Below are 56691 nucleotides of genomic sequence, written 5' to 3'. Positions count from 1 at the left end.
CGCCTGGGAGGAGGGGATCTCGGCCAGGTCCTCGACATGGTCGATCCGGAGCTGACCGGGAGCGACCACCAGCCCGTCGTAGCGGTTGACGGTGAAGTTGCCGAGCGGATGCGCCGACGCGCTCCCCGCGGGCAGTACGACCAGCGCCGCGGCGCCCGTCAGCACACCCGCGGCGGCCACCAGGCGGCGGACGCGGTAGCGGAGCCTCATCGGTCACCGTCCAGCGTCTTCAGCGCCGCCTTCGCGGTACGGGAGGCGGTGGGGGAGAAGCCCGGGTTGAGGTCGAGCGCCGCGCGGAGGTGGCGGCGGGCCGCGGCCTTCTCGCCGAGCGACTTCTCGATCATGCCCCGGTGGTAGAGGAACGCCGCGTTGCGGTAGCCGGGTTCGGCGGCGCGTTCGGCGTACCCCAGGGCCTTCTTGTGGTCACCGGTGCGGTGCAGGGCCCATGCGAGGGCGTCGGCGGTGTGCACCGTGCGCCGCCGGTCCCATTCGGCGCGGGCGGCCTTCAGGGCCTCCCCGGCGTCACCGTGGTCGGCGGCGACCAGCGCGCTGTCGAGGTCGGTCGCCACGCCGTTGGCCTTCGCCAGGGTGATCCAGGTGTCCACCACCGCGTACTGGCGGCGGCCCTGGGCGCGGTCGCCGCGCGCTTCGTACGCCTCGCCGAGCGCCGCCAGCTCCGCGGGGAGCGGGAAGCGCCGGACGACCTTCTCCAGATCGCGGATCCCGGCGTCCAGCCGTCCGTCCGCCGTCGCGGTGCGGCCCCGCCCCTCCAGCGCGGGCAGATAGCCGGGGACGGCCTTCAGCGCGGTGTCATAGGCGTCCCGGGCGGTCCCGTACCGGCCCTGGCTCCAGGCGAGCTGGCCGAGCGCGGTGGAGACGTAGGCGATATCGCTGGGCGAGGTCGCGGAGTCCTCGGCGCGCAGCAGCACCTTCCGCGCCTTGTCCGGTTCGCCGCGCAGCTCCAGGACGTAGGCGAGCCGGGTGAAGACGGGGATACCGGGGCGGGTGGCGTCGGCGCGCTCCGCGGCCCGCTGGGCGTCCCGGTAGCGGCCCAGTTCGACCAGGGCGTCGACACGGACCGCCATCGCGCCCTGGCTGTAGGAGTTCACCTCCAGCGCCTTGTCGGCGTCGCGCAGGGCGTCGTGGAAGTCATGGCGGGCGGCGGCGAGCGAGGCACGTCCGGCGAGCGCGACGTCGTTGTCGCGCGGCTGGACGGCCAGGGAGCGGGCGAACGCCTTCTGCGCCTGCGGATAGCGGGTGGGGTCGCCGGTGCCACGGGCCTGTTCGACATAGGCGGAGCCGAGCTGGGCCCAGCCGACCGCGTCCTTCGGCTCGGTGCGCAGATGGCCCTGGAGCGCGGTGATCCGGCCGGGGAGGCCGTCCGCGGTGATCTGCTCGAGCCGGGCCGCGGCGGGCCGGGCGTCACGGGTCGCGGAGGGCCCGTCGCCGGATCCGCCCGGCCCGTCGATCACGACCGAGGCGGCGGTCAGACCCACCGCGAGCGCGCACACGGCCACGGCGGTGCGGGGCGTGTGGGGGAGGAGTGGCCGAAGAGCCATGGTGACTGTTGCCTTTCGCCGGAACGGACGCCGGGGCGGGACGTAGAGGAGGAGGGGCGGGCGGGGGCGGGGGCCGGCCCCCCCCGGGGGGGGGGGGGGCGCCCCCCGGGGGGGGGCCCGGGGGGGGGGGGGGGGGGGGCCGGGCGGCGGGGGGGGGGCGGCCCGCGCCCGGCGCGGGCGGGGGGGGGCCCCCCCGCGGGGGGGGGAGGGACCGGTGGGGGACGCCGGCCGTCAGTGCCTGCGGACGCGCGCCGGCCGGCGGTGCGAACGCCACCAGACGAAGCCCAGGGTCAGCAGCAGTACGGTGCCGCCACCGGCCGCCGCGGACCCGGCCAGCAGCATGTTGTCGTCCGAGGACGGGCTGACGCCGTCGCCGCCGTTGAGCAGCGAGTCCCCGGCGCTCTTCTTGGCCGCGGTGGCGTCCGAACCGGAGTTGGGGATCGCCAGGTACGGGAAGGAGCCGCCGAACTTCTGGTCGTTCTCGTCCACCGCGTCGCCCAGGTCGTTCTTCTTGCCGAGGAGTTCGCCCTCCACGGCCTGGAGCGAGATGTCCAGCACATCGTCGGTCAGCCGCCGTCCGTTGGGGAACCCGGCGTTGTCACCGTCGAGCACACCGAGGCGTTTGGGGCTGGCGGTGGGCTTGATCGAGGTGTTGAGGCGGAGCATCTCGGCGGGGCGCACACCCGGCGGCTGGTTCAGCTTGGGCACACCGGTGAGGAAGACCTGCACCAGGTCGTCACGGGGCGTCGCCGGTGCCTTGATCTTGTAGATCTGCTCCACCAGCCGGGCCAGCTCCGGATCCTGGACGAACTTCAGGAACTGCCCGTCGTCCCAGGGCGCCGAGGCGTTGAACTTGTCCTTGTCCTTGCGCGGGATGACCACTTCGTTCACCAGCGGACTGCCCAGCCGGGAGACCTGCGCCCAGTCGCCGTTCGCCGTCTTGCGGTGGGTGGTGGACCACAGCCCGACCACCGGCTGGCCCTCGGACTCCGTCAGGGTCTTGGTGGGGAGCTGGAGCGCGAGGCTCTGGACGTTGTAACCCTTCAGACTGTCCTGTCCCACCTCGGACATGTCGCCGCCGTACAGCAGGTCGAAGACGCGCAGATCGAGGAAGAACGGGTCGTCGGCCTGGCCCGCGAACGTCGAGCCGCCGCCGGGCAGCTGGTAGACCGCCTGGTCGCGCAGGGTCTGGTACTTGGGCATGGACGCCTTGCCGACATTGGACGGGGCGACCAGCTGGTTCTTCGCGATCTTCTCCCGGGAGACGGCGTGCTGGTCCTTGAGGTGGATCAGCTCGATGTCGTAGGTCTGGAAGAAGTTCAGGTCCTGGTCCTCCAGGGAGGTCACCGGACCGGTGTTGTAGAGGAAGGTGTCTCCGTTGCGCAGGTGGTCCTTGAAGGTCCACCGGAACAGCAGATCGCCCTGGCCGTCCCCGTCGTTGTCCACATGCAGGTCGTAGCGGGCGTCATGGGCGAACTTGTAGAAGTTCGGGCCGCCCGCCGGGTCCTCGAACGGCAGCATGTTGACCACCATGGTGGTCGTGTCCGGCTTGTCGGGGCTGACGAACGCGTACACGTCCGTGGTGTCGTACTGCGGCTGACCGGAGATCAGCGGTGCCTCGCGGTGGCTGGACGCCTGTGCCGTCTCCGGCCGGAGCGCGGCCACACCGGCGGCCGTGAGGCCGCCCGCGGCCAGTGCGCAGCTGACCAGCGCGCCCAAGCTCCTGGTGAATGCGGTCATCCTGTCGGTTCCTTCGCACGCTTGTCGGGGCATACCTTCAAGCAGCAGTTCGGGACTGACGGGCCGATGGCTTGGTCCGTCCCGCAATTTGTCCGCGTGTGACAGTTACCGTCAACACCCTTGACGTGGTGGTGAATCCGGAACCTGGGATACGTGGGTGACGGCTCGGGGAGGTAGGGTTACTCTGCCCGGGGCGGGTGCCCTCGTACGGGTGGGGAGTGTCATGGAGCAGATAACGGTACGGAGCAGGCCACGAGTGCCTGCGATCAATTGCGGGAGCGGTGCGTCCAGTGCGCGCCTCGAACGCCATCTCGCGGTGATGGGCGGCCCCGCCGTCCCGCGGCGGGAGGCCGAGGGGGCGACGGTGCTGATGCAGGAGCTGACCGCGCGCGACCACGTGCGCGCGAAGAACAGCCGGGGCGCACGCGTCTCGCTGTTCGCGCCGCTGCGCCGGCTGCGCCGCTCGCTCTTCGGCAACCACGGCTGACCCGCCCGGTCCGCCGGTTCCGAGGTTCGTCGACGGCGTCCCGGGCAGGCACGGGGACACCCCGGCCCGCTCCAGCCGGTGTGGCGGTGCCCTGAGGCACCGCACACCCGGGCCGTTCCGGGATGCCGACCAGAGATGACGCTCCGGTTCACCGTCCGCCGCGTGTGTAGCGGCGGACGGTGAGCGGCATGAACACCGCCACCAACAGCAGTGACCAGCCGATCGACGCCGCCACCGGGTGAGCGAGCGGCCAGGCCGCGTCCGGGTCCGCCGCCGCGTTCCCGAAGAGATCACGACAGGCCGCCACCACCGCGCTGATCGGGTTCCAGTCGGCCACCCAGCGCAGCCAGCCGGGCATCCCGTCGGTCGGCACATAGGTGTTGGACACCATCGGCAGCGAGAAGGTGAGGCTGGAGAGCTGGCCCGCGGCCTCCTCCTTGCCCACCACCATCCCCAGGTACTGGCCGATCCAGGCGGTCGCCAGACGGAACAGCAGCAGCAGTCCGAACGCCCCGAGCGCGGCGCCCACTCCACCCCGTACCCGCCACCCCACGGCGAGCCCGAGCAGCGCCAGCGGCACCAGCCCCACCGCGGCGATCAGCACCTCCGAGGCGGCCTGCCCCAGCGGTACGGCGGCCCGGCTCATCGGCAGGGTGCGGAAGCGGTCCATGACCCCGCGCTGCATGTCCTGCGCGGTGCCGATCATCCCGGTCAGGATGCCGCCCGCCGCGATCGAGACGAACAGCCCCGGTACCAGGTACTCGCGGTAGTCGCCCGAGCCGGGCACCTGAATCGCGCTGCCGAAGACGTAGCCGAAGAGGACCAGCATCATCAGCGGCGCCACCAGGGTGATGGTGAACAGCGCCGGGGCGTTGCGCAGCCGGGTGAGCTGACGGCCCAGCATGGCCGCGGTGTCGCGCGCGGCCCAGCGCAGCGTGGTGTCGCTCATACGGTGGCCTCCTCGGGGGCGGTGGTCTCTGCGTTCGTGGCGCCGTGGGTGAGCCGGAGGAAGACCTCGTCCAGGGTGGGCCGCCGCACCGAGGCGTCCACCAGGGGCACTCCGGCCGCGTCCAGCTCCCGGACCACCCGGGGCAGGGTGAGGGCGGGATCGCCCGACGCCGCGCCCACGGTGCGGTGTTCGGCGTCCAGCTCCGGCGCCGATCCGGTCAGATTGCCCAGGACCACGGCCGCGCCGGTGACGGCCTCCGCGTCCGCGACCACGACCTCGATGTGCTGGCCGATGGTGGTCTTCAGCTCCTCGGGCGTACCGGTGGCCACGGTCCGGCCCCGGTCGATCACCACGATGTCGTCGGCCAGCCGGTCGGCCTCCTCCAGGTACTGGGTGGTCAGCAGCACCGTGGTGCCCGCCCGGGCCAGTTCGCGGACGCTGTCCCAGATCCCGCCCCGGCTGCGCGGGTCCAGGCCGGTGGTCGGTTCATCGAGGAAGAGCACCTCCGGTGCGGTCAGCAGACAGGCCGCGAGGTCCAGCCGGCGGCGCATACCGCCGGAGTAGGTGCGGGCGGGGCGGTCGGCCGCCTCCGTCAGCTCGAACCGCTCCAGCAGGGCGTCCGCGCGCTTCCCGGCGGCGGCTCCGCGCAGCCGCCGCAGCCGGGCGAACAGCCGCAGGTTCTCCCGGCCCGTCAGATCCGCGTCCACCGAGGCGTCCTGACCGGTGACCGCGATCCGTCCGCGCACCGCCCGTGGGTCCCTGACGACATCGTGGCCCGCGACGCGCGCGGTGCCGGAGTCCGGGGCGCCGAGGGTGGTCAGGATCCGCACCGCGGTGGTCTTGCCCGCGCCGTTGGGGCCGAGCAGACCGCAGACGGTGCCGGCCGGGACGGCGAGGTCGAGTCCGCGCAGGGCGTGCACCTCGCCGTAGCGTTTGCACAGGCCCTCACTAAGTACAGCGTACGTAGTTTCCATACCGCTCACTGTAGCTCACTACGTACGCTGTACGTAACTAGGATGGTGGGCGAGGTGATGATCCATGGCAGCCAGCGGCCGGACGGCCGGGCCGGAGGTGATCTGGGCGCTCCCCGAGCGCGCCGGTCGCGGTCCGCGCCCCGCGTACACCCGTGACGACATCGCCGACGCGGCGGTGCGGATCGCGGACGAGGCGGGTATGGACGCGGTCTCCATGCGCCGGGTGGCGACGGCCGTCGGCTGCGGCACGATGTCGCTCTACAACTATGTGCCGCGGAAAGAGGACCTGGTCGACCTGATGGTGGACCGGGTCTGTGGTGAGTACGCGCTGCCCGAGCGGCCGTCGGGGGACTGGCGGGCCGATGTGCTCGGCCTCGCGCGCCAGGGCCGCGCCCTGATGCACCGTCACCCCTGGCTGCCCGCCGCCGTCCTGCCGACCGGTGCCCTGGGCCCCAACCAGCTCCGGTACATGGAGTTCTGCCTGGCCGCGCTGGACGGTTCGGGGCTCGACCCCGGCCTCAAGGTCGAGCTGATCGCGATGGTCAACGGCACGGTGATCTCGTACGTCACCTCCGAGCTGGCCGCCGCACGGGCCCGGAGCGCCTCGGATTCCACCGCCGAACAGCGTCAGGCGGCCCAGACCGCCTACCTCGCGCGGATCGTCGCGGGCGGCGACTACCCCCACCTCTCGCGCACCTTCGCCGCCGCCCCGGCGGCGGGGGACCCGGACGAGACCTTCGACCGCCTTCTGCGGCGGGTCCTGGCCGGGTACGCGGCCGCCTGCTGAGGGGGTCGCCGACCCGTGCGCCAGGGAGGGATGTGCGGGCCGGCGGCACCGAGGGCCGCGGTTCGCGGCCCCGCCCCGGTCGCGGGGGCTCAGAGCAGGGCGAACTGGCCCTCCGGGCCCTCCTCGTGGTGGTCGAGCACCGAGGCCGGACGGCGGCATGCGGCGGGCACCGGCAGGACGCCCGCCGCCCGCAGCTCCGCCGCGGTGATCAGTGGCGCGCCGTCCCTCAGCCGGGCGGCCAGCTCGCGGTGGCGCGGACGGAGTTCGGCGAGCAGCGCCAGCACGGTGATCAGCTCCAGCAGTTCGGAGGTCCAGGCCGATGGCCAGACCGCCGGAACCACGGCCTCCAGCGTCCCCGGTTCACCCCGGGCCGTACGCCGCTCGAACCAGCTCTCCAGCACCCGCACCCCCTGTGCGTGGAACTCCCATGCGCCCCGCGGCACCGGGGAGATCCGGCCCTCGCCCAGGTGCAGCGCCCCCGCCTCGGGGTCGTAGTCCAGCGAGTCGGGCAGACCGCGCGCGGGCAGCGCGGCGCGGACGTACGGGCGCTGGCCGCCCGGCATCCGCGGGCGCTCACCACTGTGCGCCCCGCGCGTATGGAGCCACAGCACCCGGCGCCCCAGCTCCACGCCCTGCGCCCACACCTCCGGATCGGCCGTCAGCGGTACGGCGCAGGGGGTGGCGTGCGCCACGGCGGCGGTCCAGGCGAGCAGGTCCTCCGCGGGGACGGCCCGGCCGAGGCGGCCGCCGAGGTGGTCCAGCAGCCCGGGAGCGACATTGGGCTCCAGTCCGCCGGGGCGCCGGTACAGCGGACGGATCCGGCCGGGACGGCCCGCGGCGGACCAGCCGTCCGGCAGCGGTGCGGAGAAGGTGAGCACGGGCTCGTCACCGGCCCCGGCCCCCGGCCCCGCCCCCGCTTCCACGACGTGGATCTGCCGGTCGTCGGCGACCCGCCACAGCTCGGGCCGCGCGGCGTCGATGAGCCGGTGGTCCGGTATCAGCCACTGCTGGTCGAACGGTCCGCACCCCATCCGCACGGGCTCGGGACACGGGCCGTCGGCCCGTACCAGCCGGGCGGTGGAGGTCCGTTGGCCGGGAAGCTGGGCCACGGAGGTGTGCAGCGTCCGTGCGCGCGAGGGCCGGAACAGCGCGGCGCGTCCCGCCTCGTCCCCGGTGGCCACCAGGCGCTCCCACCGCGCGGTGAGCGAGGCGGCGTCGGGTGCGACCACCCAGGCCCGCCCCAGCCGCAGCGGCCCCACGGACCACGGCATGAGGTCCGCCAGCAGCGGTACGTCCCGTTCTCCCACGCCCGGCATGCTATCCACCCACCGGCCGGAGGCGACCACGCCGACCGTCGACCACGGCATGCCACGCGCCCGGCGCGCATCCTCCCGCCGCACGCGGCGCGGAACGCGCCCCAGGGGAGCCGGGGCACCAGCCGTCGGCGGTGAGGTCGCCCCGGCGGCGCGGTCCAGGCGCCCGCTGCGCCGTGGGGGCGTGTCCCGGTGGAACGGTCGTCGTACCCGCCGTCGGCGGTGGTCGTCGGGTGGCCACCTCGGCCGGGCTCGTTGCGATGTCGCCGCCGCCGCGGCGAGCGCCCGGCGCCGCCGTCCACAGCGCGGCGTGCGTGCGCGTCCGCTGACGAACCACTCGGCCGACGGCGGTCACTCCGCCTCGAGGGTCACCGTGAACGAGAACCGGTCCCCCCGGTAGTGGATCCGTGCCACGTCCACCACCCGGCCGTCGTCGTCGTACGTCACCCCCGTGTAGTGCAGGATCGGGCTGAGCAGGGGGACCTGGAGGAGGCGGGAGGTCTCCGGGTCGGCCAGCCGCGCCTCGACCGTGTCGGTGATCCGGCTGATGCGCACGCCGACCACGTCCCGCAGCACCTTCGTCATCGGCCAGCGTTCCAGGTCGGCGAGGTCGATGCGGTCGGCGAGATCGGGACGGACCAGGTTCTCCGCCCAGTTGGTCGGTTCGCCGCTCCCTCCGTCGCGGCGCAGCCGCCGGTATCCGGCCGCCTCGTCCAGACCGGGGAAGTACTCCGCCAGCTCCGCCGGGACCGCCGCCGAACCGTGGCCGAGCACCGTCGTCAGCTCACCGGACTGCTGGGCCACGATCGCGTCGACCGAACCCAGCAGCCGCACCGGGGAACCGCGCCGCGCGCTCGGCTCGATGAAGGTGCCGCGCCGCCGGTGGCGGCTGATGAGCCCCTCCGCCTCGAGCTCCTTGAGCGCCTGCCGCATGGTGAGCACGCTGACGCCGTAGTGCTCGGCGAGCCGGTCCTCGGTCGGCAGCCGCAGCGGATCGTGCGGCCCCCGGCCGAGTATCGAGGCGCGCAGCGACTGCGAGACCTGGTACCACAGCGGCAGCTTGCGGTTCAGGGCCACGGAGTCGGGGGCGAAGGTGGTCACGGGGGCGCGGTCTCCGGTGGCGGTCACGGTCACGTTCCTGCGGTGGGAGGGAGCGGGCGGAAGGGCGTCATGACGCCATGGTGCCGTGACGCCACGGTGCCGTGACGCGACGGTGTCACGGGCGGAAGTGACGTTCCAGACCCTGCCACACCTCGTCGTAGCCCGTCTGGAGGTGGTCCGCCGCCATCGCCTGCGGGGTGGCGGTGACCGGCCAGCGCGTCTCGAACATGAAGGCCAGCCCGTCGTCCACCTTGCGCGGCGCCAGCTCGGCCTCGCTGGCCCGCTCGAAGGTCTCGTGGTCCGGGCCGTGCGCCGACATCATGTTGTGCAGGGAGCCACCGCCGGGGACGAACCCTCCGGGGCCCGCGGTCTTGGCGTCGTACGCGCCCTCGATCAGCCCCATGTACTCGCTCATCACATTGCGGTGGAAGTACGGCGGCCGGAAGGTGTCCTCGCCCACCAGCCAGCGCGGCGCGAAGACCACGAAGTCCACGCCCGCGAGCCCCGGGGTGTCCGACGGCGAGGTGAGCACGGTGAAGATGGACGGGTCCGGGTGGTCGTAGCTGATGGTGCCGATCACGTTGAACCGGCGCATGTCGTAGACGTACGGCACATGGTTGCCGTGCCAGGCGACGACGTCCAGCGGGGAGTGGTCGTAGGTCGCGGCCCAGAGGTTGCCGCAGAACTTGTTGACCACCCGCACCGGTCCCTCGACGTCCTCGTAGGCCGCCACCGGAGCCATGAAGTCCCGTGCGTTGGCCAGTCCGTTGGCGCCGATCGGGCCGAGGTCGGGGAGGACGAACGGACTGCCGTAGTTCTCGCAGACGTAGCCGCGCGCGGTGGCGTCCAGCAGCTCCACCCGGAACCGCACCCCGCGCGGGATCAGCGCCATATGTCCCGGTTCGGCGCGCAGCAGCCCGAACTCGGTGCGCAGCAGCAGCCCGCCGCGCTCGGGCACGATCAGCAGTTCGCCGTCGGCGTCGCTGAACACCCGGTCGGTCATGGACGCGTTGGCCGCGTAGAGGTGGATGGCCATCCCGACGCGCTGGGTGGCGTCCCCGTTGCCGCCGAGGGTCCACAGTCCGGACAGGAAGTCGGTGCCCGCGGGCGGCTCCGGCAGCGGGTCCCAGCGCAGCCGGTTGGGGTCCGGGACGGTCTCGGTGAACGGCGCTCCGCGCAGCCCGCCGTTGTCGATGCGGGTGAACGGCGGATGGGCCGCCGAGGGGCGGATCCGGTACAGCCAGGAACGGCGGTTGTGGGCCCGCGGCTCGGTGAACGCGGTGCCGCTGAGCTGCTCCGCGTACAGCCCCAGCGGTGCGCGCTGCGGGGAGTTGCGCCCGATGGGCAGCGCCCCGGGCACGGCCTCGCTGCTGTGTTCATTGCCGAATCCGGAGGAGTAGGCCAGCCCTTCGGCCGTCTTCCGTGCCTGCTCGATCCCGGTGCCGTTGTCCATCGTGCGCTCCCGAAGCTCGCCTCGCCGCCCAATGATTCCTATGTCATACGATAGGAATCGAAGACCGGCTCCGTCAATGATCGGGCAGGATGGTGGCGTGCCTCTACCGCCCCTCCGCCGCCATCCGGTTCAGCGCCGCAGCGCCGAACGCCTCGGCCGGATCCTCGATGCCTGTGCCGAACTGCTCGACGAGGTCAGCTACGAGCGCTTGAGCACCCGTGCGGTGGCCGAGCGCGCCGGCGTCCCCATCGGCTCGGTCTACCGCTTCTTCTCCGACAAGCGCGCCATGGCCGAGGCCCTGGCCCACCGCAATCTCGACGAGTACGCCGAGCGGGTCACCCGCCGGCTGGCGGAGCCCGGCCAGGACGGCGGCTGGCGCCAGGCGATGGACATCGTCGTGGACGAGTACCTGGCGATGAAGCGCGGAGCGCCCGGCTTCGCGCTCATCGAGTTCGGGATACCGGTCCCGGCCACCGGGCGGGTGGAACAGCCCAACCACCTGGTCGCGGACCGGCTGCTCGCGCTGCTCGCCGACCGGCTGCGCAGCGAGGGGGCCGAAGGGGCCGACGGCGAGGGCGAGGCCGGGGAGCGGCTGCGGATCGCCTTCCTGCTGGCGGTCGAGACGGCCGACGCCCTGCTGCGGCTGGCGTTCCGGACCGACCCCGAGGGGGATCCGGCGATCGTCGCGGAGACCAAGGAGCTGCTGCGCGCCTATCTGGCCCGCGTCCTGGACTGAAACCGCCGTCCCGGCCGTCGGCGGGAAGAGTTCACTCCGGCGCCTCCCCAGCATGCGTACCAGTCGGTATGGTGAGTGCCTCGGCCGAGCCGGGCCACGCCGGTCCGCGACGTAGGGAGCACTCATGAGCCGCACGGCCCTCCGTATCTGCCCGCTCTGCGAGGCCACCTGCGGGCTGACGCTGACCATCGAGGAGGGTCGGGTCACCCGGGCGCGCGGCGATGCCGAGGACGTGTTCAGCCAGGGGTTCATCTGCCCCAAGGGTGCGTCCTTCGGTGAGCTGGACGGCGACCCCGACCGGCTGCGGCGGCCGCTGGTCCGGCGTGCGGGGCGGCTTCAGGAGGCCGACTGGGACGAGGCGTTCGCCGCCGTCGAGGCCGGGCTGTGGCCGGTGCTGCGTGAGCACGGCGGCCGGTCGGCCGGGGTGGTGCTCGGCAACCCCAATGTCCATACGGTGGCCGGAGGGCTCTACCCCGCACTGCTGCTCGGCGCGCTCGGCACCCCCAACGTCTTCACCGCCAGCACCCTCGACCAGATGCCCAAGCATGTCTCCAGCGGACTGCTCTACGGGGACGCCAACGCGCTGCCGGTGCCCGATGTGGACCGCACCGACCATCTGCTGGTGATCGGCGCCAACCCGATGGACTCCAACGGCAGCCTGTGCACCGCCCCCGACTTCCCCGGCCGGCTGCGGGCGCTGCGGCGGCGCGGCGGCAAGCTGATCGTGGTCGACCCCCGGCGCACCCGTACCGCGAGGATGGCCGACCGGCATGTGGCGATACGTCCCGGTGCCGATGCCCTGCTGCTCTTCGCCATGGTGCGGGTGCTCTTCGACGAGGACCTGGTGGCGACCGGGGACCTGGACGCCCAGCTCACCGGAGTGGCCGAGGTCCGGCGGCTGGCCGCGGACTTCCCGCCGGAGGCGGTGGCCGGTGCCTGTGATGTGTCCGCCGAGGAGATCCGCACCCTCGCCCGGGAGCTGGCCGCGGCGCCGAAGGGCGTGGTGTACGGGCGGATGGGCTCCACCACCGTGGAGTTCGGCACCCTCACGAGCTGGCTGGTGGACGTGGTCAACGCGCTCACCGGGAACCTGGACCGCCCCGGCGGGATGATGTTCCCGCTCGCCGCCACCGGGCGCCGGGAGCGCGCCCCGCGCCCCGGCAAGGGGTTCGCGCTGGGCCGCTGGCACAGCAGGGTCAGCGGCCATCCGGAGGTCAAGGGCGAACTGCCCTCGGTCGCCCTCGCCGAGGAGATCGAGACCCCGGGGGACGGGCAGATCCGGGCGCTGCTGACCGTCGCCGCCAACCCCGTGCTGTCCGCGCCCGATGGCGACCGGCTGGAACGGGCGCTGGCCGGGCTGGACTTCATGGTCAGCGTGGATCCGTACCTCAACGAGACAGCGCGCCACGCCCATGTCGTACTGCCGCCGCCCCCGCCCAGCCAGAGCCCGCACTTCGACTTCACCTTCAACTACCTGGCCGTGCGCAACCAGGTCCGCTACTCCCGCCCCGCGGTCCCGCTCGACCCGGACCGGATGAGCGAGACCGACATCCTGGCCCGGCTGGTGCTGTGCGCGAGCGGACGCGGCGGCGCCGATCCGGCCATGGTGGACGCCATGGCGATCGAGGCCGCGCTCGGCAAGGCCGTGGCCGACCCCGGGTCCCCGGTGCACGGCCGTACGACCGCCGAACTGGCCGCACTGCTCACCGGCGGCACCGGACCGGAGCGGCGGTTGGACATGATGCTGCGGCTCGGCCCGTACGGCGACGGCTTCGGTGCCGACCCCGACGGGCTGACCCTGGAGAGCCTGCTCGACCGGCCGCATGGGATCGACCTCGGCCCGCTGCGCCCGCGGCTGCCCGCCCTGCTGCGGACCCGCAGCGGCACCGTCGAGCTGTGCCCGGAGCCGATCGTGCGCGATGTGGACCGGCTGCGGCGTGCGCTGGCCGACCGGCCCACCGGTCTTGTCCTGATCGGCCGCCGCCACCTGCGTTCCAACAACAGCTGGATGCACAACGTCCCGTCGCTGGTGGGCGGCAGCAACCGCTGCACCCTCCAGGTGCACCCCGAGGATGCCGCCCGGCTGGGTCTGGCCGACGGCGGGCTCGCCCGGGTCAAGGGTGACGGCGGCGAGATCCAGGTGCCGGTGGAGGTGACGGACGCGATGCGCACCGGAGTGGTGAGCCTGCCGCACGGCTGGGGCCACGGCCGTCCCGGCACCCGGATGTCGGTGGCCGGGGCCCACCCCGGGGCCAACGCCAACCAGCTCGTCGACGGCACGCGGCTGGATCCGCTGTCGGGCACCGCGGTGCTGAACGGCTTCCCGGTGCAGGTGGACCCCGTCGCCGAGCCCGCACTGCCCGTACCCGACTGACCAGGGGTTTTGCGCTTATTGCTCACGCGTCAAGACCTTGTTAACGCAAAGTTGCGCCACCTAACGTCGCCTCGACCGCCACATCTGGGGGAGAGTTCACCGGCGAACGTGAGGTAGCCACCATGCTGACAGTCCTCGGATTCGTCATGATCGCGACGTTCCTCGTCCTGATCATGATGAAGAAGATGTCCCCGATGGGTGCTCTGGTGCTCATCCCGGCGCTGTTCTGCGTCCTCGTCGGGAAGGGGGCGCACCTCGGCGACTACGTCCTCGACGGCGTCGGTGATCTCGCGCCCACCGCCGCGATGCTGATGTTCGCGATCATCTACTTCGGGGTGATGATCGACGTAGGGCTCTTCGATCCGATCGTCCGGCTCATCCTGCGGTTCTGCAAAGCGGATCCGATGCGGGTGGTCGTCGGTACCGCACTGCTCGCGGCGATCGTCTCGCTCGACGGCGACGGCTCCACCACGTTCATGATCACCGTCTCCGCGATGGTGCCGCTGTACCGGCGGCTGAAGATGAGCCTGGTGGTGATGACCGGTGTCGCGGCCATGGCCAACGGCGTGATGAACACCCTGCCCTGGGGCGGTCCGACCGCCCGCGCCGCCGCCGCGCTCAAGGTCGACGCCAGCGACATCTTCGTGCCGATGATCCCCGCGCTCGCCGTCGGACTGGTCTTCGTCTTCGCGCTCGCCTACGCCTTCGGACTGCGCGAGCGCAGGCGTCTGGGGCTGCTGACGCTCGACGGGACGACGGTCGAGGAGTCCGAGCAGGTGCTGGTCGGCGCGGGCGCCGGGAAGCAGGGCGGCTCCGAGGGCGCGGCCGACAAGACGGGTTCGGGTGGATCCGGTGGCTCGGGTGTCTCCAGCGGCTCCGGCGCCGAGGCCGAGGTGAAGGCCGACGACGGCGAGGGCGACGACGATGTCCAGGGCCTCGACCCGAACCGCCCCACCCTGCGCCCCAAGCTCTACTGGTTCAACGCCGCGCTGACCCTCGGCCTGCTGACCATGATGATCATGGAGACGATGCCGATCCCGGTGCTCTTCCTGCTCGGCGCCGCCATCGCCCTCACCGTCAACTTCCCGCATATGGACGACCAGAAGGCCCGGGTCGCCGCGCACGCCGAGAACGTCGTCAACGTCTCCGGCATGGTCTTCGCCGCCGCCGTCTTCACCGGTGTCCTCACCGGCACCGGCATGGTCGAGCACATGGCCCGCTGGCTCGTCGACGGCGTGCCCGACGGTATGGGCCCGCACATGGCCATCGTCACCGGTGTGCTGTCCCTCCCGCTGACCTACTTCATGTCCAACGACGGCTTCTACTTCGGCATCGTGCCGATCCTCGCCGAGGCCGGGGCCGCCCACGGGGTCTCCACCCTGGAGATCGCCCGCGCCTCGCTCGTCGGACAGGCCCTGCACATGTCCAGCCCGCTGGTCCCCGCCGTCTACGTGCTCGTCGGCATGGCCAAGGTCGAGTTCGGTGACCACACCCGCTTCACGGTGAAGTGGGCGGCGCTGACCTCCCTGGTGGTGCTCGCCGCCGGGCTCGTCTTCGGAATCATCTGATCCGTGCGCGGAACGCCTCGACGGCCCGGCAGGGGCTGGCTGCTGCGCCTGGTCATCGCCTTCTCCTTCGCACAGGCGGCGGTGAGCATGGCCCGGCCCGCCGTCTCCTACCGGGCCCTGGCGCTGGGCGCCGACGCCCGCGCGGTCGGTGTGATCGCCGGGATCTACGCCCTGCTGCCGCTGTTCGCGGCCGTACCGCTGGGGCGGCGCACCGACCACGGGCGGTGCGCTCCGCTGCTCCCCGTCGGCGTCGCCCTGATCGCCACCGGCTGTGCCCTCAGCGCGACGGCCGGATCGCCGGCGGGCATGGCCGCGTGGAGCGGGGTGATGGGCCTCGGCCATCTGGCGTTCGTGATCGGCGCGCAGTCCATCGTCGCCCGGCAGAGCGCCCCGGCCGAACAGGACCGCAACTTCGGCCACTTCACCATCGGCGCCTCGCTCGGCCAGCTCATCGGGCCGGTCGCGGCCGGTCTCGTGGTCTCCGGCCACGACGGCGCGATGGCCCGCACCAGCGCCGTCGCGCTGGCCGTCTCCGCCGCCGTGGCGGCCTGTTCGGTGACCGCGCTGTGGCGCATCGAGCACCGGCAGCGGGACCGGGGCGCCGGGCCGGAGGCGGTGGCCGCGGGGGAGGCGCGACGGGTGTCCGTACGTGCCATCCTCACCACCCGCGGGGTCGGCTCCGGCATCTTCATCAGCCTGGCCGTACTCTCCGCCACCGACATCCTCACCGCGTATCTGCCGGTCGTGGGCGAACAGCGCGGCATCGCGCCCTCGGTCGTCGGACTGCTGCTGAGTCTGCGCGCCGCCGCCACCATCGGCTGCCGCCTGGCCATCACCCCGATGATCCGGCTGCTGGGGCGCACCGCCCTGATGGCCGCGAGCTGCCTGGGCGCGGCCCTGCTGTGCACGGGCATCGCCCTGCCGCTGCCCGCCTGGGCGCTCGGTGTGCTGCTGGCCGGACTCGGCTTCTGCCTCGGCGTCGGCCAGCCGCTGTCGATGACCACCGTCGTCCAGGCCGCCCCGGACGGCGCCGGGAGCACCGCGCTGGCTCTGCGGCTGACCGGCAACCGCCTGGGCCAGGTCGCGGCCCCCGCCTCCGCCGGTGTCCTCGCCGGACTCGCGGGCACGGCCGCCCCGTTCGTGATGCTGGGCGGCCTCCTGCTGCTCTCCGCCGCGATCGCCGTCCGCCCCCTGCGCAGGCCCGCCGCCCCCGCCCCGACGGCGGATCCCACCCCCCGCGAAGAAAGATCCCCGGGCCGTACCGGCGGCCCCTCCGGCCGATAGCGCGCCATCCCGGCCGTCGGCCTTCCGCTCCCCCGCGGCTACTGCGACCGGCGCGGTGCGGAGCCATCGGGCCGGGGGGTGACGTACGGCACGGCTGACCCCCTCTGTCGCCGGAAAACTACCGTCGCTAGTTTGTTGTCCTGTCAGCAAGTGCCGACGAGGGAGGGTGCGATGAAGGCTCATGACGGGATGTACATCGACGGGGCATGGCGGCCGGCTGCCGGTGCCGACACGATCGAGGTCGTGAACCCGGCCGACGAGCGGGTCATCGCCGCCGTGCCCGCCGGGACGGCCGAGGACGTGGACGCCGCCGTACGGGCGGCCCGCGCCGCCCTCCCCGGCTGGGCCGCCACCCCGCCCGCCGAGCGCGCCGCCCGGCTCACCGCCCTGCGCGACGCGCTCGCCGAACGGCGCGAGGAGATCGCGGAGACCGTCACCGCCGAACTCGGCGCGCCGCTGGCGTTCTCCCGGGCGGTCCACGCCGGTCTGCCCATCACCGTGGCCGGTTCGTACGCCCGGCTCGCGGAGTCGTACGCCTTCGAGGAGACGGTCGGCAACTCGACCGTGTTCCAGGAGCCGGTGGGCGTCGTCGGCGCCATCACCCCGTGGAACTACCCGCTGCACCAGATCGTCGCCAAGGCCGCACCGGCCCTCGCCGCCGGATGCACCGTGGTCCTCAAGCCCGCCGAGAACACCCCGCTGGTCGCCCAGCTCTTCGCGGAGGCGGTCGACGCGGCCGGGTTCCCGGCCGGGGTGTTCAACCTGGTCACCGGGGTCGGCCCGGTCGCGGGAGAGGCACTGGCCGCGCACGAGGACGTGGACCTGGTGTCGTTCACCGGCTCCACCGCCGTCGGCCGGCGGATCGGCGCCACCGCGGGCGCGGCCGTCAAGCGCGTCGCCCTCGAACTGGGCGGCAAGTCCGCCAATGTGATCCTGCCCGGCGCCGATCTCGCCAAGGCCGTCAAGGTCGGGGTGGCCAACGTGCTCGCCAACTCCGGCCAGACATGCAGCGCCTGGACCCGGATGCTGGTCGATGCCGACCGCTACGACGAGGCCGTGGAGCTGGCCGCGGCGGCGGCCGCCAAGTACGCCCCCGGCGACCCGGCCGACGAGACCACCCGGCTCGGCCCCGTCGTCAGCGCCATCCAGCGCGACCGGGTGCGCGGCTACATCGAGCGCGGTGTCGAGGAGGGCGCTCGGCTGATCACCGGCGGTCCGCGGGCCCCCGAGGGCCGGGAGGACGGGTACTGGATCGCCCCGACGGTCTTCGCGGACGTCACCCCCGACATGACCATCGCCCAGGAGGAGATCTTCGGCCCGGTCATCTCCCTCATCCGCTACCGGGACGAGGAGGAGGCACTGCGGATCGCCAACGGCACGGTCTACGGGCTGGCGGGCGCGGTCTGGGCGGCCGACGACGCCACGGCGGTGGCCTTCGCCCGCCGCATGGACACCGGACAGGTGGACATCAACGGCGGCCGGTTCAACCCGCTCGCCCCCTTCGGCGGCTACAAGCAGTCGGGCGTGGGCCGCGAACTGGGCACCCACGGGCTGGCGGAGTACCTCCAGACCAAGTCGCTCCAGTTCTGAGGCGGGAACCCCGCGGTACAGCGACCGCCGCCACAGCGCCCGCGCCACCGTCCGTGATACCTACGAGGTGCACGGCGCGTACAAGCCGATGACCACCCGAGGAGCCCGTCCATGACCCGAGCCGCCGTCCTCCCCGCCGTCGGAGCCCCGCTCCGGCTTGCCGAGATCGACCTCCCGGACCCCGGTCCCGGGCAGGTGCGGGTGCGGCTGGCGGCGGCCGGGGTGTGCCACTCCGATCTCTCGCTGTCCAACGGCACCCTGCGCCAGCCCGTCCCGGCCGTACTCGGCCACGAGGGCTCGGGCACCGTCAGCGCCGTGGGCGAGGGCGTCACCACCGTCGCCCCCGGCGACCGCGTCGTCCTCAACTGGGCGCCGTCCTGCGGTGCGTGCCACTACTGCGGGCTCGGCGAGCCCTGGCTGTGCGCGGACGCGGGCACCGCCGCCACCGTGCCGTACGCCAAGCTGACGGACGGCGGCGACGAGCTGTACCCGGGCCTGGGCACCGCCGCGTTCGCCGAGGAGACCGTGGTGCCCGCGCACGCCGTGCTCCCGCTGCCCGACGGGGTGCCGCTGGCCGACGCGGCGCTGCTCGGCTGCGCGGTGCTCACCGGCTACGGCGCGGTGCACCACAGTGCCGCGGTGCGCCCGGGGGAGTCGGTCGCCGTCTTCGGCGTCGGCGGGGTGGGGCTCGCGGTGCTCCAGGCGGCGCGGATCGCGGGCGCGGGCACGGTCGTCGCGGTGGATGTCTCCCCGGAGAAGGAGGAGCTGGCGCGCGCCTCGGGCGCCACCGAGTTCCTGCTGTCCGGTGAGGACACCGCCAAGCGGATCCGCTCGCTCACCGGCGGCCACGGCGCGGACGTGGCCATCGAGTGTGTCGGCCGCGCCGAGACCATCCGCACCGCGTGGTCCGCCACCCGGCGCGGCGGCCGGACCACCGTCGTCGGGATCGGCGGCAAGGACCAGCAGGTGTCCTTCTCCGCCCTGGAGTTGTTCTACTTCGGCCGCACCCTCTCGGGCTGTGTCTACGGCAACAGCGATCCGGCCCGCGATCTGCCGGTGCTCGCCGAGCACATCCGCGCGGGCCGTCTCGACCTGTCGGCGATGGTCACCGGCCGGATCGGTCTGGACGGGATCCCGGAGGCGTTCGATGCGATGGTCGGCGGCCGCGGCGGACGGGCGCTCGTGATGTTCTGACGGGCGCGGGCGGCGCGGCGCGGCGCCGGACGGAACGCGACGGGACCGGGCGGGGCGGGGTCAGGCCGGGGTGCCGTCGACCATGCCGAGCCACTGGTCGCGTTCGGCGCCGAACGGCCGGGCGCCGTGCGCGACCGCGTCCAGCAGCCACTGACCGGCCGCCTCGGCCTCCGCGATCACATCGGCCGGATAGCCGAACCGCACCTGGTGCTCGGCGAACTCGTCCTGGTCCACCAGCCGGGTGGCGCCGTCCGCGCGCTTGCGCACCACATCGAGGTCCAGGTCCACCATGGTGACCTCGTCCGCGGAGACCCACCGCGGGGGAGTGGTGATGTCGCAGTACACCTCGGTGTCGCGCGGGGCGGCGTTGAAGGCCGCGGTCCACCACGCGCCGCGCGGGAAGAGGAGGACGTGCGCGACCTCGATGGGCACCTCGGGGCCGTGGCCCTTGCGCATCACCGAGCCGCCGGGCAGCCCCAGCCAGACGCCGTGTTCGTCCTCGCCCAGTCTGCGCATCCGCAGGTTCCAGTGGAGGGTGCCGTCGTACTTGGTGTAGTTGACCTGGACCAGTGACTGCGACATATCGCCGATCCTAGGGCGTGTCCGCCCCGGCTCACCCGGCATTTTCCCCGTACAGCTCGTCCAGCCCGGCCACCAGCGCCCGCAGCCCGGTCTCGAACGCGCCCTCGTCCACCTGCTCCTGGTGTCCGGCCAGCAGATGCGCCTGGCCCAGATGGGGATAGTCGGCCGGGTCGTAGGCGCCCGCGTCGTCGACGAAACCGCGCGCGAAGGAGCCCAGCGCCGACCCGGCGACGAAGTAGCGCATCAGCGCGCCGATCCGGGTGGCGTGCGCGGGCGGCCAGCCCGCCTTCACCATGCCGCCGAAGACCGCGTCCGCCATCCGCAGCCCGGCCGGACGGCGGCCGGGCCCCTGGGCGAGGAACGGGACGATGTGCGGATGCGCGGTGAGCGCCGCGCGGTAGGAGCGGCCCCAGTCCAGCAGCGCCGTACGCCAGTCCGTGCCGTTGTCGAACATCGAGATGTCGACCTGGGCCACGACCGTGTCGGCCACCGCGTCCAGGATCTCGTCCTTGGTCGTGAAGTGGTTGTACAGGGACGGTCCGCTCACCCCGAGTTCGGCGGCCAGGCGCCGTGTGGACACCGCCGCCAGCCCTTCGGAGTCCACCAGCGCGAGGGCGACCGCGACGATGCGCTCACGGCTGAGGAGGGGCTTGCGGGGGCGGGCCATGCGGCACATAGTAGAGGCTCCGGCGCTAAAACTAGCAGTGCTAATTTATCGCGCGGTGGATTCCTCGTCCGTCCCCCCACCCCGGGAAAGGTGACCCATGGATCTCGCGCTCACCGAGGAGCAGACCGCGGTGCGGCAACTGGCCCGGGACTTCGTGGCACGCGAGGTCACCCCGTACGCCGCCGAGTGGGACCGCGCCGAGCGGGTGGACCGCGGCATCGTGGGCTCGCTGGGCGCGCTCGGCTTCCTGGGGCTCACCGTCCCCGAGGAGTACGGCGGCAGCGGCGGTGACCACCTCAGCTATGCGCTGGTCACCGAGGAACTGGGGCGCGGTGACTCCTCGGTGCGCGGCATCGTCTCCGTCTCCCTCGGTCTGGTCGCCAAGTCGGTGGCCGCGTGGGGCGACGAGGAGCAGAAGCGCGCCTGGCTGCCACGGCTGTGCTCGGGCGAGGCGGTGGGCTGCTTCGGGCTCACCGAGCCCGGGACCGGATCGGACGCGGCGCGACTGACCACCCGCGCGGTCCGGGACGGCGGTGACTATGTGATCAGCGGCACCAAGACCTTCATCACCAACGGCACCTGGGCGGATGTGGTGCTGCTCTTCGCCCGCACCGGCGAGGACCCCGGCCACCGGGGGATCAGCGCCTTCCTGGTGCCCACCGACACCCCCGGACTGGTCCGCCGGGAGATCCACGGCAAGCTGGGGCTGCGCGGCCAGGCCACCGCCGAACTGGTCCTGGAGGACGTCCGGGTGCCCGCCGCGGCGCTGATCGCCCCCGAGGGCAAGGGGTTCTCGGTCGCCATGTCCGCCCTCGCCAAGGGCCGGATGTCGGTCGCCGCAGGATGCGTCGGCATCGCCCAGGCGGCGCTGGACGCGGCGGTGCGGTACGCGGGGGAGCGTGAACAGTTCGGCCGCACCATCGCCCACCACCAGCTCGTGCAGGAGCTGATATCGGACATCGCGGTGGATGTGGACGCCGCGCGGCTGCTGACCTGGCGGGTGGCGGACCATATCGACCGGGGGCTGCCGTTCACCGCTGAGTCCTCCGTGGCCAAGCTCTACGCGAGCGAGGCGGCGGTGCGCTGCGCCAACAACGCCCTCCAGGTGTTCGGCGGCTACGGGTACACCGATGAGTACCCGGTGGGCAAACTGCTGCGGGACGCCCGGGTGATGACCCTCTACGAGGGCACCAGCCAGATCCAGAAGCTGCTGATCGGCCGCGCCCTGACCGGGGTCTCGGCCTTCTGAGCCGGGCCGCGCCGCGGCCTGATCCACGAAGACCGACAGGACAGGGCCTAAGCGCTTGCTCACTCTCCGTGTAGGGTGTGCGCCATGGACGCGGAGGCTGACAAGGACGGGGCCGGGGCCGAGGTGTGGGGCGACATCACCCCGGACGCGGCCCGGCGGCTGGTGACCGCAGCCGTGCACGCCTTCGCGGAGCGCGGCTACCACGCCACCACCACCCGGGACATCGCCGGCCGTGCCGGTATGAGCCCGGCCGCGCTCTACATCCACTACAAGACCAAGGAAGAGCTGCTCTACCAGATCAGCAAGGTCGGCCATCAGCGCGCCCTGGAGATCGTGGAGCGGGCCCGGGACGCCGGTGGTACCTCCGCCGAGCGGCTCGCCCACGCCGTACGCTCCTTCGTCCGCTGGCACGCCGAGCACCACACGACCGCCCGGGTGGTCCAGTACGAGCTGGGCGCGCTGGGCGAGGAGCACCACGCCGAGGTGATCGCCATCCGCAAGGCGACGGACGGCGCGGTGCGCGCGATCCTCGAGGACGGCGCGCGGACGGGGGAGTTCGACGTCCCGGACGTCCGCGGGGCCACGGTGGCGGTGCTGTCCCTGTGCATCGACGTCGCCCGCTGGTTCAACACCCGCGGCCGCAGCACCCCGGACGAGGTCGGCGAGCTGTACGCCGGACTCGTCCTGCGGATGGTGGGGGCCGCGTCCCGCTGAGGGGCCGCGCCGGGCGGCGAGGGCGCCGCGGGAGCCGTCAGGGGTAGTAGCGCACGACGCTCTCCGCCACGCACACCGGCTTGGTCCCGCCCTCGCGTTCGACCGTCACCGCCAGCGTCATCTGGACGCCGTCGGTCACCTCGGTGAGCTCCGCGATCCGCGCGGTGGCCCGCAGCCGGGAGCCGACCGGGACGGGAGAGGGGAAGCGGACCTTGTTCACGCCGTAGTTGATGCCCATCCGCACCCCGTCGACCCGCATGAGCTGCGGGGTGAAGGCGGGCAGCAGCGACAGGGTGAGATAGCCGTGCGCGATCGTCCGGCCGAACGGACCCTCGGCCGCCTTCGCGGGGTCCACATGGATCCACTGGTGGTCGTCGGTCGCGTCGGCGAACAGGTCGATCCGCTTCTGGTCGATCTCCAGCCAGTCGCTGGGGCCGAGTTCCTCGCCGATGGCCGATCGCAGCTCATCGGTCGAGGTGAAGATCCTGGGCTCTGCCATGCTGATGCCTCCCGAGCAGCTCACTAAGCGCTTGCTCAGCATGCTCGGGTGACCTTCGCCGTGTCAACGCGCCCCGGCGTCCTTCCCTCCTCCGGCGTCCCCCCGTCGACGGGGTGGCATGGCGCGCCCGCCGGGTTCCCGGGCTCACGGGTCTCCTCGGCGGGCGTGCCTCTCAGGGCCTGCCGGTCAGGGCGTACCGGGGCGGCCGGTGATCACACGGTCGCGTACCGGCGGCTCTCGCACCGGGTGCGCCGCGCGGCCGACAGCGCCTCGGTGGTCAGCAGCGGAACCGGCACCACGATGCCGCATTCCCCGCAGACCGGTCCGGCCGAGGGGTAGCGGTCCAGGTCCTCGCGCCAGGCCAGCCGCTGCTGTCCGCAGACCGGGCAGGCCGAACCCGGCCCCGACTCCATCGCCGATATCAACCGGCCCAGGACGTCGGGCAGCGGACCCTCGGGATGGCTCGAGGGGCTCTCGCAGGGCATGATGTCGCATCCGCCCCAGGTGTGCAGATGCCAGTCGTCGATGGCGTTGGGCTGCCGGATGCCGATGTGTTTCTCCTGGCGGCGCCGGGCGGCGAAGTCCGCCTCGTACGCGAGCCAGAGGGTGCGGGCCTCCTCGAGTTCCTCGAGGGCCGTGATCAGACGCAGTGGTTCGGGTTCCCGGTCCTCCGGGATGATCCCCGTCCTGGTGCACAGATGGTGCCAGGTCGCCCGGTGCCCGTACGGCGCGAACCGCTCCAGGCATTTGCGCAGCGAAGTGCGCCGGGCGGTGACGTGTCTGTGTGGATTGCGCACCTCTCGTGCGAGTGCTCTGAAACCTGCCACTTCGTACCACCTCCGCAATCGCGGACCCGACTCGTTGTGGAATGGACGTAACGGAGCGCGATCCGGATCCATCGGATTCCCCGGAAGTTGCCGAATAGGCCGATCCGTGCCGTCAATGACCGTGAATGCACGGTGAAGTTGACGGCCACTCATCTTCCAGCCGACTTGTACCGCCGGTAACCTCCGTCGCATCGGCAACCTGGAGGAGCGAGTATGCGACCAAGGTCCGGCACGTTCACCAGAACCCTCATCGCCGCGGCCGCCGTCCTCGGCCTCGGCGCCGCGCTCGCGGCGCCGCTGCCCCAGCCGGCTCAGGCGGCCCCCGCCGCCCCCGCGGCGGCCACCGACTACTGCAAGGGTCAGTGCGCCGACATCCTCCCGCCCGGGGCCAACGGCAATGCGACCCTCGTGGAGATCCTCGGCAACAAGGTGTTCGGCACCCACCCCGCGCACAGCACCGACCAGCTCGGTCCGTACAACGACCTGGCCGGGGGCTATCCCACGCTCACCGACGACAAGCTGAGCGGCTTCTTCAACGACTCCTCGTTCGGCGTCCCCGCCGACCAGGTGGCGTCGGTGACCAAACCCCGGGGCGATGTCACCATCACCCGGGACAAGAAGACCGGGGTCCCTCATATCCAGGGCACCACCCGTGAGGGCACCGAGTTCGGTGCCGGGTACGCCGCCGCCCAGGACCGGCTGTGGCTGATGGACCTCTTCCGGCACGTCGGACGCGGCGAACTCACCTCGTTCGCCGGTGGCGCCGCCGCCAACCAGGGTCTGGAACAGGACTTCTTCCGCCAGGCGCCCTACAGGGAGGAGGACTACCAGGCCCAGATCGACTCGATCCTGGCCCACGGCGGTGAACGCGGCAGACAGGCCCTGGCCGATGCCCAGGCGTATATCGACGGCATCAACGCCTATGCCAAGAAGGCCAAGGACGGCCGCTACTTCCCCGGCGAGTACGTCCTCACCGGCCATATCGACGCGATCACCAACGCCGGTGAGATCCAGCCGTTCAAACTCACCGACCTGATCGCCCTCGCCTCGGTCGTCGGCGCCCTCTTCGGCAACGGCGGCGGCGGTGAGGTGCAGGGCGCGCTCTCGCTGCTCGCCGCCCAGCAGAAGTACGGCCTCGCCGAGGGCACCAAGGTGTGGGAGTCCTTCCGGCAGCGCAACGACCCCGAGGCGGTGCAGACCGTCCACGACGGCAAGAGCTTCCCGTACGGCGGGAAACCGGAGAACGCCAAGGGCACGGCCATGCCCGACCGCGGTTCGGTCACCGCCGAACAGCTCGTCCACGACCGCCAGGGCGGGGCCGCCACCAAGGACCGCACCACGGTGAAGGCCCCGACGCGCTCCCTGGAGAAGCTGCGCGGCATCTACGACGACGGCGTCCTGCCCCGCGATCTGTTCAGCCGCAAGAAGGGCATGTCCAACGCGCTCGTGGTCTCCGGCAAGTACACCGCCAGCGGCCACCCCGTGGCCGTCTTCGGCCCGCAGACCGGCTACTTCGCCCCGCAGCTCCTGATGCTCCAGGAGATCCAGGGCCCCGGGATCAGCGCGCGCGGCGCCTCCTTCGCGGGCGTCGGGATGTATGTCCAGCTCGGCCGCGGCCAGGACTACGCCTGGAGCGCCACCACCTCCGGCCAGGACATCACCGACACCTACGCGGTCGAACTGTGCTCCCCGGACGGCTCCACCCCCACCAAGGACGCCACCCACTACCGCTACCACGGTGACTGCGTGCCGATGGAGAAGCTGGAGCGGCGCAACGCCTGGAAGCCCACCGTGGCCGACTCCACCGCGGCGGGTTCCTATCGGCTCCAGGTCTACCGCACCAAGTACGGCCTGGTGAGCCATCGCGCGACGGTCGGCGGCAAACCCGTGGCCTTCACCTCGCTGCGCGCCACCTACCGCCACGAGGCCGACTCCATCATCGGCTTCCAGATGCTCAACGACCCCGGCCATGTGAAGGACGTGAAGTCCTTCCAGACCGCGACCCAGAACATCAACTACACCTTCAACTGGTTCTACGCCGACTCCCGGCAGACCGGGTACTACAACAGCGGACTCAATCCCTCGCGTGCCGCGGACATCGACTCCTCGCTGCCGGTGAAGGCCGAACCGGCCTACGAATGGCGGGACTTCGACCCGTCCGACAACACCGCCGCCTACACTCCGCCGTCCGAGCACCCCCAGTCCGTCGACCAGGACTACTACATCAGCTGGAACAACAAACTGGCCAAGGACTACGCCACGTCCGGGTTCGGCAACGGCTCGGTGCACCGCGGCAACCTCCTCGACGACCGGGTCCGCGCGCTGATCAAGAAGGGCGGGGTCACCCGCGCCGCGCTCACCCGGGCCATGGCCGAGGCCGGTGTCACCGATCTGCGCGGTGAGGACGTACTGCCGGAACTGCTGAAGGTGCTGCGCTCCCAGCCCATCGACGACCCGAAGGCGGCCACGGCGGTCCAGCAGTTGGAGTCCTGGCAGGGCGCGGGCGCGCAGCGCAAGGAGACCAGCCCCGGTTCGCACACCTACGGACATCCGGACGCCGTGCGGATCATGGACGCCTGGTGGCCGCTCCTGGTGGAGTCGGAGTTCAAACCCGGTCTGGGCGACGAGCTCTACGAGGCCCTGAAGGGCAACGTACCCATCGACGAGGCGCCGTCGGCGGGGCACGGTCCCACCGGTTCGCACGCCGGGTCCGCCTTCCAGAACGGCTGGTGGTCCTATGTCGACAAGGACCTGCGGAAGGTGCTCGGCGAGGACGTCAAGGGCCCGCTGGCCACGTCCTACTGCGGCGGCGGTGAACTCGGCGCCTGCCGCGACGCCCTGCTGACCACCCTCAAGCAGGCCGCCGCCAAGAGCGCCACCGATGTCTACCCCGGTGACGACAGCTGCAAGGCGGGCGACCAGTGGTGCGCCGACGCGATCATCCACCGGGCGGTCGGCGGTATCACCCACGACACCATCGGCTGGCAGAACCGCCCCACCTACCAGCAGGTCGTGGAGTTCCCCGCACACCGCTGAACCCACCACCGCTCCTTCCGGCCGAACCGCTGAAGCGCCCCCGGGCCCACCGCCCGGGGGCGCTCCCTCACCCCGGACGGGCTCAGCTCAGGGCGCGGCGATCCGCCCGGCCGTGAGCACCAGCCGCGCCAGCTCCTCATGGCAGATGTCGCTGTGCGCACCGGCGGGCGGCCCGCCGTGCCGGACGACGGACGACACATCCACGCTCACACAGCCGCCTTCGGGGAACGGCTCCTTCAGCGCCCCGGCCAGCTCCAGCCGGGCGCAGCCGTCCACGGCCCGGATCCCGCCGTGGCCCATCGCCCCCCAGCGGGCGTCATCGAGCCCCAGCAGCGAGGCGTCGTCCCGCGCCGCCCGTGAAGCCAGCGGATACAGCACCCCCAGCGCGGTGTCATGGCGCGAGTGACAGGACACCAGCGGTCCGCTCACCCGCCCCCGGTCGGCCCGCAGGACACCGCCCCGTGCGGTGGCGTGCGGCAGCCGGTCGGCGAACGCGTAGTGCGAGAAGGCCCCTTGGAGCAGGGTGAGCGACGCCACCGTGGTGCGGCCCGGCAGCCCGCCCAGCGCGTACGCCACCAGCCGGCCGCCGAAGCTGTGGCCCACCAGATGGATCCGGGTCCTGGGCCGCGCGGCCGCCACGGCGCCCAGCGCCGGGCCGAGACCGTGCCGCCCGACGACGCCCGCCCGCCGCTTCATCGCGTAGTACGTGGCCTGCCGCAGCAACTCCCGGGCGCCGTCCCACAGCCCGCCCGGCCCGCCGTCCCACAGCCCCGGGCCGCAGTCCCCGGCCCCGGCCAGCGCGGTGGCGAACAGCTCGCAGTACGCCACCCCGTCCTCGCCCAGCATCGCGGGGGGCTCGTCCCCCTCCACGTCCGGGGTGTACACCGCCGCGCCGGATCCCTCGGGCACCCGGGCCAGACCGCGCGCCAGCACGGTGAACTCATCCAGCGCCGAGGCCCCTCCGGGCCGCTCCTCCAGCAACCGCGCCAGCCGCGCCACCATCTGCCCCCGCCCGGGGAAGACCCCCTCCAGGGCCGCGCGCGTCCCCGCGTCGAGCCCGGCCCCCGGCTCACCGGCCGCCGGTGCCCACGGGAACGCGGGCACCGCCTCGTCGGTGAACCGCATCGACGGCCACATCACCCCGGCATAACCGAGCCGTATCCCGTCCCCCTCCCCGAGCAACCCGGGAAAGGGCGCGAAAAAACGGTCGCAGAGTCCGGTGGCCATCGCGCGGTCGTTGTTCCACCCGTGCGCGAACACCACCAGATCGGTGATGCCGAGCTGCGCCACCTCTTCGGCCAGCCGGTCACACCGACGGGTATCGACATCCCCGTCCGCGTCGAATCCCAGCTCCCAGTAAGGCCGTACGCTCATCCCCGTCATCGCTGTTCCTCTCGGCTGGTCCGATCCGTGTGCATCGTCCCAATCCGCCCCGTCCGGTGGCCATACGCCACCCCTACGATGCGCGTCGATCAATCCGCCAGTCGTTCGCCTTACCCGGAATACCGTCGGAGGAACCTGGAATCACCGGCTCCGTACGGAACCGAGTTGGTTGAATTCCGGGCCACAAATCTCCGGAATAGCGGCGCTGTTCTCCGGATCAGTTCGCCCGAACGGCCTGCACTATGCTGCGGAACGGTCATCGCGACGAAATGCACTCACCGGAAGGCCGGAATGCCCCTCAGTGATCGGTGGCGGTTTCCCGCGGCACTGCTGGACACCACCGTGGACCAGCTCCGCACACTGCTCGCGGTCCACGAGGCGGGTACCGCGCTGGGTGCCGCGCGGTTGCTGGGGAGGGAGCAGTCCAGTGTGCAGAAACAAATCGACACGCTGAACCGGAACTTCGGGACGCTGTGTGGGGAGCCGCTGGTGCTCAAGCGGGGGCGGAGTCAGAACGTGCTCTTCACCGCGACGGGGGAGAGTCTGGTCGAGCTCGCTCGCGGCACGCTCGAGGACTGGCGGAGGGAGGTCCGTGAGGCCCGCCGCCGGCTCGGCAGCCACCTCGTGGTCGGCTCCACCCGCTACACCCTCGGGTTCCTGCTGAACGCGGTGAAGTCGGTGACCGGCGACTTCGACCGCCGAGGCGTCGAGCTCAAGGTCGAACACGTCCGCACCCGCGATCTGCTGGAGCGGGTGGACTCCAAGGAGCTGGACCTGGTCTGCGGCAGTGTGCTGACCCGCGCGGGCCATGACGGGCGGCTCGACGGCTTCGAGGTGATGGAGTGGCGGCGCAGCGGTCTGGCGCTGGTCACCAATCTCGGCCCCCAGGAGCTGCCCGGCCCCTCGGTACGGGCGCGGCGGCTGCCGGAACTGCCGCTCGCGGTCTCGGCCGACGGGCTGATACCGGGCTTCCTGCGCGGCTGGTTCGGCGGCCGTTACCGCCAGGAGCTGCATATCGCAGCCGAGATCGACACCGTGCAGTACGGACTGGACCTGCTGGCCTCGGGGGTGCTGCGCGGCTGTGTGCTGGTCACCCAGGGCATCGGGGACGCGGTCGCCGACGGACGGCTCCAGACCGGTGCGGGGCTGCGGACGCTGGAGCTCGAGGACGATATCGGGCCGGAGCTGGAGGTGCTGGTGGGGGTGTTCGTGCGGGCCGGGGAACGGGCCGCCCAGGACGACACCCATCCGCTGAACGTCCTGTGGGGCGCGCTCGCCGGGGAGAACGCCCGGTGGCGCCGGGTGATGCGCCCGGACGCACCGGAGCGGCCCGTCCCGTAGCGGATCCGGGGCGGGCGGCCGACCGGCCGTCCGGGGGTGCCGGGGCCCGGCGGAGGGCGCGGCCGGACCTGGCGGAATCCGTTCCATGACATCGGTTTCCCGGCGGTGAGGCCCCTTCCGTTTCAACATACCGACTGGTTAGTCTGCCGATGCAGTCGAGCCTGCCGTGCCGATCCGAAGGAGCGACCGATCGTGGGTACCGTGCGTGGAGCGCGTGTTGTTGTCACCGGTGCGGGCGGAGGTATCGGCGCCGCCCTGGCCCGCCGTTTCGCCGCCGAGGGCGCCCGGGTCGTGGTGAACGACCTCGACGCCGCCAAGGCCGCGTCCGTGGCCGCGGAGATCGGCGCGGTCGCCGTCCCCGGCGACGCCTCCGCCGTCGTACCCGAGGCCCGTGAGGCGCTCGGCGGAGCCATCGATGTCTTCTGTGCCAACGCCGGGGTGGCCCACGGCGGCGGCCCGGAGGCCGATGAGCTGGTGTGGGAGCGGTCCTGGGACGTCAATGTGATGTCCCATGTCCGGGCGGCCCGTGCGCTGCTGCCCGAATGGCTGGAGCGGGGCAGCGGACGGTTCGTGGCCACGGTGTCCGCGGCCGGGCTGCTCACCATGGTCGGCTCGGCCCCGTACAGCGTCACCAAGCACGCCGCGCTCTCCTTCGCCGAATGGCTCTCGGCCACCTACCGCCACCGCGGTATCGCCGTCCACGCGGTCTGCCCGCAGGGGGTGCGCACCGACATGCTGGACGCCACCGGCGCCGCGGGCGACCTGGTGCTGGTGCCCACCGCGATCGAGCCGGAGCAGGTCGCCGAGGCCGTGCTCAAGGGCATCGAGGACGAACGGTTCCTGGTCCTTCCGCACCCCGAAGTGGCCCGCTATTACGCTGCTCGGGCCACCGAGACCGACAAGTGGCTCGACGGGATGAACCGGGTGCAGCGCACGCTCGAGGAACAGCGTGCGTCCGGCCAGGCCGCCGACTGACCCGTTTCCCGCAGCATTTCATCCCGTTCAGCCTGATCCGCCCTTTCCGTCCCCCGGAATCCTCCGCTCCGCTCCGTCCCTCCCGCTCCCGCACCAGGACCCGCACCCCACCCTCATCCACGACAGGGGCCGCTTCCCCATGACCACTTACCAGGACCAGCCCTGGCTGTCCCAGCTCACCCCGAAACAGCGCGAGTCGACAGCGTCCCGGCCGAGCGTGCTGCACGCCTTCCGGGACGCCGTGCGGACCGCCCCCGACCACCCCGCGCTCGCCTACTTCGACGGCCGGGTGAGCTACCGGGAGGCCGATGAGCTCTCCGACGGCATCGCGGGCCATCTCGCCGCACACGGGTTCCGCCCCGGCGACCGGCTCGCGATCATGCTCCAGAACACCCCGCAGTTCGTCCTGGCGCTGCTCGGCGCCTGGAAGGCGGGCGGCGCCGTGGTACCGGTCAACCCGATGTACAAGGGCGGTGAACTGCGGCATGTGCTGACCGACGCCGAGGTGACCGCACTGGTCTGCTCCCGTCACGCCTGGGAGGACTACGCCCGGGAGACCGCCGCCGCCTCCCCGGTGCGCATCGCGCTCACCGCCGACGCCCATGACCTCCAGTCGCGCGACGACGAGCGGGTGCTGCGCGAACCGCGGACGGCCGTCCCCGAGGACACCCGCGACCTGCTGGAGGTCGCGCGCGAGGGCGCCGCCCCGCCCGCCGTCCCCGCCCCGGGCCGCGATGACACCGCGCTGATCAGCTACACCTCGGGCACCAGCGGAACCCCCAAGGGCGCGGTCAACACCCACGGCAACATCGCCTACAACGCCGACCGGCAGCACATCCTGCACGAGCTGCCCCCGGGCTCGACGATCTTCGCCATGGCGCCGCTGTTCCACATCACCGGAATGGTCTGCCAGCTCTCCGCCTGTATCTCCGGTGCCGGAACCCTCGCGCTCGCCTACCGCTTCGAGACCGGTGTGGTCCTCGACGCCTTCATCGAGCACCGCCCCCGCTACACCGTCGGCCCGTCCACCGCCTTCATGGCGCTGATGGCCCATCCCCAGGCCGGCCGTGACCACTTCTCGTCGTTCCGGATCATTTCCTCCGGCGGCGCGCCGCTGCCGCCCGCGCTGGTCGAGCGGTTCCAGTCCACCCTGGGCCCGTATCTGCACAACGGCTACGGACTCACCGAGTGCACCGCCCCGTGCGCCAGCGTCCCGCCCGGCACCCGGGCCCCGGTCGACCCGGTCTCCGGCACCCTCGCGGTCGGCGTGCCCGGCGCGGAGACCATCGTCCGTATCGTGGATGACGAGGGCAGGGACCTGCCCTTCGGCGAACCCGGCGAGATCGTCGTGCGCGGCCCCATGGTGGTGCCCGGCTACTGGCGCCGCCCCGAGGCGACCGCGGCCGCCCTCCCCGACGGCGAACTGCGCACCGGCGACATCGGCTTCATGAACGCCGACGGCTGGCTCTTCGTCGTCGACCGCAAGAAGGACATGATCAACGCATCCGGCTTCAAGGTGTGGCCGCGCGAGGTCGAGGACGTGCTCTACACCCACCCGGCCGTGCGAGAGGCGGCTGTCGTGGGCAAGCCCGACGCGTACCGGGGGGAGACCGTCAAGGCGTATGTGAGCCTGCGTCCGGGGGCCGACGCCACGCCGCGGGAGCTGTCCGCCTACTGTGCGGAACGGCTCGCGGCATACAAGTACCCCCGTGAGGTGGACATCCTGCCCGAGCTGCCGAAGACGACGAGTGGCAAGATCCTCCGACGGGAACTGCGAGGATGAGAGAGATCGGGGTGGCGACCATGGCGAGAGCGACGGACGGCGAGGGACAGCCGGTGCCACAGAGGCTGCTGGCCGCTGCCACCCGGCTCTTCGCGGAGCGCGGCTTCGACCGTACGTCCGTCCAGGAGATCGTCGAGGCGGCGGGTGTCACCAAGGGCGCCCTCTACCACTACTTCGGCTCCAAGGACGATCTGCTCCATGAGATCTACGGCCGGGTGCTGCGGCTCCAGCAGGAGCGGCTGGACGCCTTCGCCGACGCCGACGCGCCGGTGGAGCGGCGGCTGCGGGACGCGGCGGCGGACGTGGTGGTCACCACCATCGAGAACCTGGACGACGCCACCATCTTCTTCCGGTCGATGCACCACCTCAGCCCGGAGAAGCACAAGCAGGTGCGCGCCGAGCGCCGCCGCTACCACGAGCGGTTCCGCGCGCTGATCGAGGAGGGCCAGCGGTCCGGGGTGTTCAGCTCACAGACTCCGGCCGATCTGGTGGTGGACTACCACTTCGGCTCGGTCCACCACCTGGGCACCTGGTACCGCCCCGGCGGACCGCTCAGCCCCCAGCAGGTCGCCGACCATCTGGCGGATCTGCTGCTGCGCGCCCTGCGGCCGTAGGAAACCCGGTGACGGGAAGGGGCGGGGTCGGGCACGACCCCGCCCCTTCCCGGTCTACGCGTACTTCTTCAGCTCACGCCGGGCCAGCGACCGCTGGTGCACCTCGTCCGGCCCGTCGGCCAGCCGCAGCGTGCGCGCCGCCGCCCACAGCTCGGCCAGCGGGAAGTCCTGGCTGACCCCGCCCGCGCCGTGGAGCTGCACCGCGCGGTCCAGGATGTCCACCACCGTCCGGGGGGTGGCGATCTTGATGGCCTGGATCTCGGTGTGCGCCTCGCGGTTGCCGACGGTGTCCATCAGCCACGCGGTCTTCAGCACCAGCAGCCGTAGCTGCTCCACCGCCACCCGCGCGTCCGCGATCCACTCGTGGACCTGGCCCTGCCGGGCCAGCGGCGTCCCGAACGCGGTACGGCCCAGCGCCCGGCGGCACATCAGCTCGATACCGCGCTCGGCCATCCCGATCAGCCGCATGCAGTGGTGGATACGGCCGGGGCCGAGCCGGGCCTGGGCGATGGCGAAACCGCCGCCCTCCTCACCGATGAGGTTCGCCGCCGGGACCCGTACGCGGTCGAAGACCACCTCGGCGTGGCCGCCGTGGTAGTGGTCCTCGTAGCCGTAGACCCGCATCGCCCGGCGGATCTCCACGCCCGGGGTGTCCCGGGGCACCAGCACCATCGACTGCTGGCGGCGCACATCGGCGCCGTCCGGATCGGTCTTGCCCATCACGATGAAGATCGCGCAGTCCGGGTTCATCGCCCCGGAGATGTACCACTTGCGGCCGCTGATGACGTAGTCGTCGCCGTCGCGCTCGATCCGGGTCTCGATGTTCGTCGCGTCGGACGAGGCGACCTCCGGCTCGGTCATCGCGAAGGCCGACCGGATCTCGCCCGCGAGCAGCGGCTCCAGCCACTGCTTGCGCTGGGCCTCACTGCCGAACTGGGTCAGCACCTCCATATTGCCGGTGTCCGGGGCGGCGCAGTTCAGGGCTGTGGGCGCCAGTTGGGGGCTGTGGCCGGTGATCTCGGCGAGCGGGGCGTACTGGAGGTTGGTCAGCCCCGCGCCGTACTCCTCGTCGGGCAGGAAGAGGTTCCACAGCCCCTGCGCTCGGGCCTCGGCCTTCAGCTCCTCGACCACGGGCGGGGTGTCCCACGGGGACGCGAGCGCGGCGCGCTGCTCCTCGGCGACCGCCTCGGCCGGGTGGACATGCTCGGCCATGAAGGCGAGCAGCCGGGTCCGCAGCTCTTCGGTACGGGCGTCGAATGCGAAGTCCATGACGTCTCAGCTCTCCTGGAGGGTGGTCAGGCCGTGGTCGATGAAGCCCGGGACGATGTCGCCGATGCGGTCGAAGCCCGCGCCGACGGTCTGTCCGAGGGTGAAGCGGTAGTGGATGCCCTCGAGGATCACCGCGAGCTTGAAGTAGGCGAAGGCGGTGTACCAGGCGACGCCGCTGACGTCCCGGCCCGAGCCCTCGGCGTACCGCTGGACCAGTTCGTCGGTGCCGGGGTGGCCCGGGGCGCCCGAGGTGCTGGAGATCGGGGAGTCGGGGAGGGTCGGGTGATTGCTGTACATCACGATCAGACCGAGATCGGTCAGCGGATCGCCGAGGGTGGACATCTCCCAGTCGAGGATCGCCTTGATCCGGTCGTCGCCGCCGACCAGGACGTTGTCCAGCCGGTAGTCGCCGTGCACCACGGTGGGCGCGGGGGAGGCGGGCAGCGCCTTGCCCAGCCGGGTGTGCAGCTCATCGATCCCGGGCAGGTCGCGGTTGCGCGAGGCGGTGAGCTGCTTGCCCCACCGGCGCAGCTGCCGCTCAAGGAAGCCCTCCGGCCGTCCGAAGTCCCCGAGCCCCACCGCGGCCGGGTCCACCGAGTGCAGTGCCACCAGGGTGTCCACCAGCGACAGCACCACGCCCCGGGTGCGCTCCGGGCCGAGCGCGGTGAGCTGGTCCGCGGTGCGGTACGGGGTGCCCTCGACGAACTCCATGACGTAGAAGGGCGATCCGATGACCGAGTCGTCCTCGCACAGCAGCACCGGCTCCGGAACCGGCACACTGGTCGGATGCAGTGCGCTGATCACCCGGTGCTCACGCGCCATGTCGTGCGCGGTGGCCAGCACATGGCCCAGCGGCGGGCGGCGGACCACCCAGCGGGAGACGCCGTCGGTGACGGTGTAGGTGAGATTCGACCGGCCTCCTTCGATCAGCCCGGCGCTCAGCGGCCCGCGCACCAGCCCCGCCCGCTCCCGGTCGAGATGGGCGCGCAGCCGCTCGAGGTCGAGCCCTGGGGGGTTGCCTGCGTTCATCGAATCTCTTCCTCCGGGGGAGAAGGGGCGAACGGTTCCGACTCATGATGCCGACCAGTCGGTATGTAGTCCAGTGCGGGGGGGGCGGTGACGGAGCCCATGCGGGGTGCCGCGCGCCCGGTACGGGGCCCTGTGCCGGTACCCGTACCGGCGCCGGTTTGCGCGCGGGCGGCGGGCGGCGGAGCGTCGAAGGGAGACCACCGCGACGCGGCCGTGCCGTACGGCCCCGTCCGCGCGACCGCGCACCGGCGGCCGCGGGGCACCTCAGGGAACCGCAAGGAGCGCCACCATGAAGGCCATCAGCTACCGCCGCTACGGCGGCCCCGAGGTCCTCGACTACGGCGAGGTCCCGGACCCCAAGGTCGGCCCCGACTCCGTACTGGTCCGGGTCCGGGCCGCCGCCGTGAACCCCGTCGACTGGAAGGCCCAGGCCGGATATCTGGACCCGGTCCTGGACGCCGTCTTCCCCGTCATCCCCGGCTGGGACGTCGCCGGGGTGGTGGAGCGGCCGGGCCCCGCGGTGACCGGGTTCCGGCCCGGTGACGAGGTGATCGGGTACGTCCGGGAGGACTTCCTCTCCCGGGGCACCTTCGCCGAGTACGTGGCCGCGCCCCTGCGCACCCTCGCCCGCAAACCGCGCAACCTCTCCTTCGCCCAGGCCGCGGGCATCCCGCTGGCCGGACTGACGGCGTACCAGGCGCTGACCGGGGCGCTGCGGGTCACCGAGGGCGACACCGTGCTGGTGCACGCGGCGGCGGGCGGCGTCGGCTCGATGGCAGTCCAGCTGGCGCGGCACATGGGCGCGCGGGTCATCGGCACCGCGAGCGAACGCAACCACGACTATCTGCGCACGCTGGGCGCGGAGCCCGTCGCCTACGGGGACGGGCTCGCGGACCGGCTGCGCGAGCTGGCACCCCGCGGCGTGGACGCGGCGCTGGACCTGGTCGGCGGCCAGGCACTCACCGCCTCCGCGGAGCTCCTCGCCCGCGGCGGACGGCTCGCCTCCATCGCCGATCCGGAGGTGCTGAGCCTCGGCGGCCACTACGTCTTCGTCCGCCCCGACCCCAGCGACCTCCAGGACCTCACCGATCTGGCTGAGCGCGGCGCCCTGGGCGTGGAACTGGCCGCGGTCCTCCCGCTCCCGCGAACCGCCGAGGCCCAGCGCCTCAGCGCGGAGGGCCACACCCGGGGCAAGATCGCCGTCACGGTCGACTGAGCGCTCCACGGGAAGTGTGGCTGTACGACGGCCGGGTGTCCGGGGTGGTCAGCGGAGGGTCGCCGCGCCGAAGAGGGTCATGGCCAGGACGCAGGCCACGGCGACCACGGCCGCCCGCGGGGACAGTGCGGGCGGACGTGGCGCGTCCATGGTCCGGATGCGGCGGTGTGCCGCGCCCAGGAAGGCCAGCCAGGCCAGGACGACCAGGGCCAGGCCGAGCAGGGGGAGCGGGCCGGTGCCGGAGGACAGCGTCTGGCGCCCGGCGAGCGAGGCGGCCACCGCACACGTCAGTGTCGTCCGCCGCCAGGCCAGCCGGGTGCGCTCCGGCTGGAGACCCGGGTCCCGGGTTCCGCTCCTGTGCCGCGCGTTCCCCTCCGGCACCCGCTCACACACCCCAGCCGAAGGCGACCACCAGCACCATGCCCAGCGCGACCACCCCGACGGCCAGCCCCAGCACCACCGGAAAGCGCGAGCTGGGCAGATCCTCACCGCGGCGCATGGCGCGTTCACAGCGGATCCAGTGGTTGATCGCCCGCAGCGCGCACAGCGCGCCGCCCGCGAGCAGGACCAGGGCGAGTGCGATCCGCAGCGGGCGGGTGGTGTCGGTCAGGAACTGGTCCACCGCGAAACCCCCGCCCACCAGCGCCATCGCGGTCCGCAGCCAGGCCAGGAAGGTGCGTTCGTTGGCGAGCGAGAAGCGGTAGTCGGGGGTCCGGCCCTCCGCGCGCAGGCGGTCCGGCGCGAACCAGAGGCGGACCTCCGACAGCGCGCCGCGCGACGGACGGGGGCCGCTCACGGGGCGAGCCCCTCCCGGCGCCACTCCAGCAGCCGCCGGTACGCCTCCTGGCCGTCCGGTACCCACTCCCACTCCGGCAGCCGCCGGGTCAGCTCCTCCTCGGTGAGGAAGGCGTGCCAGGCGATCTCCTCGGCCTGCGGTGCGACGGGCTGTTCGCAGCGCACCTGGTAGACCCGGCTCCACCAGGTGTGCTCGGGCGTCTCGTAGAGGAAGGAGAACAGCGGCTCGGGCATCGGCAGCGCGGTGACGCCCAGTTCCTCCTGCGCCTCGCGCAGCGCCGCGTCGTCGTAGCTCTCACCCGCGCCGACCACCCCGCCGACGAACATGTCGTAGTGCGACGGGAAGACGATCTTCTGCGGGGTGCGGCGGTGGACGAAGATCCGGCCCCGGGGGTCCCGCGCCAGGATGAAGACGCAGCGGTGACGCAGCCGGTTGGCCATGGCGTCGGCGCGCCGGGCCCGGCCCACCACCCGGTCCCGCTCGTCCACGATGTCCAGCAGCTCGTCCGCGGACAGCGGCTCGTCCGAGGACGGGGACGCGGCGGTGGATGGGGGCTCGGCGGCCGGTGGCGGCCCGTCGCCGGGAAGCGGCTCCTGATCAGGCATGCCGCCATACAAGCAGATCGCGGGCGGTCAGCGCCGGTGGCCGCCGCCCCAGTGGCCGGATCCGCCCCGGCCGTTGCCGGGCGCGCGGTCCTGGCCCTGTTCCTGCCCCTGACCGGTCGCGGCGCCGGGGGCGTCCCCGTGGCGGGGTGTGCCGCGGCCGTCGCCCGCGGACGGTCCGCCCGAGCCGTCGCCGTGCCGTTCGGTGTGGCCGCGGGCCCAGCGGCGTAGCTGGTCGGCCTTGGCCTCCCAGTCACCGGAGACCCCGCCGGGCCGTGCGGACGGCCGGTCCTGCCGGGATGCGGCGGAGTGCCCCTGCCGGGCGTCCGGGGTGCCGGAGGCGGGCGCTACCCGGTCCGCGGCGGCCGGAGCGGCCGGTGCGGACCGCTCGGCGCGCGAACCGCGCAGCGGCGAGTCGCCGACCGCCGAGTCACCGAACGCGGCGGTGTGCGCGTCGGGCCGGTCGGGCGCGGAGGAGGAGGTGTCGGGCGCGGCGGTGGGCTGGCGCGCGTCCTTGCCCATGAGCAGGAAGAGTGCGGTGGCGGCGCCGGTCGCGGACAGCAGCACGGCCCCGGCCGCGGCCTTGCGCCGGTGGTCCGCCGGCCGGCGGCGGGCGTGCCGGGGGCCCACCACCTCACCCCGGAGCACCTGCGGCACGTCATCGGCGCCGGGCCCGGCGGCTTCGACGGGCTGCGGGCCGGGTGTGACCAGGGTCGGGTTCACCACACGACGTTCCGCCTGGTGCGGCGGCCCGGAATGCTCAAGGGGGCGGTCAGCCATGGGCGTTGATGATGCACCGTTGGCCGAATGCTGTCCAATCTCGGTGAACGATTGTCACCTTTTGTTGTACAAGGCGATGCCGTCCGGGAGTTGGCAGTCCGGAAAGCGCTCCCACGGCGGGTTGACGGCATACCGGCCGGTAGGGAGGATCGCAGCGACGACACCGTCGGCGGGCCGACCAGAACGGAACACCACCATGGCGTACGACGCGGATGTGATCGTGGTCGGTGCGGGGCTCGCGGGTCTCGCGGCCACCGCGGAACTGGCCGACGCGGGCCGCAAGGTGATCCTGCTCGACCAGGAGCCCGCGCAGTCCCTCGGCGGCCAGGCCCACTGGTCCTTCGGCGGCCTCTTCCTCGTGGACTCGCCCGAGCAGCGGCGGCTGCGCATCCGCGACAGCCGGGAGCTGGCCTGGCAGGACTGGCTGGGCACGGCCGGGTTCGACCGCGAGGAGGACCACTGGCCGCGCCGCTGGGCCGAGGCGTACGTGGACTTCGCGGCCGGGGAGAAGCGGTCCTGGCTGCACGCCCAGGGGCTGCGGCTGTTCCCGCTCGTCGGCTGGGCCGAGCGCGGCGGCTACGACGCCACCGGACACGGCAACTCCGTCCCCCGCTTCCACATCACCTGGGGCACCGGCCCCGGTGTGGTCGCCCCCTTCGAGCGGCGGGTACGGGCCGCGGCCGACCGTGGACTGGTCGATCTGCGCTTCCGGCACCGGGTCACCGGCCTCGTGCGCAGCGCGGGCGCCGTCGACACCGTCACCGGCGACATCCTGGAGCCCAGCGGCACCGAGCGCGGCACCGCCAGCAGCCGTGAGGTCACCGGCGCCTTCGAACTGCGGGCCCAGGCGGTGATCGTCACCTCCGGCGGGATCGGCGGCAACCACGACCTGGTGCGGGAGAACTGGCCCGAGCGGCTGGGCAGTCCGCCCGAGCGGATGATCTCCGGCGTCCCCGCGCACGTGGACGGCAAGATGCTCGGTATCACCGCGTCGGCGGGCGGCCGCATCATCAACCCCGACCGGATGTGGCACTACACCGAGGGCATCGAGAACTGGAACCCGATCTGGCCCCGGCACGGCATCAGGATCCTCTCCGGCCCCTCCCCGCTGTGGCTGGACGCCCGCGGCAAACGGCTCCCGGTGCCGCTCTTCCCCGGGTTCGACACCCTCGGCACCCTCGAACACATCATGCGCACCGGCCATGACCACACCTGGTTCGTGCTCACCCAGAAGATCATCGAGAAGGAGTTCACCCTCTCCGGCTCCGAGCAGAACCCGGATCTGACGGGCAAGAGCGTCCGCGGGGTGTTCGGCCGAGCCGGGGGCGGGGCCCCGGGCCCGGTCCAGGCGTTCATGGACCATGGCGCCGACTTCGTGGTCGAACGCTCGCTGACCGCGCTGGTGCGGCGGATGAACGAGCTGACGAAGGAACCGCTGATCGACGAGGCGGAGCTGCGCCGCGAGATCACCGCCCGGGACCGGGAGATCGCCAATCCCTACACCAAGGACGCCCAGGTCACCGCGGTCCGCGGAGCCCGCCGCTATCTCGTCGACCGGGTCATCCGCACCGCCGCGCCACACCGGATGCTCGACCCCAAGGCGGGCCCGCTGATCGCCGTACGGCTGAACATCCTGACCCGTAAGACGCTCGGCGGTCTGGAGACGGATCTGTCCTCGCGGGTGCTGACCGAGGGCGGCGACCCGCTGCCCGGGGTCTACGCGGCGGGCGAGGTGGCGGGCTTCGGCGGCGGTGGCGTGCACGGCTACCGCGCGCTGGAGGGCACCTTCCTCGGCGGCTGTCTGTTCTCCGGACGCACCGCGGGCCGGGCGGCGGCCGAGGCGGTGGGATGACGCCCGCGCGGCGTACCGGAGCCCACGGGACCCCGCGGACGTTCCGGATCTGACGGAAGTCTGACGAATCCGCGCAGGAGATGGCGCGGGACCCGGTCCGGTGCTCTCATCGGGACATGGACCACCACAGCGGCGATGCCGACCCCGTCGAAGCCGACGCCGACGAGGACGCCGTGACCGACGCCGACCGCACCGGCGCCCCCGTCGGCCGCCGTCTCGTCCTCGGCATGCTCGGCCTCGGCGCGGGCGCGATGGCCGCCGCGCCCTGGCTCCAGGCACGGCTGGAGAGCGGCCTCGCCGCGGTGGCGGAGAAGGACCCCACCGGGGTCACCGGCTACCTCCCCAACGGCGGTGGGTTCCGCTACTACTCCGTCACCTCCTCCGTACCGCACAAGGACGCCGGGAACTACCGGCTCACCGTCGACGGTCTGGTCGACCGGCCCACCAGCTACCGGCTGGACGAACTGCGCGCGCTGCCGCAAGCCCGGCTGGTCCGCGACGTCCAGTGCGTCACCGGCTGGCGGGTGCGGCGGACCCCGTTCGAGGGAGTGCGCCTCGCGGACCTGCTGGAGGCGGCCGGGGTCCGCGGCGAGGCCACCGCGGTCCGCTTCACCTGTTTCGACGGCGCCTACAGCGAGAGCCTGACGCTCGGCCAGGCCCGCCGCGCGGACGTCCTGGTGGCCCTGCGGATGCGCGACAAACCGCTCGCGCACGCCCATGGCGGCCCGGTGCGGCTGTACGTGGCGCCCATGTACTTCTACAAGTCCGCGAAGTGGCTCTCCGGGATCACCCTCACCGACGGGGTGCGGCCCGGGTACTGGGAGGACCGGGGCTATGACGTCGACGCCTGGGTCGGCCGGTCGAACGGACGCGACGATGACCCCACCGCCTGACACCGCGCCGCGGACCGCGGCCGGGACCGCAGCCCGGCCGCGGCTGCTCCGCTTCACCCCGGCCGAGCGCTGGGTCCACCGGGTCACCGCCGTCCTGATGGGGCTGTGCGTGGTCAGCGCGGCCTGTCTGTACGTGCCCGAACTGGCCGAACTGGTGGGCCGCCGGGCGCTGGTCGTCACCGTCCACACCTGGTCCGGGATCCTCACCCCGGCCCCGGTGCTGCTGGGCCTGGCCTCCCGGGCCTTCCGGGCCGACCTCGGCCGGCTCAACCGGTTCGGACCGCATGACCGCCGCTGGCTGCGGGCCGCGCTGCGGCGCGACCACCGGCCGGAGTCGCGTCCGGCGGGCAAGTTCAACGCCGGGCAGAAGCTGTGGGCGGCGTATCTGGCCGGGGCGGTGCTGGTGATGACGGGCACCGGGGTGCTGATGTGGTTCACCGGTCTGGCCCCGCTGGTCTGGCGTACCAGTGCCACCTTCGTCCATGACTGGCTGGCGCTCTTCCTGGGCCTCGTCCTGCTCGGGCACATCGGGAAGGCGCTCGCCGACCCCGAGGCCCGGCGCGGGATGCGCACCGGGCGGGTGGACCCGCGGTGGGCGGCCCGGGAGCATCCGCTGTGGCGTCCTGAGGGCCCCCGGAGCCCCCAGGGGGCCGAGGACACCGGACACTCCGGGCCCGCCGGAGAACCGCGGCCATGAGAAACGCCCGGCTCCGCTGGGGGAGCCGGGCGTCCGTGGTGCGGTCAGAGCGCGCAGACCGCCTCCTCCGGCGCGGACTCCCGCGCGCCCTCCTTCACGATGCTCACCTTGGCGGACGTACAGCGGCTGTCCGAACGCGCGGTGGGCACGGCCGGGGCGGCGGGCCGTCCGCGCCGCCGCAGCAGCACCCCGCCGCCCCAGATGGCCACCGGCGCCAGACACAGCGCCAGCGCCAGCGACGCCCAGGTGCGCATCGCCGCGTGCTCGTGCCCGAAGAAGAACGAGGCGACCAGGGAGGAGCCGAAGACCCCTGCCCACAGCAGATGGATCCGGAAGGTGGACAGCCGGTCCGGGCTGGAGGAATCGCCCTTGGGTGTGACCACGAACCGGCTGGTGCGCCGCAGCACCGCGTCGCACAGCGACTTGGCGTAGATCGGCGCGGACAGCGCCGACAGCAGCATCCCGGCCAGCCCGCCGGAGCCCTCCGGCTCGTGCGGGGAGACGTTGTGGCGGCGGTTCCAGATGTAGAGCCCGATCTGGAGCATCGCCGCGTCGCTGTAGAGCATCATCCAGATCTCGGCGGGGATGTGCAGTCCGGAGGCGCCCAGCATCAGGAACAGCGCACAGGACAGTGCGGAGAGCACCCAGTTGAGCGCCGTCATCGGGTAGTAGGCGATCATCAGCGTGTAGTTGAGCAGCTTGCCCGGCGACAGGGTGAACGGGCCCTTCCAGAACTGCTTGAGCACCGTCTCGTAGGTGCCCCGGCTCCACCGCATCTGCTGGGTGAAGAAGTCGGTCCAGGTGCTCGGGCCCTCGCCGACGGCCAGGACGTCCGGGGTGTAGACCGAGCGCCACTTCTTCCGCGTCACCGGGTTGCGGCGGCGGTGCAGTTCGAAGCCGGTGGCCATGTCCTCGGTGATCGAGTCGTACAGTCCGCCGATGCTGCGCAGCGCGCTGATCCGCACGGCGTTGTTGGTGCCCACGAACATCGGGCCGCCGTAGGCGTTCCCGGCCCGCTGGATCAGCGCGTGGAACAGGAACTGCTGGCTCTCGGCGGCCTTGGTGACCGCCGTGTCGTAGTTTCCGTAGACCTGCGGACCGACGACGAACGCGATATCAGGATCGCGGAAGTAACCGAGCATCCGCTCCAGGAAGTTGGGCAGCGGAACATGGTCGGTATCCACACACGCCATGAATTCATAGGCGTCGCCGTGCGCGTCCAGCCAGGCGTTGTAATTCCCGTGCTTGGTCCTCGCCCGGAAACTCCCCTTGGGCTGGTTCCATTTCTCGATGCCCTTGCGTGAGAAGTGGTGCACGCCCAGCCGTGCGCACAGCTCCTTGACCTCCGGGTCGTCGCCCTCGTCGAGCAGCCAGACATCCAGCGGTCCGGTGTGGCGCAGCCGCACCGCGCCCTCGAGCGTCGCCCGGACCATCGCCAGCGGCTCCTTGCCGGGTACGAAGCTGGTCAGGAACGCCACCTTGGTACCGGGTTCGGCGACCACCGGCACCGGATCGCGGGCCACCAGCGTGGCATGGGCGTTGGAGACCACGGTGAACAGCCGGAAGCTCTCGATCAGCGCGATCGAGACCAGCATGGTCAGATCCGCCGCGGTCTCCCAGCCCGCCACATGCTCCCGCCGCACCCAGTGGTCCGGGCGCAGCAGCCACAGCAGCAGCAGCGCCGAGCAGACCGGCGCCGCGCACAGCAGCAGCGCCGCCCGGTACCGGTGCGGCTCCTGGGCCAGCAGACTGCGGGTGCGCACCCGGTACGGACGGTCGGCACAGGGTTCCGTCAGCGGCCCCGCCAGTTCGCTGTAGCGCTTGTACTCGTACATCGCCGCGGGGCGGTGGTGTACGCCGCCGGAGGCGGCGCGCGCGGCCGGGGGCGCGGGATGCGCACGATGCGCCGCGGCGGGCGCACCGGCCTGATGACGCTGAGGTCTGACGGGGATCTGTGCAGGCATCTGGGGCACTCCCGCGGGGCCGTGTGGAAGGGAATGTCGCGCCGCGATGACCCGGACGTACCACATTATTCAGGTCATCGCGCGAGATGAGAAGGTAACAATCCCATGGAGCGGAACTGTGGACATCGTATTTTCGGCGCGCCCCGTTGGCGGTACGAAGGACCGTCACCCCGGTGGCCTATCAGCGCGCGTCTTACGTGATTTACATTCCGCTCTCTGGCAGGGTCGTCCGGGAATGGAGTCCGCGGAATACGGAGGATGGGGCGCGGCCGCCCGATGAGAATTCTGCACATCATCTCCCGCCTCGGCGCGGGTGGCGCCGAGCAGCAACTGCGACTGCTGCTGCGCCACTTGCCGGTGCGGTGTGACGTCCTGGCCCTCACCGGACCGGGTCTGACCGCGCAGGGCATCCGCGCGGACGGCACCCCCGTCACCCATCTGACCAGCGGCGGTGGCGAATCCGGGTGGAGCGCCCTGCCGTCGCTGGTGCGTGCCGTCCGCTCCGGCGGCTACGACGTGGTGCACACCCATCTCTACCGGGCCTGTGTCCTCGGCCGGACCGCGGCCCGTCTCGCGGGGGTCCGGGCGGTGATCGCCACCGAACACGCGCTGGGGGAGCGCCGGATCGACGGCCGTCCGCTGACCGCCGGGGTGCGCGCCCGCTATCTGGCGACCGAGCGGCTGGGCGCGGCGACCGTCGCGGTGTCGGCCGCCGTCGCCGACCGGCTGCGTGACTGGGGCGTGTCCAGCCGGCGCATCCATCTGGTGCCCAACGGGATCGACGCCCGCCACTTCCGGTTCACCCCCGCCGCCCGCACCGCGGCCCGCGCCCGGCTCGGCATCCTTGAACGGGACTTCGTGGTCGGCGGGGTGGGGCGGCTGGTCGCGGACAAGCGGTTCGACACCGCGCTGCGGGCCGTCGCCGGACTGCCCGGGGCCCGGCTGCTGCTGGTCGGCGAGGGGCCCGAACGGGCGGCGCTGGAGGACCTGGCGGTCCGGCTCGGGGTGGCCGGACGGGTCCGGCTGCTGGGTGAGCGCGACGGCGCGGTGGCCCCCGCCGACGACCGTCCCGCGGGGCTGCCCGGTCTGCTGGCCGCCATGGACGTCCTGGTCTCGCCGTCCACCGAGGAGGCGTTCGGCCTCGCGGCCCTGGAGGGCCTTGCGGCCGGGCTGCCGGTACTGCACACCGTCTGCCCGGCGCTGGAGGAACTGCCGGCGGGCGCGGCCCCCGGCGCCCGACGGATCGGCCCCGGAGACGCCGCGCTCACCGGGGCCCTGCGCGAGCAGGCCGCCGCGGGCCCGCGCAGATTCCCGGTGCCGGACGTGGTGGACCGCTATGACATCGCCCGGTCCGCCCGGCGGCTGATGGACCTCTACGACCGCGCCACGAGCTGCGGTCCGGACGGCTGTCTGCGCGGGGCGCCGGTCAGCCTGCGGATGCCACAGCGTGGTGAGCGCGGTGCTCCCGCGGGCTGACACCCCGTTCGCGCTTGAAGGCGGCGCTGAGCGCGAAGGCGCCGCCGTAGCCGACCCGCCGGGCCACCGACGCCAGGGTGGCGTCCGGCTCCCGCAGCAGATCGGCGGCGAGCGACAGCCGCCAGCCCGTCAGATACGCCATCGGCGGCTCACCGACCAGGGCGGTGAAGCGGCGGGCCAGCGCCGCGCGGGAGACACCGGTCCTCGCGGCGAGGGCGGCCACCGTCCAGGGGTGCGCCGGATGGCCCTGCAACAGCCGCAGCGCCGGGCCCACCACCGGATCGCCCAATGCCCGGAACCAGGCCGGGGCATCGGCGTCCGGCCGGGAGAACCAGGACCGCAGCGTCGAGATCAGCAGCAGGTCCAGCATGCGGTCGAGCACCGCCTCCTGTCCCGGCCGGTCCCTGACGATCTCCTCGGCCAGCAGGGGCATCAGCGGGGCGCACGCCTGTTCCCCGGGCACCACCAGCAGCGGTGGCAGCGCGTCCAGCAGCCGTCCGCTGATCTCGCCCTCCAGCAGATAGGTGCCGATGAGCATGACGGCCGAGCCGTCGGGGCTGTTGCCCCAGGTGCGCACGCCCAGCGCCATCGTCTCGGCCAGGTCCTCGCCCTCGGCCGTACGGCACACCTCACCGGGCAGGATCCACGCCCGTGGCGCGGTGGCCGGATCGTCGGCGACCGTGTACGGATGCGGGCCGCGCGCGATCGCCACGTCCCCCGGGCGCAGCCGCAGGCCCGGACCCGTGTCCGGGACCACCCATGCCTCACCGCACGCCATGGTCATCACACACAGCGGGGCCCGGTCCTCGATCCGTATCGACCAGGGCGGTTCCATCACCGCGCGGAGCAGAAACGCGCCCCGGGCCCGTGGCCCGTCGAGCAGACTCGCCAGAGCGTCCATGGCGCAAGCGTAGACGTACGCGTATGGAGGTGAGCCGCTGAGCCATGGTCCGTCTCATGTCAGGGCAGTTGACTGTCCGTATGACGCAGCAGAGCGATGCGAACCCCGTGGCCCCCGCGACCGGCGCCCGGCCCGTCCTCGTCACCGGCGGCACCGGCAAGACCGGCGGCCGGGTGGCCGCGGCGCTGACCCGCGCCGGAGTGCCGGTGCGGATCGGCTCCCGCTCCGGCGGGACGCACTTCGACTGGGAGGACCGTGACACCTGGGCGCCCGCGCTGCGCGGTGCGGCCGCCGCCTACCTCGCCTACTACCCCGACATCACCGACCCCGGCGCCGCGGCCGTCATCCGGGCCTTCGCCGAGGAGGCGGTGGCGCACGGCGTACGGCGGCTGGTGCTGCTGTCGGCCCGCGGTGCGGACGCGGCACTGCCCGCCGAACGGGCGGTGGCGGTGCCCGGCGCCGAGTGGACCGTCATCCGGGCCGCCTGGTTCTTCCAGAACTTCGACGAGGGGCTGCTGCGGGACGGGGTGCTCGGCGGTGAGGTCGTCTTCCCCGCCGGGGACGTCAAGGAGCCGTTCGTGGACGCCGAGGACATCGCCGAGGTGGCCGTCGCCGCGCTGACCGGGGAGGGCCACGCGGGCCGCGTCCACGAGCTGACCGGCCCGCGGCTGCTGACCTTCGCCGAGGCGGCGGCCGAACTCACCGCCGTCACCGGCCGTCCGGTGCGCTATCTGCCGGTCTCCGGGGCGGAGTACGGCGAGGCCCTGGCCGGATACGGGCTGCCGCCGGAGCTGGTGGCGTTCCTGACCGAGCTGTTCACCACCCTGCTGGACGGGCGCAACGCCCATCTGGCCGACGGGGTCCAGCGGGTACTGGGCCGGGCGCCGCGGGACTTCACCGACTTTGCCCGCGAGGGCGCGGCCCGCGGTGCCTGGGCCGTATGAGGCCATCGCCCCGGCCGGGTCCGGGGCCGCGGTGGCAGCTTCCTGAAACGATCATTGCCGGGGTGCGCCGGGGCCGGATAGACAGGGGCCGGAGCCGCTTCCCGGACACACCGGAAGGCGGTTCCGGTGGCGTTCCGTGCCCCTGATGGGACGTCCGATGGCGGAGGTCCGGCATTCTCCCCCCAGCCGTGCCGGTCCTCCGCCACTCATCGTGTCAGCGGGTCAGTCCGCCACCCGCAGCACCAGCTTGCCCCGGGTGCGGCCCTCCGCCAGCCGGCGGTGCGCCTCGGCGGCCTCCTCCAGCGGCAGGACGTCCTCGACCTCGACGGCCACCTCACCGGCGTCGATCAGTTCGGCGATCCGGGTGAGCGCGGGGCCGTCCGGCTCCACCAGGTAGGGGGAGACGCGGAAGCCCCGGGCCGCGGCGCGCTCGATCAGTTCGGGGGAGACGCCCGAGGGCACCGCCACCAGCCGGCCGCCGGGGCGCAGGGTCTCCAGCGAACGGGTGCTGGTGTCGTCCACCCCGTCGCCGATCAGGTCCACCACCACATCGACGTCGCGCACCGCGTCCTCGAACCGGACGGCGGTGTAGTCGACCAGTTCGTCGGCGCCCAGTCCGCGCAGCCAGTCGTGCTTGGCGGTGCGCGCGGTGCCGATCACATGGGCACCCAGGTGCTTGGCGAACTGCACCGCGAAGTGGCCGACGCCGCCCGCCGCCGCGTGGATCAGCACCCGCTCACCGGACCGCACCCCGGCCGAGTCGGTGAGGATCTGCCACGCGGTCAGCGCGGCCAGCGGCACCGCGGCGGCCTGCTCATGGCCGATGCTCCTGGGCTTGCGGGCGAACTGCCGGGACGGGGCGGTGACGTACTCGGCGTAGCCGCCCGCGGCACGGGGGAACCACGGCATGCCGTACACCTCGTCCCCGGGCTCCAGGGTGTGCACCCCGAAACCGGTCGCCTCCACCACACCGGAGACATCCCAGCCGAGGATGAACGGCGGCTCGCCCAGGACCCCGGCCATCCCGCCGCCCTCGCGGGTCTTGTGGTCCACCGGGTTCACCCCCGCGGCCACGACGCGCACCAGTACCTCGGTGGGCAGCGGTTCGGGACGGGGCACCTCCACCGGACGCAGCACCTCCGGGCCGCCGAACGCGTCCTGGCTGATGGCTCGCATGGACGGTGATGCGGACACGGGTCCTCCTCATGGATCACGGACATGCCGTACGCCTTCGACGCATGTCCTGGGCTGGGGGCCGAAGCTACCCAATGGGCCGTAGTTACCTGCAAGGGCTACTGCTACCCTTGGGGAAGTATCCTCGTCAGAGCCGTGCCAGGAGCGTTCCCATGACCACCAACTGTGACTCGGGCCGTCATGATCTGCACGATGTCTACGCCGCCCAGTGCCCCTGCCGCGAAGTGCTGGACCTGCTCGCCAACAAGTGGTCGGCACTGGCGATCGGCGCGATGGAGGAAGGACCGCAGCGGTTCGGAAGTCTCCAGCGGCGGTTGCAGGGGGTGAGCCCCAAGGTGCTCACCCAGACGCTGCGCCGGCTGGAGGAGAGCGGCTTCGTGGACCGTACCGTCTATCCGGCCGTCCCGCCGCATGTCGAGTACGAGCTGACCGCCCTGGGGCGCAGCGTCTCCGAACCGCTGGGGCAGCTGCGCGGCTGGGTGGAGACCCACCTCGACGAGATCGGCCCGGCCGCCGGCGCGGTATGAGGGGCCCGCGGGCGCGGCGTCACGGCACCCGCTGCTCGGTCCAGATGCACTTGCCCGCCGCCGTGTAGCGGGTGCCCCAGCGGTGGGAGAGGGCCGAGACGAGCTGGAGCCCGCGCCCGCCCTCGTCGGTCTCCGAGGCGTGGCGGATCCGCGGGGTGGTCAGACTGCCGTCGGACACCTCGCAGATCAGCCCGTCACCGCGCAGCAGCCGCAGCTCCACCGGGCCCTTGCCGTGCCGGACCGCGTTTCCCACCAACTCGCTGACCAGCAGCTCCGCGGTGGTGGTCAGCGGTGCCAGCTCCCAGCGCAGCAACTGCTCCCGGACGTGGTCGCGCGCCTCGCCCGCCGCCACCGGTCCCGGGGAGAGCGGCCAGGTGGCGATGTCGTCCGGGGCGATGGCATGGGTACGGGCGATCAGCAGCGCCGCGTCGTCCGCCGTGCCCTGCTTCTCCGGTACCAGCTCGGCCAGCAGGTCATCGCACAGCCGCTCCAGGGACGCGCTCTCGCCGCGCGCCTCCTTCCGCCAGATGTGCAGCGCCCCCGGTCCGGAGCCGGGGCCGGACGCGGCGGCGGTCAGCGTCCGCGCCAGATGCTCCATCCCGCGGTCGATGTCCCGCGCGGCGGACTCCACCAGCCCGTCGGTGTACAGCACCAGCAGACTGCCCTCGGGCAGTGAGACCTCGGTGGTCTCGAACGGCGGCCGGGCCGCGCCCAGCGGCGGATCCGGCGCGTGGCCGGGGAAGCGCACCGGCTCCCCGGGGCGGACCACGGCCGGCGGCGGATGTCCGGCGCGGGCGTAGGAGCAGGTGGCGGTCACCGGGTCGTACACCGCGTACAGACAGGTGGCGTAGAGGCTGTCGCCGAAATCGCTCACCAGGTCATTGAGCCGGGTGAGCAGCTCGGCGGGCGGGAACTCCAGGTCCGCCAGGGTGTGCACGGCCGTGCGCAGCCGTCCCATGGTGGCCGCCTCGGACAGCCCGTGGCCCATCACATCGCCGATCACCAGCGCGACCCGGGCCCCGGACAGCGGGATCACGTCGTACCAGTCACCGCCGACCTCGACGCCCTCGCTCGCGGGCAGATAGCGGGCGGCGGTGGTGACCGCGTGCACCGTCGGCAGGGTGCGCGGCAGCAGCCCGCGCTGGAGCTCCTTGGCCCGGGTGTGCTCCATGTCGTACAGCCGGGCCCGCTCGATGGCCTGTGCCATCAGCCCGCTGAGCGCGTTGAGCAGCGCGCGTTCCTCACCGGTGAGATGGCGTGGCTCGGCGAAGGAGATCACCGAACAGCCGATGTCCCGGCCGGAGACGACCAGCGGCAGGAACGCCCACGCCGCCTTGCGGGCGGAGAACGGACGGTCCGCCTGCGTCGGATAGCGCCGGGCGAACTCCTCGACGGAGTCGATGAAGACCGGTGCCCCGGTGTGGTAGACCTCCGAGACCGCCGAGAGATCGCCGATGGGGGAGCCGTCGATCGCCTCCAGGAACGACTGCGGATAGCCGACGCCGCCCGCCACCTGGATCTGGCTCCCCTCGATGAGCTGGACGACGAAGCCCGACGCCCCGAACGGGGGCAGCACCCGGTCGGCGATCGCGGTCACCACCTCGCGCATCGTCAGCGCCTGGGCGAGGGCGTCGGTCAGCTCACCGAGCCGGGCACCGCGCTCGGCGGCCGCCCGCTCGGCGGCGGCGCGCTCCTCCTCCCGCGCGCGGGTCTCGGTGATGTCGGCCGCGTAGACCGCGAGCCCGTCCGGCACCGGGACCAGCCGCATGTAGTACCACCGCTGGTTGGTGGGCCAGCGCACCTCGAAACCGGACGGGGCGCCGGCCTCGGCCGCCCGGCGGTAGCGCGCCGGGAGACCCGGTTCCGCGATGTCCACGCCCAGCCGGGTGAACGCCTCCCACAGCGTGTGGCCCAGCAGTGCGTGCGAGGCGCCGAGCAGCCGCTCCGCCTCCACGTTGACGAAGGTGATCCGCCACTGGGCGTCGACCGCGAAGAACGCGTCGCTCATATGCCACAGCGCCCGGCTGACCGAGTCCGGGGCGATCCGGTGCTCGGGGCCGCCCCCGCCCCGCCAGGGCTCCGGCGGGGACTCCCGCGGGTCCGGCAGCCGCGGGCCGGTCCAGCCGGCCAGCTCCGCCAGGGCCGCCCGGCACCCCGGACCCGGCTCCTCGGCGGTGGCCAGCACCGACAGCGCCCCGGCCACCGTGCCGTCCGTGCCGGTCAGCGGCACCGCGAGCAGTCCCGTCCCGGCGGGCAGCACCGCGCCGGTGCCGTCCTCGCCGGGGCGCGCGGGCAGCCACACCGGCAGTCCACGGGTCACCGCGAGGGCCGGGGCGGTGCCGTTCCCGACCCCGATCTCCGCCCAGCCCCCGGCGATCGTGCGTACCAGGCCGTGGGCCGTGGTGAGCAGCAGCTCCCGGCCCCCGGGGCCGCGCAGATGCACCATCCCGCCGAGACCGCCGCACTCCGTCACCGCATGCTCGAGCACAAAGCTCAGCAGGTCGGCGCCGCGCAGCTCCTCACCGGCCTTGACGATCAGACGCAGCCGGGCCGCGACGGCCTCGTCCACGGGGATCTGCCCGGCCATGCACTCACCTCCGGCCGCGGGTGCGCGGGGCCGTCCGGCGCATGCCCACGTTGTGCCTCACTCCTCCGTCTTTCCCGGTTTATCGGTAGATGAAAGACGAAATATCGCTTCGGATCGGTGTCGGATCGATATCGGCCCATGCGGCCCCTGTGGCCCGGCCGACCGGCCCCCAGATGTCCCCGCCTCATGCCCCGGCGTGCAGCAGCGCCGCCCAGGTCCACGGCTGATCCGGTCTGGCGTTCCGCATCCGCCGGGTCACCGTGTGCAGCGCCCGTGCCCCGGGCAGCCGGTCCGGAGCGGTCAGCGCATCCTCCAGGGCGCCGTGGAATCCGGCGGCCACCTCGGCCGCCACCTCATCGCCGACCTCCCACAGGGTCGCGACCGCCTGCGCGTATCCGGCCAGGTGGAAGGCGGAGGCCACATGGATCGCCTCGTCCGCCAGCCGCGCCCCGCCGCGCGCCGTACCGCAGGCCGACAGATACGCCAGTTCCGCCCCGTCCAGATGCAGCGCGCTGATGGCGGACAGGCTCAACGGCCCGTCGTGCAGCAGCAGATGGCTGGCGGCCGGATCGGCCGGATCGCTGCCCGCATGACATGCGAAGTGCGCCACCGCCGCCCCGGGCAGCGCCGCGAGCACCGCCTCCCGGGTGGCCGCCGCCCCCACCAGCGGCGCCGCGCCCCCGGCCCGCGCGGCCAGCACACCCGCCTCGTCCACCGTGCGCGGCAGCGGGGCGTGGCCGGGCGTGTCCGGCATCGCCACCGCCAGCGCGGCCCGCCGGGCCGCCACCGGCTGGGCCCGGCTGTGCAGCAGACTCCGCAGGGTCGGGGTGTACGAGGAGACCACCCGGTCCAGCACCGCGTCCCCGGGCCGGCCGTGATGGCCCGCGGCGTGCAGCGGCAGCGAGTTGAGCGGTCCGGTGGGCGACCACCACAGCCGGGGCCAGGGCTCACCCTCCGGCGGGGGACCGGTCAGCCCCAGGGAGTTCAGCACCGGTTCGGCCAGGACGTCCCACAGCCAGCCCAGCGTCTCGACGACCACCTGCCGCGCCGGACCGGTCAGCAGCCCGCCCCCGCCGCCGGTGAGCACCCCGATCGCCTCGTGGAACGCCTCCGCCTGTTCGATCAACTCCCCGGCGCGCAGTCCCGGCAGCGCCACCGGCACCAGCCCGTCCGGGCGCAGCACCAGGGCGTCACAGCGGCGCGGATTGACGTTCACGCTGACCACCGGGCCCTCGGCGGCGGCCGGCAGCAGATCCGGCAGCCCCAGCGGCAGCGGCAGCAGGAAGCGCTCGAAACCGGGCAGCCGCTGCAGCCGGTCCATCAGCTCCTTCCACTGCACCGCCAGCTCCCGGTACTCGGCCATGTCCTCCTGGCGCGGCACCTGTCCGTAGGAGCCCCGCCCGCGGAGCGCCTGCACCCGCTCGCGCAGCTCCACCAGCCGTGCGGCCAGTGCGGCGTCGGTCCGGCGCAGATGGTTCAGTTCCCGGCGGGCGTTGACCGCCGTGGACAGCAGGAACGCCCGCCCGTCCTCCAGCGCCTCCAGCGCGCCGGGCGCGTCCCGGTAGCCCAGGGCGTCGGCGGCGGCGTTGGAAGCCAGCCGGGCCGCGGCGCTGCTCGGCCGGTCGCGCTCGGCCGTCTCCGGCGGCTCGTCGAGCGCCTCGTGCTGCATCCGGCTGCTCACCGCGGAGGACCAGGCCATCAGCAGGAACGGCAGATAGGGATCGGTGGCGGGGAGGGCGTTCAGCACCCGGCGGGCCAGTCCGGCCGCCTCCTGGAAGTCCGCCTCGTCGTGGTCGAGCGGATAGCGGTCGAACAGCGCGTGGGCCAGGGCCTTCTGCGCCTGGAGGTACGCCGGGTCGTCGTCCGGCAGGGTGGCCAGCCGCCGCCGTCCCTGCCGGATGGCGGCGGCGGTGCGGGCCAGCATCTCGAAGGGCGACTGCTGGGCGTTGGCCAGCATCACCTGGGCCTCCACATGGTCGCCCGACAGCCCCATCCTGGCCAGGATCGCCGGGAGTCCGCCCTCCGCCTCCCGGAGCAGCGGCATCAGATCGGCCAGCCCCGCCGTCCAGTTCTCCCGCGACATCTTCTCCGGGTCGTGCTGGTGGCGTACCAGCAGCAGTCCGTGGCGGTTGAACGTCACCAGCACCCGGTCCCGGTGGTCCTCGGGCATCTCCCGCAGCACCCGGTCGTGGACCGCCAGCAGCGCGTCGAGCTCGGTGGTGTCCACCGGCCGGGGCGGCTTGTCCTCGGACCGGTCCAGGAACGCGCGCATCGCCTCCTCGCGCTCCTCCGGGGGCAGATGGCTGAACTGCGCCGCCAGCGTCTCCATCGCCTTGGCGGTCAGCTCCGCCATCCCCACCTCGTCGGGGTAGCGCATCAGGGCCGTCGCGAGGTCCATCAGCTGCGCGTGGCGGCTGGAGCCGCCGCCGGAGACCATGTTCATCATCTTGGCGACGAACGCCAGCGGATGGCTGCTGTCGCCGGAGCCCTCCGCGCCCTGGCGGGGGACCATGGACGCCGTGAGGCCGTCCAGCACCCTCAGATGTTCCTGGGTCTCCGGATCGCGCTGCTCCCGGACCCGGCTCGGGGCGCGCAGCATGGTGGCGCGGGTGAACACCTCCTTCGCGTTCTCCAGTTCCGCGCTGCCCGCGGGCAGCCCGATGATCGCCTGCTTCAGGAACCCGAGGGCCTCGTCGAGCAGGGCCGTGTCCACGTCGCCGGGGCGCTCCGCCCCGGACTCCGCCCACATCAGCAGCCCGGCCCCGAGGTCGGCGCGCATCTGCGGGAGGTTCTGGTCCACCTCGGTGGCGGTCGCCACCGCCGTCCGCAGCAGTTCCACGGACTCCCCGAGCAGCGGCCGGTCCCGGGTCAGCGTTGCCTTGCACCGCAGGGCCAGCGCCAGCCCGTTGGCGCAGCGCGCGTGGTTGAGATGGGCGCGCGGGGTGGTGGTGAACGCCTCCCGCAGCACCGTCACCGCCGCGTCCAGCTCCGGCATCGGCGGCGGATCCGCGCCCTGGTGCGCCATGAGGTCGGCCAGCACGAGGGCGTAGCCGAGGTTGCACAGCACCAGCGGACGGGACGGATGACCCGGCGGCAGGACGCGCTCCGCGTCCCGCAGCAGCCGCACCGCCACCCGCCCGCCCGTCCGGTCCGCAGGCTCCCGCACCAGCCGCGTCACCAGCAGCATGGCCAGGTTGCCCATGGCCTCCGCATGCGCGCGGACCAGCTCCTCCCCGGCGGGCCGCACCGAGGGGGACAGCGCCCGGGTGAAGGAGGCGCGCACCGGCGCGGGCAGCGCCTCCGCCCGGCTCAGATAGAACGGCCACAGCAGGACCACCGACAGCGCCCAGGACTCCTGCCCCTCCTCACCGGGCAGGGTGGCGCGGAACCAGTGCAACAAGCCCGTCGCGTAAAGCACTTGGGCATCCACGCCCCGCGGGGTGGCCAGGTACGCCAACAGCCCGTCGGCCTCCTCGCCCGCCCGCGGGTCCTGTGCGCCCGAGAGATCGCCGGTACGGACCGCCAGGTCCAGCCGGGACTGCACGGCCGCGAGCAGCCGGTCACGCATGGTGCCCCCTTTCGATGGCCCAGTGGTGCGCCGCGGGTCCGCGGAGACGCCCCCGCACAGCCGCGGTTCATACGCCCTTGCGGAACCGCTCGGTGACCGACGCGCCGCGCCCCGGCCGGACGGGCCGGAACTCGTCGTCGAACCGGTCCAGCAGCTCGTCCAGATGGACGTCGACCGCGGCCTCCACCAGCTCCGCGTATGCCTCGGCCGTCTCCCGCGCCCGTCGCCGGCAGACCACGGCCACCCCCAGGCCCACCACCGCGGAGGGCCACCACAGCGCGCCCAGCGCGCCGTAGAGCACCGCCCAGCCGCCCAGCGCAGCCGCTTCGTCGAAGCCCTGGCGGCTGTCGGTCAGCGGCTGCCGGGTGGTGTCGGGCAGCAGCAGCCACAGCCGGGGCCAGGCGGCGGTCAGGTCCAGTGCGTACTGGTCCCGCACCCGGACCGCCGGGGCCGCCAGCCGGTCCCCGGTCCAGGTGGGCCGCCGCGGCACGGTGAGCGCCACTGCGTTGCGCTCCGCGGCCAGTTCACCCAGCCGGTGCGCGTCCTCGCCCGCCTCCCGGGCCGCCTCGTACGCCGCGTCGCACCGCCGCCAGTCCGTCAGCCGACCGGCCGTCAGCCGCCGGTCCAGCGGGCGGAGGAAGAACGGCCAGCGGCCGGAGAGCAGCGAGGTCACCGGTCCGCCCAGCGCCCGCGCCACCAGCGCGACCGCCACCGACACCGCCACCACGCCGATCACCAGCATCACGGTCCGCGCCGATCCGGCCCCCTGCTGCCCCGCCCCGCCCACCGCCGCGAACGCGCCGAGGGTGCGCCACAGCAGCCCGGTGTCCGCCCACCGGCGCTGGCCCAGCGCCGACGCCACCGCCAGGGCGGAGGTGAACAGCAGGCCGGGCAGGATCACCTGGGTCGCCCAGCGCTCGGCGACCTTCCTGCCGAACTCGGAGAGGAACCCGCTCACCATGGCGCGCGCTCACCGGTCGGCGACGAAGCGCAGGGCCTGGTCGTGCACTCCGCACGAGGGCAGTTCCGAGGCGGCCGTGCGTTCCTCGGCGCGCGGACACCTGCCCAGCGGGCAGAGGTAGACGCCGGTGACCCGTGCGGGCCGGTCCTCCTCCACGGGCGTCGGCAGCGTCGCGCGCGACGCTGCCGCCGGGACGGGGTCAGCGCTGTCGATCCCCAGTCCGGCCAGCAGTTCACCGACCGGTTCACCGCGCCGCGCCGTGAGCACCACCTGCTCCACGGCCGCCCGCCGGGCCCGGGAGGCCGGCCCCCGCAGCATGGCCCTCAGCCGGGGCAGCACCGCGCAGAACGCGGCCAGCGCCCGCTGCTCGTCCCACCCGTTCCGTCCGTTCCGCTCGTTCCGTTCCGTGTCGCTCGTCACGGAGCCGATCCTAGGTGTGAACTCACCGTCATCGACATGTTGTTGGCACCACCCGGTATCCCGTCTCCGCCGTGCTCTTTCCCGTCGCCTTCAGCGCGCCGCGGCACCACGCGGTCACGGTGCGGCCGTCCTCCGTGATCCGCACGGCGTACGCCACCGGACCGCCCCGGCGCGCCGCCGCCCGGTCCGCGGGAGGCTCGATCCGCCAGCGGGCCCCGACCGTGCCGTGCGGTCCG

Annotated in this window: 49 protein-coding genes (2 of these 49 running past the window's edge); 22 read left to right on the top strand and 27 right to left on the bottom strand. The window is 72.9% G+C overall.

Annotated features, from left to right (window positions below; translation table 11 throughout):
* The 3 genes from NMK44_RS17660 to NMK44_RS17650 form a co-directional block, all read right to left on the bottom strand.
* Positions 1-210: the start of an urease accessory protein UreH domain-containing protein gene (locus NMK44_RS17660; protein WP_254744095.1), read on the bottom strand. The gene continues 1353 nt to the left of window position 1, outside the view; the window shows 210 of its 1563 coding nt (coding positions 1-210); its start codon is at positions 208-210; its stop codon lies off the left edge, out of view.
* Entirely contained in the window at positions 207-1559 is a 1353-nt protein-coding gene (locus NMK44_RS17655) for a tetratricopeptide repeat protein (protein ID WP_254744093.1), read from the bottom strand. Before NMK44_RS17655 ends, NMK44_RS17660 begins: the two co-directional genes overlap by 4 nt.
* Before the next feature lie 231 nt (positions 1560-1790).
* Positions 1791-3299: a DUF4331 domain-containing protein gene (locus NMK44_RS17650; protein ID WP_254744091.1), complete on the bottom strand. Its 1509-nt coding sequence runs from the start codon at positions 3297-3299 to the stop codon at positions 1791-1793.
* A gap of 223 nt (positions 3300-3522) precedes the next feature.
* Here NMK44_RS17650 and NMK44_RS17645 point away from each other — a divergent pair, with 223 nt between their 5' ends.
* The gene (locus NMK44_RS17645; protein ID WP_254744089.1) at positions 3523-3786 is read left to right on the top strand and encodes a hypothetical protein; all 264 of its coding nucleotides are present in this window, start codon (positions 3523-3525) and stop codon (positions 3784-3786) included.
* Between the two features lie 148 nt (positions 3787-3934).
* On the opposite strand, the gene NMK44_RS17640 is transcribed toward NMK44_RS17645, so the two are convergent.
* Together NMK44_RS17640 and NMK44_RS17635 are read right to left on the bottom strand one after the other, a co-directional pair.
* Positions 3935-4735 (bottom strand): ABC transporter permease, encoded by an 801-nt coding sequence (locus NMK44_RS17640; protein WP_254744087.1) that lies wholly within the window; start codon positions 4733-4735, stop codon positions 3935-3937.
* Complete coding sequence (locus NMK44_RS17635) at positions 4732-5709, bottom strand: ATP-binding cassette domain-containing protein (RefSeq protein ID WP_254744085.1); 978 nt, start codon at positions 5707-5709, stop codon at positions 4732-4734. The genes NMK44_RS17640 and NMK44_RS17635 overlap by 4 nt, the downstream gene beginning before the upstream one ends.
* A 64-nt stretch (positions 5710-5773) precedes the next feature.
* Between NMK44_RS17635 and NMK44_RS17630 the strand changes: the two genes are divergently transcribed.
* Positions 5774-6496, top strand: a complete 723-nt coding sequence (locus tag NMK44_RS17630) for a TetR/AcrR family transcriptional regulator (protein ID WP_254744083.1) — start codon at positions 5774-5776, stop codon at positions 6494-6496.
* 89 nt (positions 6497-6585) lie between these two features.
* On the opposite strand, the gene NMK44_RS17625 is transcribed toward NMK44_RS17630, so the two are convergent.
* The 3 genes from NMK44_RS17625 to hmgA all read right to left on the bottom strand — a co-directional run bounded on the left by NMK44_RS17625 (position 6586) and on the right by hmgA (position 10363).
* Positions 6586-7812 carry a type ISP restriction/modification enzyme gene (locus tag NMK44_RS17625; protein ID WP_254744081.1) on the bottom strand — a complete coding sequence of 409 codons (1227 nt, stop codon included), beginning with the start codon at positions 7810-7812 and terminating at the stop codon, positions 6586-6588.
* Positions 7813-8160: 348 nt separating this feature from the next.
* On the bottom strand, positions 8161-8910 hold the full coding sequence (locus NMK44_RS17620; RefSeq protein ID WP_254744265.1) for a GntR family transcriptional regulator: 750 nt from the start codon (positions 8908-8910) through the stop codon (positions 8161-8163).
* A 115-nt stretch (positions 8911-9025) separates the two neighbouring features.
* Positions 9026-10363: a homogentisate 1,2-dioxygenase gene (gene hmgA / locus NMK44_RS17615; RefSeq protein WP_254744079.1), complete on the bottom strand. Its 1338-nt coding sequence runs from the start codon at positions 10361-10363 to the stop codon at positions 9026-9028.
* Positions 10364-10439: 76 nt separating this feature from the next.
* Between hmgA and NMK44_RS17610 the strand changes: the two genes are divergently transcribed.
* The 6 genes from NMK44_RS17610 to NMK44_RS17585 all read left to right on the top strand — a co-directional run bounded on the left by NMK44_RS17610 (position 10440) and on the right by NMK44_RS17585 (position 19109).
* A complete protein-coding gene (locus NMK44_RS17610; RefSeq protein WP_254744077.1) occupies positions 10440-11099 on the top strand; it encodes a TetR/AcrR family transcriptional regulator in 660 nt (219 codons plus the stop codon).
* 124 nt (positions 11100-11223) lie between these two features.
* Positions 11224-13473, top strand: coding sequence for a molybdopterin oxidoreductase family protein (locus tag NMK44_RS17605; protein WP_254744075.1), 2250 nt, complete (start codon positions 11224-11226; stop codon positions 13471-13473).
* 122 nt (positions 13474-13595) lie between these two features.
* Entirely contained in the window at positions 13596-15041 is a 1446-nt protein-coding gene (locus NMK44_RS17600; RefSeq protein ID WP_254744073.1) for a CitMHS family transporter, read from the top strand.
* Positions 15042-15044: 3 nt separating this feature from the next.
* On the top strand, positions 15045-16325 hold the full coding sequence (locus tag NMK44_RS17595; RefSeq protein WP_308358471.1) for an MFS transporter: 1281 nt from the start codon (positions 15045-15047) through the stop codon (positions 16323-16325).
* 171 nt (positions 16326-16496) lie between these two features.
* Positions 16497-17915: an aldehyde dehydrogenase family protein gene (locus NMK44_RS17590; protein ID WP_254744071.1), complete on the top strand. Its 1419-nt coding sequence runs from the start codon at positions 16497-16499 to the stop codon at positions 17913-17915.
* Between the two features lie 111 nt (positions 17916-18026).
* Positions 18027-19109: a Zn-dependent alcohol dehydrogenase gene (locus NMK44_RS17585; protein WP_254744069.1), complete on the top strand. Its 1083-nt coding sequence runs from the start codon at positions 18027-18029 to the stop codon at positions 19107-19109.
* Between the two features lie 60 nt (positions 19110-19169).
* Here the strand turns inward: NMK44_RS17585 and NMK44_RS17580 are convergent, their stop codons facing one another.
* Together NMK44_RS17580 and NMK44_RS17575 are read right to left on the bottom strand one after the other, a co-directional pair.
* Positions 19170-19691, bottom strand: a complete 522-nt coding sequence (locus NMK44_RS17580) for a DUF402 domain-containing protein (RefSeq protein WP_254744068.1) — start codon at positions 19689-19691, stop codon at positions 19170-19172.
* A gap of 31 nt (positions 19692-19722) precedes the next feature.
* Entirely contained in the window at positions 19723-20358 is a 636-nt protein-coding gene (locus NMK44_RS17575; protein ID WP_254744067.1) for a TetR/AcrR family transcriptional regulator, read from the bottom strand.
* A 97-nt stretch (positions 20359-20455) separates the two neighbouring features.
* On the opposite strand from NMK44_RS17575, the gene NMK44_RS17570 reads away from it, so the two are divergent.
* Complete coding sequence (locus tag NMK44_RS17570) at positions 20456-21607, top strand: acyl-CoA dehydrogenase family protein (RefSeq protein WP_254744066.1); 1152 nt, start codon at positions 20456-20458, stop codon at positions 21605-21607.
* 84 nt (positions 21608-21691) lie between these two features.
* Positions 21692-22321 (top strand): TetR/AcrR family transcriptional regulator, encoded by a 630-nt coding sequence (locus tag NMK44_RS17565; RefSeq protein ID WP_254744065.1) that lies wholly within the window; start codon positions 21692-21694, stop codon positions 22319-22321.
* A gap of 37 nt (positions 22322-22358) precedes the next feature.
* Here the strand turns inward: NMK44_RS17565 and NMK44_RS17560 are convergent, their stop codons facing one another.
* Complete coding sequence (locus NMK44_RS17560; protein WP_254744064.1) at positions 22359-22820, bottom strand: MaoC family dehydratase; 462 nt, start codon at positions 22818-22820, stop codon at positions 22359-22361.
* Positions 22821-23032: 212 nt separating this feature from the next.
* A complete protein-coding gene (locus NMK44_RS17555; protein ID WP_254744063.1) occupies positions 23033-23647 on the bottom strand; it encodes a hypothetical protein in 615 nt (204 codons plus the stop codon).
* A gap of 213 nt (positions 23648-23860) precedes the next feature.
* Between NMK44_RS17555 and NMK44_RS17550 the strand changes: the two genes are divergently transcribed.
* Positions 23861-26683, top strand: a complete 2823-nt coding sequence (locus NMK44_RS17550) for a penicillin acylase family protein (protein ID WP_254744062.1) — start codon at positions 23861-23863, stop codon at positions 26681-26683.
* An 87-nt stretch (positions 26684-26770) separates the two neighbouring features.
* Here the strand turns inward: NMK44_RS17550 and NMK44_RS17545 are convergent, their stop codons facing one another.
* On the bottom strand, positions 26771-28066 hold the full coding sequence (locus NMK44_RS17545) for a serine-threonine protein kinase (RefSeq protein ID WP_254744061.1): 1296 nt from the start codon (positions 28064-28066) through the stop codon (positions 26771-26773).
* Between the two features lie 291 nt (positions 28067-28357).
* Here NMK44_RS17545 and NMK44_RS17540 point away from each other — a divergent pair, with 291 nt between their 5' ends.
* The 4 genes from NMK44_RS17540 to NMK44_RS17525 all read left to right on the top strand — a co-directional run bounded on the left by NMK44_RS17540 (position 28358) and on the right by NMK44_RS17525 (position 32779).
* A complete protein-coding gene (locus NMK44_RS17540; protein ID WP_254744060.1) occupies positions 28358-29407 on the top strand; it encodes a LysR family transcriptional regulator in 1050 nt (349 codons plus the stop codon).
* Between the two features lie 192 nt (positions 29408-29599).
* Positions 29600-30382 carry an SDR family oxidoreductase gene (locus NMK44_RS17535; protein WP_254744059.1) on the top strand — a complete coding sequence of 261 codons (783 nt, stop codon included), beginning with the start codon at positions 29600-29602 and terminating at the stop codon, positions 30380-30382.
* A 139-nt stretch (positions 30383-30521) separates the two neighbouring features.
* Positions 30522-32165 (top strand): class I adenylate-forming enzyme family protein, encoded by a 1644-nt coding sequence (locus tag NMK44_RS17530; protein WP_254744057.1) that lies wholly within the window; start codon positions 30522-30524, stop codon positions 32163-32165.
* 20 nt (positions 32166-32185) lie between these two features.
* Complete coding sequence (locus NMK44_RS17525) at positions 32186-32779, top strand: TetR/AcrR family transcriptional regulator (protein WP_254744055.1); 594 nt, start codon at positions 32186-32188, stop codon at positions 32777-32779.
* 54 nt (positions 32780-32833) lie between these two features.
* On the opposite strand, the gene NMK44_RS17520 is transcribed toward NMK44_RS17525, so the two are convergent.
* A complete protein-coding gene (locus NMK44_RS17520; RefSeq protein WP_254744053.1) occupies positions 32834-34048 on the bottom strand; it encodes an acyl-CoA dehydrogenase family protein in 1215 nt (404 codons plus the stop codon).
* A 6-nt stretch (positions 34049-34054) separates the two neighbouring features.
* Positions 34055-35077: a phosphotransferase family protein gene (locus tag NMK44_RS17515; RefSeq protein ID WP_254744051.1), complete on the bottom strand. Its 1023-nt coding sequence runs from the start codon at positions 35075-35077 to the stop codon at positions 34055-34057.
* Positions 35078-35366: 289 nt separating this feature from the next.
* Between NMK44_RS17515 and NMK44_RS17510 the strand changes: the two genes are divergently transcribed.
* Positions 35367-36293 carry an NADP-dependent oxidoreductase gene (locus NMK44_RS17510; protein ID WP_254744049.1) on the top strand — a complete coding sequence of 309 codons (927 nt, stop codon included), beginning with the start codon at positions 35367-35369 and terminating at the stop codon, positions 36291-36293.
* 48 nt (positions 36294-36341) lie between these two features.
* Here the strand turns inward: NMK44_RS17510 and NMK44_RS17505 are convergent, their stop codons facing one another.
* The 4 genes from NMK44_RS17505 to NMK44_RS17490 are packed head-to-tail and all read right to left on the bottom strand — an operon-like array spanning position 36342 to position 38417.
* On the bottom strand, positions 36342-36674 hold the full coding sequence (locus NMK44_RS17505; RefSeq protein ID WP_254744047.1) for a DUF202 domain-containing protein: 333 nt from the start codon (positions 36672-36674) through the stop codon (positions 36342-36344).
* A gap of 4 nt (positions 36675-36678) precedes the next feature.
* Positions 36679-37089: a YidH family protein gene (locus tag NMK44_RS17500; RefSeq protein WP_254744045.1), complete on the bottom strand. Its 411-nt coding sequence runs from the start codon at positions 37087-37089 to the stop codon at positions 36679-36681.
* The gene (locus NMK44_RS17495; RefSeq protein ID WP_254744042.1) at positions 37086-37694 is read right to left on the bottom strand and encodes an NUDIX hydrolase; all 609 of its coding nucleotides are present in this window, start codon (positions 37692-37694) and stop codon (positions 37086-37088) included. The genes NMK44_RS17500 and NMK44_RS17495 overlap by 4 nt, the downstream gene beginning before the upstream one ends.
* Before the next feature lie 27 nt (positions 37695-37721).
* Complete coding sequence (locus NMK44_RS17490) at positions 37722-38417, bottom strand: hypothetical protein (RefSeq protein WP_254744040.1); 696 nt, start codon at positions 38415-38417, stop codon at positions 37722-37724.
* Positions 38418-38667: 250 nt separating this feature from the next.
* On the opposite strand from NMK44_RS17490, the gene NMK44_RS17485 reads away from it, so the two are divergent.
* The 3 genes from NMK44_RS17485 to NMK44_RS17475 all read left to right on the top strand — a co-directional run bounded on the left by NMK44_RS17485 (position 38668) and on the right by NMK44_RS17475 (position 41913).
* Entirely contained in the window at positions 38668-40323 is a 1656-nt protein-coding gene (locus tag NMK44_RS17485; RefSeq protein WP_254744038.1) for an FAD-binding dehydrogenase, read from the top strand.
* A 116-nt stretch (positions 40324-40439) separates the two neighbouring features.
* A complete protein-coding gene (locus tag NMK44_RS17480) occupies positions 40440-41216 on the top strand; it encodes a molybdopterin-dependent oxidoreductase (protein WP_254744036.1) in 777 nt (258 codons plus the stop codon).
* Positions 41200-41913 (top strand): cytochrome b/b6 domain-containing protein, encoded by a 714-nt coding sequence (locus tag NMK44_RS17475; RefSeq protein ID WP_254744034.1) that lies wholly within the window; start codon positions 41200-41202, stop codon positions 41911-41913. Before NMK44_RS17480 ends, NMK44_RS17475 begins: the two co-directional genes overlap by 17 nt.
* 44 nt (positions 41914-41957) lie before the next feature.
* On the opposite strand, the gene NMK44_RS17470 is transcribed toward NMK44_RS17475, so the two are convergent.
* A complete protein-coding gene (locus tag NMK44_RS17470) occupies positions 41958-43877 on the bottom strand; it encodes a glycosyltransferase family 2 protein (RefSeq protein ID WP_374215284.1) in 1920 nt (639 codons plus the stop codon).
* 276 nt (positions 43878-44153) lie between these two features.
* Between NMK44_RS17470 and NMK44_RS17465 the strand changes: the two genes are divergently transcribed.
* Entirely contained in the window at positions 44154-45353 is a 1200-nt protein-coding gene (locus tag NMK44_RS17465; RefSeq protein WP_254744032.1) for a glycosyltransferase, read from the top strand.
* Here NMK44_RS17465 and NMK44_RS17460 read toward each other — a convergent pair.
* Positions 45304-46254, bottom strand: coding sequence for an AraC family transcriptional regulator (locus NMK44_RS17460; protein WP_254744030.1), 951 nt, complete (start codon positions 46252-46254; stop codon positions 45304-45306). The genes NMK44_RS17465 and NMK44_RS17460 overlap by 50 nt on opposite strands.
* 80 nt (positions 46255-46334) lie before the next feature.
* Here NMK44_RS17460 and NMK44_RS17455 point away from each other — a divergent pair, with 80 nt between their 5' ends.
* Entirely contained in the window at positions 46335-47198 is an 864-nt protein-coding gene (locus NMK44_RS17455) for a Rossmann-fold NAD(P)-binding domain-containing protein (RefSeq protein WP_254744028.1), read from the top strand.
* A 222-nt stretch (positions 47199-47420) separates the two neighbouring features.
* Here NMK44_RS17455 and NMK44_RS17450 read toward each other — a convergent pair whose 3' ends face one another.
* Positions 47421-48374, bottom strand: coding sequence for an NADP-dependent oxidoreductase (locus tag NMK44_RS17450; protein WP_254744262.1), 954 nt, complete (start codon positions 48372-48374; stop codon positions 47421-47423).
* 170 nt (positions 48375-48544) lie between these two features.
* Between NMK44_RS17450 and NMK44_RS17445 the strand changes: the two genes are divergently transcribed.
* Positions 48545-48919: a winged helix-turn-helix transcriptional regulator gene (locus NMK44_RS17445; protein WP_254744026.1), complete on the top strand. Its 375-nt coding sequence runs from the start codon at positions 48545-48547 to the stop codon at positions 48917-48919.
* Positions 48920-48938: 19 nt separating this feature from the next.
* On the opposite strand, the gene NMK44_RS17440 is transcribed toward NMK44_RS17445, so the two are convergent.
* The 5 genes from NMK44_RS17440 to NMK44_RS17420 form a co-directional block, all read right to left on the bottom strand.
* Positions 48939-51506 (bottom strand): ATP-binding SpoIIE family protein phosphatase, encoded by a 2568-nt coding sequence (locus tag NMK44_RS17440; protein WP_254744024.1) that lies wholly within the window; start codon positions 51504-51506, stop codon positions 48939-48941.
* A gap of 184 nt (positions 51507-51690) precedes the next feature.
* The gene (locus tag NMK44_RS17435) at positions 51691-55074 is read right to left on the bottom strand and encodes a CHAT domain-containing protein (RefSeq protein WP_254744022.1); all 3384 of its coding nucleotides are present in this window, start codon (positions 55072-55074) and stop codon (positions 51691-51693) included.
* Between the two features lie 67 nt (positions 55075-55141).
* A complete protein-coding gene (locus tag NMK44_RS17430; protein ID WP_254744020.1) occupies positions 55142-56035 on the bottom strand; it encodes a hypothetical protein in 894 nt (297 codons plus the stop codon).
* A 9-nt stretch (positions 56036-56044) separates the two neighbouring features.
* The gene (locus NMK44_RS17425) at positions 56045-56455 is read right to left on the bottom strand and encodes a hypothetical protein (protein WP_254744018.1); all 411 of its coding nucleotides are present in this window, start codon (positions 56453-56455) and stop codon (positions 56045-56047) included.
* Positions 56456-56483: 28 nt separating this feature from the next.
* Positions 56484-56691, bottom strand: partial view of a hypothetical protein gene (locus NMK44_RS17420; protein ID WP_254744017.1) — the final stretch only. The gene runs 2609 nt beyond the window's last position; the window shows 208 of its 2817 coding nt (coding positions 2610-2817); its start codon lies off the right edge, out of view — the gene reads right to left on this strand; its stop codon occupies positions 56484-56486.

It is taken from the genome of Streptomyces cucumeris (genome assembly GCF_024295805.1).
Taxonomy (GTDB): Bacteria; Actinomycetota; Actinomycetes; order Streptomycetales; family Streptomycetaceae; genus Streptomyces; species Streptomyces cucumeris.
The sequence above is the reverse complement of the archived record's forward strand: the minus strand, read 5'-3'. Positions and strand labels throughout refer to the sequence as shown.

Excerpts from the sequence above, each read along its gene's own strand:
- NMK44_RS17565 (WP_254744065.1), top strand. The coding sequence starts at position 21,692 with ATGGACGCGGAGGCTGACAAGGACGGGGCCGGGGCCGAGGTGTGGGGC.
- hmgA (WP_254744079.1), bottom strand. The coding sequence starts at position 10,363 with ATGGACAACGGCACCGGGATCGAGCAGGCACGGAAGACGGCCGAAGGG.
- NMK44_RS17625 (WP_254744081.1), bottom strand. The coding sequence starts at position 7,812 with ATGCCGGGCGTGGGAGAACGGGACGTACCGCTGCTGGCGGACCTCATG.
- NMK44_RS17650 (WP_254744091.1), bottom strand. The coding sequence starts at position 3,299 with ATGACCGCATTCACCAGGAGCTTGGGCGCGCTGGTCAGCTGCGCACTG.
- NMK44_RS17525 (WP_254744055.1), top strand. The coding sequence starts at position 32,186 with ATGGCGAGAGCGACGGACGGCGAGGGACAGCCGGTGCCACAGAGGCTG.
- NMK44_RS17515 (WP_254744051.1), bottom strand. The coding sequence starts at position 35,077 with ATGAACGCAGGCAACCCCCCAGGGCTCGACCTCGAGCGGCTGCGCGCC.
- NMK44_RS17635 (WP_254744085.1), bottom strand. The coding sequence starts at position 5,709 with ATGGAAACTACGTACGCTGTACTTAGTGAGGGCCTGTGCAAACGCTAC.
- NMK44_RS17520 (WP_254744053.1), bottom strand. The coding sequence starts at position 34,048 with ATGGACTTCGCATTCGACGCCCGTACCGAAGAGCTGCGGACCCGGCTG.
- NMK44_RS17530 (WP_254744057.1), top strand. The coding sequence starts at position 30,522 with ATGACCACTTACCAGGACCAGCCCTGGCTGTCCCAGCTCACCCCGAAA.
- NMK44_RS17655 (WP_254744093.1), bottom strand. The coding sequence starts at position 1,559 with ATGGCTCTTCGGCCACTCCTCCCCCACACGCCCCGCACCGCCGTGGCC.
- NMK44_RS17600 (WP_254744073.1), top strand. The coding sequence starts at position 13,596 with ATGCTGACAGTCCTCGGATTCGTCATGATCGCGACGTTCCTCGTCCTG.
- NMK44_RS17440 (WP_254744024.1), bottom strand. The coding sequence starts at position 51,506 with ATGGCCGGGCAGATCCCCGTGGACGAGGCCGTCGCGGCCCGGCTGCGT.
- NMK44_RS17455 (WP_254744028.1), top strand. The coding sequence starts at position 46,335 with ATGACGCAGCAGAGCGATGCGAACCCCGTGGCCCCCGCGACCGGCGCC.
- NMK44_RS17480 (WP_254744036.1), top strand. The coding sequence starts at position 40,440 with ATGGACCACCACAGCGGCGATGCCGACCCCGTCGAAGCCGACGCCGAC.
- NMK44_RS17435 (WP_254744022.1), bottom strand. The coding sequence starts at position 55,074 with ATGCGTGACCGGCTGCTCGCGGCCGTGCAGTCCCGGCTGGACCTGGCG.
- NMK44_RS17575 (WP_254744067.1), bottom strand. The coding sequence starts at position 20,358 with ATGGCCCGCCCCCGCAAGCCCCTCCTCAGCCGTGAGCGCATCGTCGCG.
- NMK44_RS17590 (WP_254744071.1), top strand. The coding sequence starts at position 16,497 with ATGAAGGCTCATGACGGGATGTACATCGACGGGGCATGGCGGCCGGCT.
- NMK44_RS17585 (WP_254744069.1), top strand. The coding sequence starts at position 18,027 with ATGACCCGAGCCGCCGTCCTCCCCGCCGTCGGAGCCCCGCTCCGGCTT.
- NMK44_RS17445 (WP_254744026.1), top strand. The coding sequence starts at position 48,545 with ATGACCACCAACTGTGACTCGGGCCGTCATGATCTGCACGATGTCTAC.
- NMK44_RS17450 (WP_254744262.1), bottom strand. The coding sequence starts at position 48,374 with ATGCGAGCCATCAGCCAGGACGCGTTCGGCGGCCCGGAGGTGCTGCGT.
- NMK44_RS17550 (WP_254744062.1), top strand. The coding sequence starts at position 23,861 with ATGCGACCAAGGTCCGGCACGTTCACCAGAACCCTCATCGCCGCGGCC.
- NMK44_RS17580 (WP_254744068.1), bottom strand. The coding sequence starts at position 19,691 with ATGTCGCAGTCACTGGTCCAGGTCAACTACACCAAGTACGACGGCACC.
- NMK44_RS17495 (WP_254744042.1), bottom strand. The coding sequence starts at position 37,694 with ATGCCTGATCAGGAGCCGCTTCCCGGCGACGGGCCGCCACCGGCCGCC.
- NMK44_RS17630 (WP_254744083.1), top strand. The coding sequence starts at position 5,774 with ATGGCAGCCAGCGGCCGGACGGCCGGGCCGGAGGTGATCTGGGCGCTC.
- NMK44_RS17460 (WP_254744030.1), bottom strand. The coding sequence starts at position 46,254 with ATGGACGCTCTGGCGAGTCTGCTCGACGGGCCACGGGCCCGGGGCGCG.
- NMK44_RS17610 (WP_254744077.1), top strand. The coding sequence starts at position 10,440 with ATGATCGGGCAGGATGGTGGCGTGCCTCTACCGCCCCTCCGCCGCCAT.
- NMK44_RS17485 (WP_254744038.1), top strand. The coding sequence starts at position 38,668 with ATGGCGTACGACGCGGATGTGATCGTGGTCGGTGCGGGGCTCGCGGGT.
- NMK44_RS17470 (WP_374215284.1), bottom strand. The coding sequence starts at position 43,877 with ATGCCTGCACAGATCCCCGTCAGACCTCAGCGTCATCAGGCCGGTGCG.
- NMK44_RS17510 (WP_254744049.1), top strand. The coding sequence starts at position 35,367 with ATGAAGGCCATCAGCTACCGCCGCTACGGCGGCCCCGAGGTCCTCGAC.
- NMK44_RS17540 (WP_254744060.1), top strand. The coding sequence starts at position 28,358 with ATGCCCCTCAGTGATCGGTGGCGGTTTCCCGCGGCACTGCTGGACACC.
- NMK44_RS17545 (WP_254744061.1), bottom strand. The coding sequence starts at position 28,066 with ATGACGGGGATGAGCGTACGGCCTTACTGGGAGCTGGGATTCGACGCG.
- NMK44_RS17430 (WP_254744020.1), bottom strand. The coding sequence starts at position 56,035 with ATGGTGAGCGGGTTCCTCTCCGAGTTCGGCAGGAAGGTCGCCGAGCGC.
- NMK44_RS17475 (WP_254744034.1), top strand. The coding sequence starts at position 41,200 with ATGACCCCACCGCCTGACACCGCGCCGCGGACCGCGGCCGGGACCGCA.
- NMK44_RS17570 (WP_254744066.1), top strand. The coding sequence starts at position 20,456 with ATGGATCTCGCGCTCACCGAGGAGCAGACCGCGGTGCGGCAACTGGCC.
- NMK44_RS17605 (WP_254744075.1), top strand. The coding sequence starts at position 11,224 with ATGAGCCGCACGGCCCTCCGTATCTGCCCGCTCTGCGAGGCCACCTGC.
- NMK44_RS17560 (WP_254744064.1), bottom strand. The coding sequence starts at position 22,820 with ATGGCAGAGCCCAGGATCTTCACCTCGACCGATGAGCTGCGATCGGCC.
- NMK44_RS17645 (WP_254744089.1), top strand. The coding sequence starts at position 3,523 with ATGGAGCAGATAACGGTACGGAGCAGGCCACGAGTGCCTGCGATCAAT.
- NMK44_RS17640 (WP_254744087.1), bottom strand. The coding sequence starts at position 4,735 with ATGAGCGACACCACGCTGCGCTGGGCCGCGCGCGACACCGCGGCCATG.
- NMK44_RS17465 (WP_254744032.1), top strand. The coding sequence starts at position 44,154 with ATGAGAATTCTGCACATCATCTCCCGCCTCGGCGCGGGTGGCGCCGAG.